This is a genomic window from Lentzea kentuckyensis (genome assembly GCF_002150765.1).
In the GTDB taxonomy this organism is placed as follows: Bacteria; Actinomycetota; Actinomycetes; order Mycobacteriales; family Pseudonocardiaceae; genus Lentzea; species Lentzea kentuckyensis.
This window is the reverse complement of sequence record NZ_MUYM01000035.1, coordinates 1-57,671: the sequence shown is the minus strand read 5'-3', so window position 1 is coordinate 57,671 and position 57,671 is coordinate 1. Positions and strand designations below refer to the sequence as shown.

Annotated in this window: 38 protein-coding genes (1 of these 38 running past the window's edge); 17 read left to right on the top strand and 21 right to left on the bottom strand. The window is 69.0% G+C overall.

Annotated elements, in window-relative coordinates; genetic code table 11:
• Together B0F77_RS18115 and B0F77_RS18110 are read left to right on the top strand one after the other, a co-directional pair.
• A protein-coding gene (locus tag B0F77_RS18115; RefSeq protein WP_086664094.1) for a bifunctional aldolase/short-chain dehydrogenase crosses the window boundary here: on the top strand, window positions 1-1,689 show its 3' portion. The gene continues 336 nt to the left of window position 1, outside the view; only the last 1,689 of its 2,025 coding nucleotides appear in the window; its start codon lies beyond the left edge, outside the window; it ends in the stop codon at window positions 1,687-1,689.
• On the top strand, window positions 1,686-2,987 hold the full coding sequence (locus B0F77_RS18110) for a rhamnulokinase (RefSeq protein WP_086664093.1): 1,302 nt from the start codon (window positions 1,686-1,688) through the stop codon (window positions 2,985-2,987). Before B0F77_RS18115 ends, B0F77_RS18110 begins: the two co-directional genes overlap by 4 nt.
• A 75-nt stretch (window positions 2,988-3,062) precedes the next feature.
• Here B0F77_RS18110 and B0F77_RS18105 read toward each other — a convergent pair whose 3' ends face one another.
• The 4 genes from B0F77_RS18105 to B0F77_RS18090 are packed head-to-tail and all read right to left on the bottom strand — an operon-like array spanning window position 3,063 to window position 7,627.
• Window positions 3,063-4,712: an amylo-alpha-1,6-glucosidase gene (locus tag B0F77_RS18105; protein ID WP_086664092.1), complete on the bottom strand. Its 1,650-nt coding sequence runs from the start codon at window positions 4,710-4,712 to the stop codon at window positions 3,063-3,065.
• 12 nt (window positions 4,713-4,724) lie between these two features.
• Entirely contained in the window at window positions 4,725-5,528 is an 804-nt protein-coding gene (locus B0F77_RS18100) for a carbohydrate ABC transporter permease (protein WP_086664091.1), read from the bottom strand.
• Window positions 5,525-6,403, bottom strand: a complete 879-nt coding sequence (locus B0F77_RS18095; RefSeq protein ID WP_086664090.1) for a carbohydrate ABC transporter permease — start codon at window positions 6,401-6,403, stop codon at window positions 5,525-5,527. The genes B0F77_RS18100 and B0F77_RS18095 overlap by 4 nt, the downstream gene beginning before the upstream one ends.
• A gap of 6 nt (window positions 6,404-6,409) precedes the next feature.
• On the bottom strand, window positions 6,410-7,627 hold the full coding sequence (locus B0F77_RS18090) for a sugar ABC transporter substrate-binding protein (protein WP_086664089.1): 1,218 nt from the start codon (window positions 7,625-7,627) through the stop codon (window positions 6,410-6,412).
• 167 nt (window positions 7,628-7,794) lie between these two features.
• Between B0F77_RS18090 and B0F77_RS18085 the strand changes: the two genes are divergently transcribed.
• From B0F77_RS18085 to B0F77_RS18075, 3 genes are all read left to right on the top strand, one after another.
• Entirely contained in the window at window positions 7,795-8,808 is a 1,014-nt protein-coding gene (locus B0F77_RS18085; RefSeq protein ID WP_086664088.1) for a LacI family DNA-binding transcriptional regulator, read from the top strand.
• Between the two features lie 116 nt (window positions 8,809-8,924).
• Entirely contained in the window at window positions 8,925-11,570 is a 2,646-nt protein-coding gene (locus tag B0F77_RS18080; RefSeq protein ID WP_211293852.1) for a carbohydrate-binding protein, read from the top strand.
• 552 nt (window positions 11,571-12,122) lie between these two features.
• Window positions 12,123-13,352 (top strand): SGNH/GDSL hydrolase family protein, encoded by a 1,230-nt coding sequence (locus B0F77_RS18075; protein ID WP_086664087.1) that lies wholly within the window; start codon window positions 12,123-12,125, stop codon window positions 13,350-13,352.
• On the opposite strand, the gene B0F77_RS18070 is transcribed toward B0F77_RS18075, so the two are convergent.
• The 4 genes from B0F77_RS18070 to B0F77_RS18055 all read right to left on the bottom strand — a co-directional run bounded on the left by B0F77_RS18070 (window position 13,336) and on the right by B0F77_RS18055 (window position 18,973).
• Window positions 13,336-16,410: a family 78 glycoside hydrolase catalytic domain gene (locus B0F77_RS18070; RefSeq protein ID WP_086664086.1), complete on the bottom strand. Its 3,075-nt coding sequence runs from the start codon at window positions 16,408-16,410 to the stop codon at window positions 13,336-13,338. The two genes, B0F77_RS18075 and B0F77_RS18070, sit on opposite strands and share 17 nt — an antisense overlap.
• A gap of 307 nt (window positions 16,411-16,717) precedes the next feature.
• The gene (locus B0F77_RS18065; RefSeq protein WP_086664085.1) at window positions 16,718-16,963 is read right to left on the bottom strand and encodes a hypothetical protein; all 246 of its coding nucleotides are present in this window, start codon (window positions 16,961-16,963) and stop codon (window positions 16,718-16,720) included.
• Entirely contained in the window at window positions 16,953-17,495 is a 543-nt protein-coding gene (locus tag B0F77_RS18060) for an RNA polymerase sigma factor (RefSeq protein ID WP_211293851.1), read from the bottom strand. The genes B0F77_RS18065 and B0F77_RS18060 overlap by 11 nt, the downstream gene beginning before the upstream one ends.
• The gene (locus B0F77_RS18055; RefSeq protein ID WP_086664083.1) at window positions 17,492-18,973 is read right to left on the bottom strand and encodes a sodium:solute symporter family protein; all 1,482 of its coding nucleotides are present in this window, start codon (window positions 18,971-18,973) and stop codon (window positions 17,492-17,494) included. Before B0F77_RS18055 ends, B0F77_RS18060 begins: the two co-directional genes overlap by 4 nt.
• Window positions 18,974-19,096: 123 nt before the next feature.
• Between B0F77_RS18055 and B0F77_RS18050 the strand changes: the two genes are divergently transcribed.
• The 3 genes from B0F77_RS18050 (at window position 19,097) to B0F77_RS18040 (ending at window position 21,791) form a co-directional block, all read left to right on the top strand.
• Complete coding sequence (locus tag B0F77_RS18050) at window positions 19,097-19,294, top strand: DUF3311 domain-containing protein (protein ID WP_211293850.1); 198 nt, start codon at window positions 19,097-19,099, stop codon at window positions 19,292-19,294.
• Window positions 19,291-19,620, top strand: coding sequence for a hypothetical protein (locus B0F77_RS18045; RefSeq protein WP_086664082.1), 330 nt, complete (start codon window positions 19,291-19,293; stop codon window positions 19,618-19,620). The genes B0F77_RS18050 and B0F77_RS18045 overlap by 4 nt, the downstream gene beginning before the upstream one ends.
• 83 nt (window positions 19,621-19,703) lie before the next feature.
• Window positions 19,704-21,791 (top strand): carbon starvation CstA family protein, encoded by a 2,088-nt coding sequence (locus tag B0F77_RS18040; protein ID WP_086664081.1) that lies wholly within the window; start codon window positions 19,704-19,706, stop codon window positions 21,789-21,791.
• A 54-nt stretch (window positions 21,792-21,845) separates the two neighbouring features.
• Here the strand turns inward: B0F77_RS18040 and B0F77_RS18035 are convergent, their stop codons facing one another.
• The 4 genes from B0F77_RS18035 to B0F77_RS18020 all read right to left on the bottom strand — a co-directional run bounded on the left by B0F77_RS18035 (window position 21,846) and on the right by B0F77_RS18020 (window position 30,410).
• On the bottom strand, window positions 21,846-23,702 hold the full coding sequence (locus B0F77_RS18035) for a DUF1996 domain-containing protein (RefSeq protein ID WP_086664080.1): 1,857 nt from the start codon (window positions 23,700-23,702) through the stop codon (window positions 21,846-21,848).
• A gap of 219 nt (window positions 23,703-23,921) precedes the next feature.
• Window positions 23,922-26,183, bottom strand: coding sequence for a cellulase family glycosylhydrolase (locus tag B0F77_RS18030; RefSeq protein ID WP_086664079.1), 2,262 nt, complete (start codon window positions 26,181-26,183; stop codon window positions 23,922-23,924).
• A 141-nt stretch (window positions 26,184-26,324) separates the two neighbouring features.
• Window positions 26,325-28,928 (bottom strand): immunoglobulin-like domain-containing protein, encoded by a 2,604-nt coding sequence (locus B0F77_RS18025; protein WP_245848353.1) that lies wholly within the window; start codon window positions 28,926-28,928, stop codon window positions 26,325-26,327.
• 186 nt (window positions 28,929-29,114) lie between these two features.
• Entirely contained in the window at window positions 29,115-30,410 is a 1,296-nt protein-coding gene (locus B0F77_RS18020; protein WP_143466793.1) for an ABC transporter substrate-binding protein, read from the bottom strand.
• A 463-nt stretch (window positions 30,411-30,873) separates the two neighbouring features.
• Here B0F77_RS18020 and B0F77_RS18015 point away from each other — a divergent pair, with 463 nt between their 5' ends.
• Window positions 30,874-32,172 (top strand): jacalin-like lectin, encoded by a 1,299-nt coding sequence (locus B0F77_RS18015; protein WP_086664076.1) that lies wholly within the window; start codon window positions 30,874-30,876, stop codon window positions 32,170-32,172.
• 66 nt (window positions 32,173-32,238) lie between these two features.
• Here B0F77_RS18015 and B0F77_RS18010 read toward each other — a convergent pair whose 3' ends face one another.
• Window positions 32,239-34,974, bottom strand: coding sequence for a beta-L-arabinofuranosidase domain-containing protein (locus B0F77_RS18010; RefSeq protein ID WP_086664075.1), 2,736 nt, complete (start codon window positions 34,972-34,974; stop codon window positions 32,239-32,241).
• A 110-nt stretch (window positions 34,975-35,084) separates the two neighbouring features.
• Here B0F77_RS18010 and B0F77_RS18005 point away from each other — a divergent pair, with 110 nt between their 5' ends.
• From B0F77_RS18005 to B0F77_RS17990, 4 genes are all read left to right on the top strand, one after another.
• On the top strand, window positions 35,085-35,846 hold the full coding sequence (locus tag B0F77_RS18005; RefSeq protein WP_245848352.1) for an IclR family transcriptional regulator: 762 nt from the start codon (window positions 35,085-35,087) through the stop codon (window positions 35,844-35,846).
• Window positions 35,847-35,932: 86 nt separating this feature from the next.
• Window positions 35,933-36,967: an aromatic ring-hydroxylating oxygenase subunit alpha gene (locus B0F77_RS18000; RefSeq protein WP_086664073.1), complete on the top strand. Its 1,035-nt coding sequence runs from the start codon at window positions 35,933-35,935 to the stop codon at window positions 36,965-36,967.
• Entirely contained in the window at window positions 36,964-37,122 is a 159-nt protein-coding gene (locus B0F77_RS17995) for a hypothetical protein (RefSeq protein ID WP_086664072.1), read from the top strand. Before B0F77_RS18000 ends, B0F77_RS17995 begins: the two co-directional genes overlap by 4 nt.
• The gene (locus B0F77_RS17990; RefSeq protein WP_086664071.1) at window positions 37,119-38,039 is read left to right on the top strand and encodes a PDR/VanB family oxidoreductase; all 921 of its coding nucleotides are present in this window, start codon (window positions 37,119-37,121) and stop codon (window positions 38,037-38,039) included. Before B0F77_RS17995 ends, B0F77_RS17990 begins: the two co-directional genes overlap by 4 nt.
• A gap of 3 nt (window positions 38,040-38,042) precedes the next feature.
• Here the strand turns inward: B0F77_RS17990 and B0F77_RS17985 are convergent, their stop codons facing one another.
• Window positions 38,043-39,512: a discoidin domain-containing protein gene (locus tag B0F77_RS17985; RefSeq protein ID WP_211293849.1), complete on the bottom strand. Its 1,470-nt coding sequence runs from the start codon at window positions 39,510-39,512 to the stop codon at window positions 38,043-38,045.
• Between the two features lie 254 nt (window positions 39,513-39,766).
• Between B0F77_RS17985 and B0F77_RS17980 the strand changes: the two genes are divergently transcribed.
• Complete coding sequence (locus B0F77_RS17980; protein ID WP_086664069.1) at window positions 39,767-41,206, top strand: family 43 glycosylhydrolase; 1,440 nt, start codon at window positions 39,767-39,769, stop codon at window positions 41,204-41,206.
• 9 nt (window positions 41,207-41,215) lie between these two features.
• Here the strand turns inward: B0F77_RS17980 and B0F77_RS17975 are convergent, their stop codons facing one another.
• From B0F77_RS17975 to B0F77_RS17945, 7 genes are all read right to left on the bottom strand, one after another.
• Window positions 41,216-43,369: a glycoside hydrolase family 95 protein gene (locus B0F77_RS17975; RefSeq protein WP_158102735.1), complete on the bottom strand. Its 2,154-nt coding sequence runs from the start codon at window positions 43,367-43,369 to the stop codon at window positions 41,216-41,218.
• A gap of 126 nt (window positions 43,370-43,495) precedes the next feature.
• Window positions 43,496-45,454 (bottom strand): beta-galactosidase, encoded by a 1,959-nt coding sequence (locus B0F77_RS17970; protein ID WP_086664067.1) that lies wholly within the window; start codon window positions 45,452-45,454, stop codon window positions 43,496-43,498.
• Window positions 45,455-45,457: 3 nt separating this feature from the next.
• Window positions 45,458-46,369, bottom strand: a complete 912-nt coding sequence (locus B0F77_RS17965; protein WP_086664066.1) for a carbohydrate ABC transporter permease — start codon at window positions 46,367-46,369, stop codon at window positions 45,458-45,460.
• Window positions 46,366-47,340, bottom strand: coding sequence for an ABC transporter permease (locus B0F77_RS17960; protein ID WP_086664065.1), 975 nt, complete (start codon window positions 47,338-47,340; stop codon window positions 46,366-46,368). Before B0F77_RS17960 ends, B0F77_RS17965 begins: the two co-directional genes overlap by 4 nt.
• Entirely contained in the window at window positions 47,327-48,991 is a 1,665-nt protein-coding gene (locus B0F77_RS17955; RefSeq protein WP_086664064.1) for an extracellular solute-binding protein, read from the bottom strand. The genes B0F77_RS17960 and B0F77_RS17955 overlap by 14 nt, the downstream gene beginning before the upstream one ends.
• 105 nt (window positions 48,992-49,096) lie before the next feature.
• Window positions 49,097-50,104, bottom strand: coding sequence for a LacI family DNA-binding transcriptional regulator (locus B0F77_RS17950; RefSeq protein ID WP_086664063.1), 1,008 nt, complete (start codon window positions 50,102-50,104; stop codon window positions 49,097-49,099).
• Between the two features lie 65 nt (window positions 50,105-50,169).
• Window positions 50,170-52,995 carry a glycoside hydrolase family 3 C-terminal domain-containing protein gene (locus tag B0F77_RS17945; RefSeq protein WP_086664062.1) on the bottom strand — a complete coding sequence of 942 codons (2,826 nt, stop codon included), beginning with the start codon at window positions 52,993-52,995 and terminating at the stop codon, window positions 50,170-50,172.
• Between the two features lie 235 nt (window positions 52,996-53,230).
• Between B0F77_RS17945 and B0F77_RS17940 the strand changes: the two genes are divergently transcribed.
• The 3 genes from B0F77_RS17940 (at window position 53,231) to B0F77_RS17930 (ending at window position 57,541) form a co-directional block, all read left to right on the top strand.
• Complete coding sequence (locus B0F77_RS17940) at window positions 53,231-55,480, top strand: rhamnogalacturonan lyase (RefSeq protein WP_211293848.1); 2,250 nt, start codon at window positions 53,231-53,233, stop codon at window positions 55,478-55,480.
• Window positions 55,477-56,472 carry an SGNH/GDSL hydrolase family protein gene (locus B0F77_RS17935; protein ID WP_086664060.1) on the top strand — a complete coding sequence of 332 codons (996 nt, stop codon included), beginning with the start codon at window positions 55,477-55,479 and terminating at the stop codon, window positions 56,470-56,472. Before B0F77_RS17940 ends, B0F77_RS17935 begins: the two co-directional genes overlap by 4 nt.
• A gap of 103 nt (window positions 56,473-56,575) precedes the next feature.
• Window positions 56,576-57,541: an acetylxylan esterase gene (locus B0F77_RS17930; protein WP_086664059.1), complete on the top strand. Its 966-nt coding sequence runs from the start codon at window positions 56,576-56,578 to the stop codon at window positions 57,539-57,541.
• The last annotated feature ends 130 nt before the right edge of the window (window positions 57,542-57,671 follow it).

Here is a 57,671-nt window from a genome sequence, read left to right as displayed (position 1 = left end):
GTGGACGCGGCGCACGTCGACCACCTGCATCCGGACGCGGGCATCGCGTTCGCGACGGCGGCGGACGGCGAGGCGCTGGTGAAGGCCTGCTTCGGCGACCGCGTCGCGTGGGTGCCGTGGCGGCGGCCCGGATTCCAGCTGGGCCTGGACATCGCGGCCATCAAGCGGGACAACCCGCAGGCCATCGGCGTGATCCTGGGCGGGCACGGCATCACCGCGTGGGGCGCGACGAGCGAGGAGTGCGAGGCCAACTCCCTCGACATCATCAACACCGCGCAGCGCTACCTCGACGAGCACGGCCGCGCCGAGCCGTTCGGCCCGGTGGTCCACGAGCCGCTGTCCCCGGAGGAACGCAGGCGGAAGGCCGCCGATCTCGCGCCGGTGATCCGCGGGCTGGCCTCCACGGACTCCCCGCAGGTCGGCCACTTCACCGACAGCGACGTCGTGCTGGACTTCCTGTCCCGTGAACGGCATCCCGAACTGGCCGCGCTCGGCACGTCCTGCCCCGATCACTTCCTGCGCACCAAGGTCCGGCCACTGGTGGTCGACCTGCCGCCCACCGCACCGCTCGAAGAAGTCGTGGCACGGCTGGAACAACTGCACGACTCCTACCGCGAGGACTACCAGAGCTACTACGAACGGCACGCCGAGCCGGACAGCCCGGCGATGCGCGGCGCGGACCCGGCCATCGTGCTGGTGCCGGGTGTCGGCATGTTCAGCTTCGGCAGGAACAAGCAGACCGCGCGCGTGGCCGGCGAGTTCTACGTCAACGCCATCAACGTGATGCGCGGCGCCGAGTCGATCTCCCGGTACGCGCCGATCGAGGAGCGCGAGAAGTTCCGCATCGAGTACTGGGCGCTCGAAGAGGCCAAGCTGCAGCGGATGCCGAAGCCCAAGCCGCTCGCCACCCGCGTGGCGCTCGTCACCGGTGGTGGCTCAGGCATCGGCAAGGCCATTGCGCGGCGGCTGGCCGCCGAGGGTGCCTGTGTGGTCGTCGCCGACCGCGACGCCGACGCCGCGCGTGAGGTCGCGGAAGGCATCGGCTCCACGGATGTCGCGGTGCCGGTGACCGTCGACGTCACCGACGCGGCAGGCATCGCGCGCGCGTTCGGTGAAGCCGCGCTCGCGTTCGGCGGCGTGGACCTGGTGGTCAACAACGCCGGTCTGTCGATCTCCAAGCCGCTCGCCGAGACCACCGAGGCGGACTGGGACCTGCAGCACGACGTGATGGCCAAGGGGTCGTTCCTGGTGGCGCAGCAGGCGGCGAAAGCCATGCGCGCTCAGAAGATGGGCGGCGACATCGTCTACATCTCCAGCAAGAACGCGGTCTTCGCAGGTCCCAACAACGTGGCGTACGGGTCCGCCAAGGCCGACCAGGCCCACCAGGTCCGGTTGCTCGCCGCCGAACTGGGTGAGGACGGCATCCGCGTCAACGGCATCAACCCGGACGGCGTGGTCCGCGGCTCCGGCATCTTCGCCGGCGGCTGGGGTGCCCAGCGCGCGGCCGTGTACGGCGTGCCGGAGGACAAGCTCGGCGAGTTCTACGCCCAGCGCACCCTGCTCAAGCGCGAGGTGCTGCCCGAGCACGTGGCAGCGGCGGTGTTCGTGCTGACCGCGGGAGATCTGTCGCTCACCACGGGCCTGCACGTGCCGGTCGACGCCGGTGTGGCCGCGGCGTTCCTGCGATGACGGCAACGGTCGCCGCCGTCGATCTCGGCGCGTCCAGCGGCCGCGTGGTGCGCGGGTTCGTCGGAGACGGCGATCTGCGAATCGAGGAGGTGCACCGGTTCCCCAACGGGCCGGTGCACCACGGCGACACGCTGCACTGGGACGTGCCCGGCCTCTACCGCGAGGTCCTCACGGGGCTCGGGCGGGCAGGGAAGATCGACAGCATCGGCATCGACAGCTGGGCGGTCGACTACGGCCTGCTCGACGCGCGGGGCACGTTGCTGGACGACCCGGTGCACTACCGCGACTCCCGCACCGACGGCATCACCCCCGCGGACGGGCTGTACCAGGTCAACGGGTTGCAGTTCCAGCCGTTCAACACGATGTTCCAGCTGATGGCGGAACCGCTGCTGCCCAGGGCGTCCCAGCTCCTGCTGATCCCCGACCTGCTCTCCTACTGGCTGACCGGGGAACGCGGCGCCGAGTACACCAACGCCACCACGACCGGGCTGATCGACGTCCGAACAGGACAGTGGTCGCCCGAGCTGACCCGGGACCTCCCGCCCGGCCTGCTGCCGGACCTGCGCCACCCCGGCGATCCAGCGGGCACGTACGAAGGCGTCCCGGTCACCGCGGTCGGCTCGCACGACACCGCGTCCGCCGTCGTCGCGGTGCCCGCCGACACCGACCGGTTCGCGTACATCTCCTGCGGCACCTGGTCGTTGGTCGGCGTCGAACTCGACGCGCCGGTGCTCACCGCGGAGAGCCAGGCCGCCAACTTCACCAACGAGGGTGGCGTGGACGGCACGATCCGCTACCTCCGCAACGTGATGGGCCTCTGGCTGTTGCAGGAATGCCTGCGCCGCTGGGACACCGGTCTCGAACCGTTGCTGCGGGAAGCCGCGCAAGCCAAGGGTTCGGTGTTCGACCCCAACGACCCGGTCTTCCTGCCGCCGGGCGACATGCCCGCGCGGATCCAGGAGCGGTGCGGGAGGGACATGACCAGGCCCGAGATCGTCCGGTCCGTTCTGGACAGTCTGGCGCTGGCGCACCGCGATGCCGTCGCGGACGCGCAACGGTTGTCCGGCAAGGAGGTCGAGGTCGTGCACATCGTCGGTGGCGGTTCGCACAACGAACTGCTGTGCCAGCTCACCGCGGACGCGTGCGGGCTGCCGGTGGTGGCAGGGCCAGCCGAGGCGACCGCGCTGGGGAACGTGCTGGTGCAGGCGCGTGCCGTGGGCGCGGTCCACGGCACGCTCGCCGACCTCAGGACGCTGGTGCGGGAGTCCCAGCCGCTGCGGCGGTATCTCCCCCGCTGAGGCTGGCCATGAACGGCGCTTTTGTGGACCTGGAGTCCACGAAAGCGCCGTTCATGGTCGGCGTCGGCGTTTCGCTCACGTCCCCCTTGAGTCACTGAGCAGGAGGTAGGCGCTGGCTGTCCAGGTGTAGGCACGGTCGCGCAGGCCCTGCCCGGTGAGCGCGTCGAAGTTCTCGGCGAACCCGGACTTCTCGCACGTCGCCCGGAATCGCGCGCTCACCTCGCCGGCCAGCTCCACCGCGCCACCCCGGCGCAGGCCGTCCTCGATCAGCACCGTGGCCGGGGCCCACACCGGGCCCCGCCAGTAGCCGTCGGCTTCGTAGTGAGGCGAGCTGGGCAGTTCCGTGGCCGGTCCTACCGACGTCAGGTGCTCGGCGACGCCTTCACAGAGCCGGTCGAAGATCTCCTTCGGCAGGTGTTCGCCCAGCACGACCGGCATGAGGTCGAGCAGGCTCGCGGTGGACCGCAACTCGCCCGAGACCACTCCCCTGCTGACGAACCTGTTGCCGTCCCACAGTTCCTCGAGCATCGCCTCCAGCATCGCGTCCGCGAGTTCGTTCCAGGGACTGCTGTCACCCAGTTCGGCGCCGAGCACGGCCAGTTCCTTCATCTGCAGCACCAGGAACGCCGCGAGGTCGGCCGACTCGACGAGGCGTTCCTCCCGGAACACCGTCGAGTTGTCCCAGCCGCTGTCGTTGCCGTGCTCGTAGTACGGCAGCCGCCTGCCCGGTGCCCGCCGGTGGTCGAGCCAGAACGACGTCCAGGCCGCGAGCTGCCGGTAGGCGAGTCCCGGGTCGGGCAGACCGCCGGGCAGCCGTTCGCGCAGGCGGCTGAGGGTCCAGCCGTGCACCGGCGGCTTCACGAAGTTGCGCAGCACCTCGGAGTGGGTGATCGAGTCGGGTAGCGCGCCCTGCGCGTCCTGGTGGTCGAACACCACCTGGAACTGGTGCCAGGCCAGCTCCGGCGCGCCGGGCGCGAGGGCCAGCGCGTTGAAGCAGTGGTCCCAGCTCCACACCTTGTTCATCCAGTGCTTCGACATCAGCACCGCCGGCCGGGTGACGAACCCCGCCGGTGCCACGGTGGCCGACCAGATCACGTAGCAGGCGAGCTCGGCGGCAGGAGCGCCCGACGGGGCCACCGCCTCGGCGAACCGGCCGAACTCGGCGCGTGCGGCACTCACCTCGTCGGCGAACGCGGTACCGCCGCCGAACGGCTTCTTCGCCGTGGTGAGCTCCTCGATCACCAGCTCCCACGGCTCCTCGCCCAGCACGACCGCCCGGTCCGCCGTCGCGAGACCCTCCGCGCCGACGTGCTCCGCGTGTCCGGAAAGGACGGTCACGCGGAAGCGGTGCCCGGTCTCGTACGAGGTGAACACCGCCCCGCCGGAGGGGTCGGCGAAGAAGTACGTGCCGGTGAACGGGGTCAGCGTCCGTTCGGCGGCGGCGACGCGAATCCCCAGGCCGTTGCCGGAGATCCGGAGCGTGCCGGGCGAGGAGTAGACGGCCTGGATGCGCGACTCGCCGCTGCGCCACGTGAGCACCGCCGGGTCGGCGATGATCTCGGTGGGCCGTGAGGGCACCAGGGACAGCACGGCGTGCATGCCGTTGCGGTGCGAGACCACGTGCACGTCCTGCGCGTACCTGGCCAGTCCCACCACCGGCGAGAGGCCGAACCACGCGCCGGAACGGCTGAACGGAATCTCTCGCACGGAGAACTCGGTGGACACAGGGGGTTCCTTTCAGTCCTTGACGGCACCCGAGGTGACGCCGGCGGCGACGTACCGCTGGGCCACCACGATGAGCACCGTCGCGGGCACGGACGCGACCACGGCGGTGGCCATGATCGAGTTCCACTCCTGGTTGTTGTTGCCGATGTAGCGGTAGATGCCGAGGGTGAGCGGTTGCAGCCGGCCGCCGGAGTCGAGCGTCGCGGCGAACAGGAAGTCCGACCACGCCCACAGGAACGAGAACAACGCGGCGGTGATCAGGCCGTTGCGGCTCGACGGCAGCACGATCGAGACGAACGACCGCCACGGCCCGGCACCGTCGATCCTGGCCGCCTGCAGCACCTCGTCGGGCACGGACGCCATGAACGAGGTGAGGATCAGCGTGGCGAACGGCACCGCGATGGTCGAGTCCGCGAGAACCAGTCCCCACACCGTGTTCGTGATGCCGAGCTTGACGTAGATGCCGTAGAAACCCAGCGCCATGATGATGCCCGGGATCATCTGCGCCACCAGCAGCAGGAAACTGAGCGTCTGCCGACCGGCGGGGCGGAGCTTGGCCAGCGAGTAGGCGGCGGGTGCCGCCAGGGCCAGTGTCAGCACGACGGTTCCCACCGCGACGAGCAGGCTGGTACCGAGGTACGGCACCTGCTCGCGCAGCACCCGCGCGTACCCCTCGGTGGTGGGGTTGACCGGGAACAGGCTGGGCGTCTTGCGCATGTCGCTCAGCGGCGTGAACGACACGTTGATCATCCAGTAGACCGGGAACAGCATCAGCGCGGTGAGCAGCACGCCGACCGGGGTGCGCCAGGACCTCATGCGAGCTCCTGCCTGCGCTGCGTCCGGATGTAGAGCAGTCCGGCCACCACGGCGATCAGGATCAGCACGTTGCCGACCGCGGCACTGGGCCCGAAGCGCGGCAGCATGTTGCCGAACCCCAGTTCGTACGACCAGGTCGCGAGCGTCGTGGACGAGCCGCTCGGCCCGCCCTTCGTCATGATCCAGATGACGTCGAACACCTTCAGCGTGTACACCAGCCCGAGCAGCAGGGTGATCGCCGAGACCGGGCGCAGCAGCGGGAACGTGACGTGCCAGAACGTCTGCCAGCCGCTCGCACCGTCCAAAGCGGACGCCTCGTAGACCTCGCGCGGGATGTTCTGCAGCCCGCTGTAGAGCACCACGAGGTTGAACGGGATGCCGATCCAGATGTTCGCGATCGTCACTGACACGAGCGACCACGCCGGCGAGGTCAGCCAGTTCACCGGGCTCAGTCCCACGACCTTCAGTGCCGTGTTGACCAGGCCCGACTCACTGTTGAGCAGCCACGCCCAGGTCGACGCCGAGACGATCAGCGGCAGCAGCCACGGCACGAGGAACAACGCCCGCAGCGTCGCCGACAACCGGAAGCCGCGCGCGAAGAACAGTGCCGCGGCCAGTCCGATCGTGTACTGGCAGAACAATGAAACGAGCGTGAACAGGACCGTGTTCAGCAACGCCGTGCGGAAGGTCGGGTCGCCGAACACCGTGGCGTAGTTGGCGAACCCGACCAACGGCGCACCGCCGTGGACGAACGAGCGGACGGTGTACCCGCGGATGCTCAGGTCGACGTTGGTGAACAACGGATAGGCGTAGCACACCGCCAGGTACGCCACGAGCGGGAGCAGGAACGCCCAGCCGGCGAGCCTCGAACGCACCGATACCTACTTCGCCGACGCCTGGGCGTCCCGCAACGCCGCTTCCGGCGCCTTGGCACCGGTGAGCGCGCCCTGCACGGCACCCCACAGCGGCTGCGAGATCTTCGGGTACTTCGTGCCGAGGTTGTCGCCGGTGCGTCCCTTGGCGTTCTTGACGGCCTCGACCCACACGGCGAGTTCCGGTTGTGCGGAGACCTGTTGCTGCTGAACGGAAGGCACCGCCGAGATGTAGGTCAGCGCGGTGTCGGAGGCCAGCACCTTGTCCGGGGCGGTGAGACAACTCGCGATCCGGCCGGCCTTCGTCTCGGTGTCCTTGTTGTTCTGCGCCGGGATGGTGACGAACTCACCGCCGGTCGGTGCGGGCGCGGTGCCGCCGGTGCGGCCGGGGATCGGGATGACGCCGTACTCGAAGCCGGCCTTCTTCGCGTTGGCCAGCTGCCAGGTGCCGTTCTCGGCGAACGCGTACTCGCCGGTCGCGAACTCCTGCCAGCTGGTCGTCTGGGTGTTGCCGACGACCGAGTTCGGCGCGTAACCGTTGTCCAGCCAGGACTTCCACAGCTCGAGCGCCGCCTTGCCGGACGGCAGGTCGGTGAGCGACCCGCTCGCGCCCCAGAACCACGGCAGGAACTGGAAGGTGCCCTCCTCCGTGCCGATGGCGGAGAACGTGATGCCCTTCTTGCCCGCGGCCTTCACCTTGGCCAGCGCCGCGTTCAGAGAGTCCCAGTCCTTGACGGCCGCCGGGTCGACGCCCGCGGCGGTCAGCACCGCCTTGTTGTAGTAGAGGGCCAGCGTGTTCGCACCGATCGGCGTGCCGTAGTGCTGGCCGTTCAGGGACCCGGCGGCGGCGAGGTTCGGCGAGACCTGCGACGCGTCGAGCCCCACCTCCTCGTTCGTCTTCAGCACCCCCGCCTCGGCCAGCGTGGACACGACGGGGTTGTCGAGCACCAGCACGTGCGGCGCGGTGCCCTGTTGCGCGGCGAGCAGGACCTTGCTGGTCAGGTCGGTGGTGTCGTAGGCCTGGCGCTGGATCTTCACGCCGGCCTCCGTCCCGCACTTGTCGATCGTCTTCGCCCACTCGGACTCGGCGGTGAACTGCGGGTACGGGTCCCAGACGGAGAAGGTGTCCGGCGTCGCGGTGGTGGTCGGCGCGGACGAGCAGGCCGCCACGAACGCGACCAGGCCGAACGTGGCCAGCAGTCTGGTGGGGAGAGATCCGGGAGACATGGGGGTCCTTCCTTGCGGCTGCGCTGACGGCAAGAGGTCGAACCGGTTCGACTTCTGGAAGTGGGCGTCAACGTAATAGCCGTTCTGGTGTCTTGCAAGAGGGAAAGTTCTACGATGACGCGCAGTCGAACCGGTTCTCAGGAAGTAGCCGGGGACGGGAAGTGCGCATGAACATCGGAGAGATCGCCAAGCGGGCCGGGGTGTCCCGGAGCACCGTGTCGTACGCGTTGAGCGGGAAGCGGCCGGTGTCCACGGCGACCGCCCAGCGGATCAACGACGTCATCGCCGAGCTCGGCTACCGGCCCAACGCCAGCGCCCGCGCGCTCGCCGAGGGACGTACCCGCACGTTGGGCCTGGTGATACCGCCCGCGAGTGCCCGGCTCACCGACGTTCAGCTGGCGTTCGTCGCCAGCGTCGTGGAGGCGGCCGCCACGCACGACCACGACGTGCTGCTGTCCCCCAGCGGCGGAGACCACGACCGGTCGTTCGAGCGGATCGTCACCGGCCGCCGCGTCGACGGCGTGATCCTGATGGAGATCCTTCTGCAGGACCCCAGGGTCGACCGGCTGAACAGCGCCGAGCTGCCGTTCGTCACGATCGGCCACGTCGAGGACCCGGCCGCCTCGTGGTGGATCGACGTCGACTACGCCGGGCTGATCACCCGCTGCGTGCGCCACCTCGCCGACCTCGGCCACTCCGACGTCGTGCTGATCAACCGCTCCGACGAGCTGGTCGCGGCGGGCTACGGCCCGGCCCTGCGCGCGACGACGGCGTTCGCCGAGACCGCCGAGGAGTGCGGCATCACGGCGCACACGGTGTGCTGCGCGGACGAGCCGGCCGCGGGCATGGCGTGCGTCGAGGAGATCAGGGCCCGCTGGCCGGAGGTCACGGCAGCGGTGACGATCAACGAGGCCGCGCTGCCCGGTGTGCAACGCGCCCTGCACCGCGCCGGGCTCGACGTGCCGCGGGACTTCTCACTGACCGGCGTGATCGCCGACCGGTTCGCCGAGGACTTCCACCCACCACTGACCGCCGCGGACGTTCCCGCTGGTGAGATGGCCCGGCTCGCCGTCGACCTGCTGCTGGAGCAGATCGGCGACCCGTCGGCGGCGCCGCGGCACAGCATGCTCGCACCGCCGATCACGCTGCGTTCGAGCACCGGAGCGCGCCGCAGGGGCTAACGACTCGAACCGGTTCGATACGGGAAATCCTTGCTTTCGCGGATTGCTGACGCGTAACTTCTCGATCTGATCGAACCGGTTCGAGTCACCGTGTCCCCGTCTCGTTCGGAGTCCCCATGGTTCAACGAGGAACTGTGCTCGCGCTCGCCGCGACGCTCGTCTCGGCCGCTTTGCTCCCCATGACCACGAGTGCCGCCGCCACCAGCACGCTCACCGTCGACCTCGCCGCGAGCACCGGTGCGTTCCACGGCGGCGCGGCGGGTTCGCTCTACGGCGTGTACGGCCCCGGCGTGCCGAGCAACGCGGCACTCGCCGGGTTCTACCCGAAGACGCTCGCCACCAAGGCCCAGGACGGCCCCCAGCACCCCGGCGCGGACGCGCTCGAGGTAGCCGGTCCGTGGGTGGCCAACGGCGGCGGTGACGTCTACATCTACATGACGGACATCTACCGGGGCTTTCCCTACCAGCGCGCGCAGGGCCAGGCCGGCCGGGACGACTTCCGCGCCAAGGTCGAGTCGCAGGTGCGTCAGGTGCTCAGCTCCGGCCAGCGCGACCACATCGTCTACGTGCCGTTCAACGAACCCGAGGGCAACTGGTACGGCACCGGCCAGTACAGCTACAACAACATCAGCTGGCTGAACGACCCGAAGTACTTCTTCGAGGAGTACAAGCAGATCCACGACCTCATCAAGAGCCTGGACCCGAAGGCCCGCATCGCCGGTCCGAACACCTCACTGCTCTACGACCAGGTCAAGGGCTTCCTGCAGTACTGCAAGGCGAACAACTGCCTGCCAGAGGTGACGACCTGGCACGAGCTGTCGTCACCGGACGTCGTGCGCAAGAGCGTGGCTAAGTACCGCGGCTGGGAACGCGAACTCGGCATCGCCCCGCTGCCGATCAACATCGACGAGTACGCCTACCGCTACCACCTCTCCGTGCCCGGCCAGATGATCCAGTGGATGTCCGCGATCGAGGAGTCCAAAGTAGACGCCGACCTGGCGTACTGGAACATCGACGGCAACCTCAACGACTCGACCGTCGAGGCCAACAAGGGCAACGGCCAGTGGTGGCTGTTCAACGCCTACGGCCAGATGACCGGTGACACGGTGCGCGTGACTCCGCCCTCGCCGGGCCAGCAGTACACGTTGCAGGGCATCGCCACACTCGACAAGGACAAGCGCCAGTCGCGCACCATCTTCGGCGGCGCGAACGGAGCAGCCGACGTCAAGTTCACCAACGTGGACCGGGAGGTGTTCGGCAGCACGGTGCACGCCAGCGTGCGCGAGATCCCGTGGACCGGCCAGGTCGGCGACTCCCCCGAACCCCGCCCGTTGCTGGACACCAGGCTCGCGGTCGCGGCCGACGGCAGCGTGGTGCTCCCCTTCACCGGCCTCAAGGAGATGTCGGCGTACCAGGTGATCCTCAGCCCTGGCGCCAGCGGCACCACCAGCGCGGTTTCCGTGCCGTGGAGCGGCACCTACGAGGCCGAGAACGCCCGGCACACCGGCACCGGCTGGAGCCTCAACGGCCCGGAAGGCAGCCCGCAGAACGTCAGCAAGTTCGCCACCTCCGGCAACTACAACGTCGGTGGCCTGCGCACCGGCTCGAACGTCGTGCTGTCGTTCGACGTCGACGTGCCGCGCACCGGTGTCTACGACATGAGCGTCTTCTCCAGCACGCACAACAAGTACGCCAGCGTGGTGCAGCAGGGCCCGACCAACGTCTTCATGCGCATTGACGGCGAACGGCCGCAGGAGCTGCGTCTGCCGGTGTCGTACGAGTGGGTGGTGTGGGACCACACCGACACGCGCGTACAACTTGCCGCGGGCAAGCACACCATCACGCTCGCCGCGTCCGACCCGCAGCTCGGCACCACCCGTGGTGACGCGATCATCGACAAGATCGACCTCACCGCGGTCGACGCGAACACCGACGGTCGGTCGATCTACGAGGCCGAGTACGCCGATCTCGACAAGGCCAAGATCCAGTACGACGTCCAGAACGCGTCAGGTCCCGGTGTCGCCAGGCTCGGCTCTGGACAGTCGGCGACGTTCTGGGTCCACGCCGGCCGCGACGGCTACTCGACCGTGTCCTTCGACCACACCGGCGGCGGTCTCGCGTCGGTGCGGCTGAACGGACGCAACGTCGACGGACTTGCCGTCGGCGCGCAGAACGGGACCCTGTCCGTGCCGCTGTTCCTGTCGGCCGGCATCAACCAGCTCCAGGTCACCGGCACCGTGGGCGGTCTGCGGCTCGACCGCGTGCGCACCTCTCCTGCCTTGCAACCCGCACCGGCGAAGGTGGAGGCGGAGAGCGGCACGGTGACCGGCGCGGCCAGCGTCAGCACCGCCTTCCCGTTCGCCTCCGGCGGCGTGGTGACCGGTGTCGGCGACGGCCCCGCCAACGCGCTGACGCTCAAGGTCAACGCCACGCGGTCGGGACAGCACCTGCTCGTGGTCCGGTACGCCAACGCGCAGGAGTCCATTCCCACCCACTACAACCCCGACCCGGTGGCCCGGCACGCGGACGTGTCGGTGAACGGGATGCCGCCGAACCGGGTCGACTTCCCCACCACGTTCCACGCCAACCAGTTCCGCGACCTGGCCGTGCCCGTGTGGCTGACCGCAGGGGCGAACACGATCAAGTTCACCTCGAAGGAACTGCCGAACTGGGACGGAAAGACGTACAACGAGTACGGCCAACGCTCGAAGTTCGCCCCCGAAATCGACTACGTGACGGTCGCACCGCTGTCCGCGCGCTAAGCAACTGGCCAGAAGTCCTGTCCGAAACCGCGTGGCCTCCGTTGGTGCCATGAGCCCTGCAGGGACCCTGTTGGCTGATCGCGCTCGACCCGGAGCTGGAGCCGGGGTTGTTCAGCATGTCCGAGTGTGCCCGCTGTGCTGAGGTTGATGAAAGCTCCCCTCATCAACGTCCAGCGGACAGATGGGCACCGCCCGGTATGTCCGATCCCCGCCCGCGCCACATGAAGATGCACATCTGCTTGCCGCCGAGTCGACCATGACCGCGATACGACGCTCAACCTGGTCGCCGTGCGCCGGACCGGCGTGCCTGGCGTGATTGCCCTGTTGGTTGTAGGTAAGTGCCTGTTGATGTTGAGTTGGTGGTACTTGCAGACGCCATCAACGCAAGGTGGGGGTGTGCTCGATCGGGTTACGGACACAACTTCTGGCAGCCTGCTTAGGGCCTGTCCCTAGATGTTTCGGAAAAGGATTCGAAACCGTCAGCGATTGACGCTCATTCGCACGCCCTCCTAGGTTGATCTTTCGGTTCCTTTTGCCGAAAGGGCGTGGAAGATGCGCAGGCGCTTGTTCCTCGGTCTGGCCGCCACCGGCGTGCTCACCCCGGCTGTCGCGCAAGCCAGAACTCCGGCGCGAATCGGCTGGGTGAACACCTGGACGTCCATGCCACAGCTGACCGAGCCGAACAACATGCCGCCTCCGCCCTTCACCCAGGACGGTCTGGTGCTGGCCGACGCCACACTGCGCCAGACCGTCCGGGTCACCACCGGCGGACGGCGGATGCGGTTGCGCTTCTCCAACGCGTTCGGCGGCGCGGTGCTGCCGATCACCGCGGTCACCGTCGCACTCCCCCAAGGCGGCCGTGCGGGCGTCAGCGCGATCCAACCGGCCACGCTGCGCCGGGTCACGTTCTCCGGAAGGTCCTCAGTGGACGTTCCGGTCGGCGCGCTCGTCGTCTCCGACCCGCTGGACTTCCCGCTGACACCGGGAACGATCCTCACCGTGACCACCTACCTGGCCCGCGGGCAGGCGTCCAACCAGATCACCTCGCACCCCGGTTCCCGCACCACGTCCCACCTGCTGGCGGGCAACCACGCCGACGCCGCGGACCTGACCGGCGCCACGCCCGTCGACCACTGGTACTTCCTCAGCGGCATCGAGGTGTGGTCGGCCGTGCCGGCCCTCGTCGTCATCGGTGACTCGCTGAGCGACGGCCGGGGCTCCACCACCAACGGCAACAACCGCTGGCCCGACCAGCTGGCCGATCGGTTGCAGGGCCGTGTCGCCGTGCTGAACCAGGCCGCGGGCGGCAACCGCGTCATGAACGACGGCCTCGGGCCCAGCGTGCTGGCCCGCCTCGACCGCGATCTGCTGGCGCAGAGCGGGGTCCGGTGGCTGATCCTGCTCGAGGGCGTCAACGACATCGGCACGGCCGCCACGACCGAGGCCGCCCAGAAGCAGGTGGCGGACGACCTGATCGCGGCTTACCAGCAGATCGTCGAGCGAGCCCACGCCCACGACATCAAGGTGTACGGCGGGACGATCCTGCCGTACGGCGGCAGCTTCTACGACGAGGGCTTCCGCGAGGAGGCCCGGCAGACCGTGAACCGCTGGATCCGCACCAGCCGCCGGTTCGACGCCGTCATCGACTTCGACGCCGCCGTCCGCGACCCGGCAGCCCCGCGGCAACTGCTGCCGGTCGCGGACGTCGGCGACCACCTGCACCTCAACCCCACCGGCTACCGCATGCTCGCCGAGGCGGTGCCGCTCAAGCTCTTCCGGTGAACGTCCACCGCCCGTGCGGCACCGACTTCACCCCCGCACCGGGCACGTGCACCTGGGCGGTGGACCCCACCGGCACGTCGACGGTCAGCCGCACCACGCCGTCGACCTTGGCCCACGCCACCCCGATGCGGCCGCGCACGCTCTCGAACTCCAGCCGGGCCCAGGACAACCCCGCGGTGACCTGGGGCCGCACGGTGAACGTCCGGTAGCCCGCGTCGCCCGGCACCAGTCCGGCGACGTGCTCGTACAACCATTGCGCCACAGTGCCTTTGAAGTAGTGGTTGCGGGAACGGGTGCCGGTGTCCCACATCTCCCACATGGTGTCGGCGCCGTTGGAGAACCAGTGGCCCCAGCTCGGGTACGACCGCTCGGTGGCCATGGCGTACGCGACGTCGGCATGTCCGTTGTCGCTCAACGCCTTCAGCAGCACGCTTGCGCCGAGGCAGCCGACGTTGACGTGGTTGCCGTTGGCCTTCACCTCGGCCGCGAGCCGGTCCGCGACGGCCTGGACGGATCCGGCGGGCACCATGCCGAACGCCAGCGGGATGGCGTTGGACGTCTGCCGGTAGCCGTCGTCCTTGGCCGTGCGGTAGTAGCCGTCCAGGAACGCCTTGTTGAAGGCTGCCAGCAGGTTCGTGGCGACCTCGCGGTAGCGCGGAACCGGTTTGCCGATCACGTCACCGAGTTCGGCGGTGTGCAGCAGCGCGCGGTAGAGATAGGCCGTGGCGGTGAGCCGGGTGTCTTCGGGCGGGATCCCGCCGGAGTTGGGCGGCAGGAAGTCGCCGAGGGCGGTGACGGCAAGACCGTCCCGGAGCCTGGCGATCTCCCAGTCCAGGTACCGGGTGAGCACCGGCCAGTGCTGGGCGGGTAGCCGGTCGTCGCCGTAGATCCGGTACATCTCCCGCAGCACGAACGGATACACGGTCGTCCACTCGGGCGCGGGTGCGAGTTCTCGATAGCCCCAGCCACCGCTCGGCACGATGACCGGCAGCTGGCCTGCCTGGTCCTGGCTGTCCGCGAGGTCGCCGAGCCACTTGGTGAAGAACTTGGCCATGCCGAACTCGGTCAACATCGACGGCGCGCCGACCTGGGCGTCGCCCGTCCAGCCGTTCTTCTCGTACGTCGGAGTGTCGGTGGGGATGCCGTGCAGGTTGTTGAGGACGGTCCGGCGCATCGCCGCGTCGTACTGCTCGAACAACGGCTCGGAGCAGCGGAAGGTGCTCGCCGTCGACACGTCCGAATGCACGACCCTGCCGACCAGTCGTGGCGCCGCGGTCAGGCCGGTGACCTCGACGTAGCGGAAACCCTTGTAGGAGAACTTCGGTTCCCACGTCCCGTCGCCGCCCGCGCTGATGTACTCGTCGAGTTGGATTCGGCCGCCGGTCACGTGCCCGTTCTCCATGTGCACGGTGCCGTCGGAGTTCAGCGTTTCGCCGTGCTTGAGGCGCACCAACGTGCCGGCGGGCGCGTTCACGGTGAGCTGCGTCCACCCCGACATCGTGCGGCCCATGTCGGCGACGAACACGCCGGGCTTCGGTGAGGTGATGGTCGGCGTGACCGACTCGACCACGCGGATCGGTTCGTGTTCCTGGGCTTTCAGCGTGCCCTTCGGAGCGGGCCAGACCGGCGCGGTCTGCCACCTGGAGTCGTCGAAGCCCGGTTTCGTCCAGTCGCGCGGGGCGAGCCGGGCGTCGTACGTCTCGCCGGTGTAGAGCGAGTTCGACACCGTGGGACCGTCGGTCAGCCGCCACGACTCGTCGGAGTTGATCGTCGTGCGGGTGCCGTCCGGGTGGTCGATCTCCAGCTGCGCCAGCAGTTTCGGCTCGTCGTGCCACGGCGGTTGCTCCCAGCGCCACACGTTCGGCGTCTTCATGCCGTAGAAGCCGCGGCCGAGCGTCACACCGATCGCGTTGCGGCCGCGGCGAACCAGGCCGGTCACGTCGTGGGTCGCGTACAGCACGGTGTTGTCGTAGTCGGTGAAACCGGGGTCGAGCACGCGGTCGCCGACGCGGCGGCCGTTGACCTCGGTCTCGTGGTAGGCCAGCCCGCTGACGTAGAGCCGGGCCTGGCTGACCGGCTTGCCGATCGTGAACTCCTTGCGCAGCAACGGCGCCGGTTGCTCGCGGACTGTCACGTTCGATCCCCACGGCCCCTGCCCATAGGGGTCGAGCACCGTCGCGGGCGTCCACGCCGAGTCGTTGAAGTCCGGCGTCTGCCAGCCGGGTTGCTCGGTGTCGGCCACCTTCCAGCCCGGCCCGGTGACGATCTCCTGCTGACCGCCCGGCAGGTCGACCAGCAGGCGCAGCAGGAATCCCGCCGGTCCCGGCGATCTGTTGGTTGCGCGTGCGGCCAGCACGATTCGATTGCCCACCAGACGGGTCACGTCAGCGCGTTGCCCGACCTTCCACACGTCGACCTGTTCCGGCACGTGCACCGTCTCAGATCCGTTGACGTACAAGATGAAGTCGTCGTCCGCGGTGGCGACGAGCCGGGCGCGCACCGCGTCCGCCGGCAGGTCGACCGTCGTGCGGAACCACCGGCTCTCCGGCGGCGTCGTGGCCGACCAGATCCACGAGGCACCGGCGAAACCGATCGACGTGTCCGGTGCGCCGATCCACCGCGCCTGCCAGGGCGTGCCCAGCAACGCGGTCTCCCACCAGCTGTTCGTGCTCCAGTCCGACGACCGGCCCGCGCCGTCCCACACCCGGACACGCCAGTGGTAGCGCGTGCGCGGCCGCAACTCCTTGCCGGCGAACGGAATCCCCGTGGTGCGGTCGGACTTCACCCGGCCGGAGCTCCACACGTCCGCCCGTCCGGGCGCGGTGCCCACCTCCACCTGATAGGCCGTCTGACGTGCGCCGGTACCACCCGCCGCGAGCACCCAGCCCAGCCGTGGCGCGGTCACGTCGGTGCCCAGCAACGTCTCCGCGTACTCGACCGTGGTGCGCACCACCCGCAACCCGCTCGCTCGCTCCTCCGTCGCCCCCGCCACCCCTACCGGCAGCGCCGTCGCTGACAGCCCGACCGCCGATGTCTTCAGGAACACCCGTCGCCGCACGTCGTCTCCACCTTCGTCGCTGGATGAAACGTTTCAATTCCTGAGGCGACAGCAAGCGTGTTGGGCACACCAAGGCACGTCAAGACCTACAACACAAGCCTGTCCACAACCGGACAGCGATTTGAAACGCTTCAATCCCACTCGCGCCCTGCTGCTGATGGCGTCTGCAAGTACCACCAACCCAACATCAACAGGCGCACAACTACACCCAACCTGTTCGTCGATTGCCGAACAGGTTGGGTGTAGTTGAAGGCGGTTTGATCATGAGTTGGTGGTACTTGCAGACGCCGAAGAGCGAGCGGGTGGGTCAGCGGGCGTGGGTGGGGTCGGTGAAGATGATGTGCTGGTCGGGCCGGGCGTCGTTGAGCGCCCAGAGCGCGATCCCGTTGGTGGCGAGAACGACCGCGGTGGCCAGTGCCGCGACGATCAGCCGGCGGCGGCGTTCCTTGCGGCGCCACCGGGAGCGCACCTCGCGGTAGGCATCGGGCGACACCGTCACCTCGGAGGCGACGCCGCGCAGGGCTGCTTCGAGCCGTTGCTCGCTAGTCGTCATCCTGCGCCTCCAGCGTCTTGCCCAGTTTCGCCATGCCGCGCGCGGTGTGCGCCTTGACCGCGCCGGCGCTGATGCCCATCGCCTCGGCGATCTCGGCCTCCTTCAGCCCCAGCCAGTATCTCAGCACCAGCGCCTCGCGCTGCCGTTCCGGCAGGTCGCGCAACGCCGCCACCAACGCGCGCTGGTCGTCGCGCACCATGGCCTGGGACTCGGCGGACGCCACGTCCTCCCGCACCCACTCGACGTGCTTGCGCACGACCTGCAGGTGCCGGACGCGCATCCGGACCCGGTTCACGATGACCGCACGCAAATAGGGTAGCGCCGCCTGCTCCGAGCGCAGTCGCTTCCAGCCCCGGTGCAGCTCGCAGAACGCGTCGGCCACCACGTCCTCGGCGTCGGACTCCGCCCCGAGCAGGGTGGCGAGCCGCACCAGTTCGAGGTGGTGCCGGTGGAACAGGCCGGCCAGCGCGGCCTCCCGGTCGGCGTCACGGGCGGCGAGCGCCTCGACGGTGTCCGGCAGGTCGTCGCTCACCGCCGCCACACCGCGCTCACCGCGAACGCGACCGCCAGGTTCGCCGCGAGGGCGATCACCGCCGCGTAGATCTGGAACCCGCCGACGACCACGACCGACGAGAACCCGCCGGAGGTCACCAGGAGGGTGCCCGTCAGCATCCCGACCGCCCAGCCCACCAGCATGCCCGCGGGCGACAGCCTCCGCGTCAACGCGCCGAGCACCACCGCGGGGAACGTCTGCAGCACCCACACCCCGCCGAGCAGCTGCAGGTTGATCGTGTCCTGCGCGGCGAGCAGCAGCGCGAACCCGAGTGCGCCGAACTTCACCAGCAACGACACGAACCGCGCGATCGACGTCTGCTGCTTCGGAGTCGTGTTCGGGTTCACGTACTCCACGTAGACGTTGCGGGTGAACAACATCGCCGCGGCGACCGACATGATCGACGCCGGCACGAGCGCACCGATCGCCAGCGCGCCGAAGACCGCGCCCGCCGCCCAGCCCGGCATGAGCTGTGTGATCATCGTCGGCACGGCCAGCTCGGCCCTGCCCTGCGCGACGACCACCCCCAGCGCGTGCGCGGCCACCCCGAGCAACGCGAACAGGCCGAGCAACGCCGTCCAGCCCAGCAGTGCCACGGAGTTGCGCCGCAGCACCTGCTCACCGCGCGCGGCGAACGCCGCCGTCAGCACGTGCGGGTACATCAGCAACGCCAGCGCGGAGCCGACCGCGAGGGTCACGTACGCGGTCGACAGGCCGGGATCGAGGTGCGTGGTGACCACCCCGCCGTCGACGCCCGCCGACACCAGGTCCGGCGGACCGGTCGACCGCCTCTCCGCCTCGGCGAACAGGCGGTCGGGCGGCCCCAGCAGCACCATGATCACGACGATCGCCGCGAACACCAGCACGCCCTTGAGGAACCCGATCACCGCCGCCGCGCGCAGTCCGTTGCGGTACGTGGCCACCGCCAGCACCGCGAACACCACGCCGAGGATCACGTCACCGGTCACGCCCGCCGGGTAGACGCCGAGGACGGTCAGCACCGTGCGGATCCCCAGCAGTTGCAGGGCCACGTACGGCATGGTCACGAGAATCCCCGTCAACGCCACGGCGAGCGCCAGGCCGGGCGAGTCGTACCGCACCCGCACCACGTCCGCGATCGTGACCGCGCCGACGTCGCGTGCCTCCCGCCACAGCCTGGGCAGCAGCCAGAACGCCAGCGGGTACACGATGATCGTGTACGGCAGCGCGAAGAACCCGATCGCGCCCTCGGCGTAGACCACGCCCGGCACGGCGACGAACGTGTACGCCGTGTAGATCGTGCCGCCCATCAGGAACCAGGTGGTGATGGTGCCGAACCGGCGCCCCGCCACCGCCCAGTCCGTCGGCGTCGGCAGCACGTCGGCGCGGTAGAAGCGGCGGGCCGCCACCGCCACCGCGGAGGTCAGCACGAGCACGGCCGCGAACGTCAGCAGCGCGGGCACGTCGACTCCGGTCACGACTCGTCCTCCTCGTCGGGCACCGGCGCAACATACGCGACGAAAAAAGTCCGCGTCCCGGTAAACCGAACGCGTCACTCGCGCAACTCATAGGAAACACCCGCTCAGGAGGAGGTGCGCCCGGTGCGACGTTCGCGGCCCGCGCTCACGGTGATCCTGCTGGTGCTGCCCTGCCTCACGGCGATGGCGGTGCCGCTGTACGCACGAGCCGAACCTCGCCTGGCCGGCGTGCCCTTCTTCTACTGGTACCAGTTCGGCTGCCTGTTGGTAACCGTCCTGTGCCTGTCCGTGGCATTGCGGCTGCACCGGGAGACCCCGTGACGTTCCTGCTGGACACGTTGGCGCGCAACGCACTCCGTCCACACGAGGTCGTCGTGGTCGACTGGCACGTCACCGGACTGTGCTGCGCCGACTCCGGCGAGTTCTCCGTGCGCGCCCTGCCCCGCGGCCGGCTCCACCGAGGCCTGCGAGCGGTCGACGCGACACCGCACGGCGCCGTGTACGCCCACCCCACCGCCTGGGCCCACCTGGCCGCCCGCGACGTCACGGTGAGCTGCCGCCGCATCGGCCCGGTGCGCTGGTTCACCACCGACCTGCCACCGGACGCCGGCCTGCGCGCCTGTATGGGACGCCTGCCACCGGCCTGACCTGACACCACCCCGCCGAACCGGCTCGCTCTGGGCGCGCCGGGCGGTTCCGCGCACCCTTTTCAACGCTGACAAGGAGTTCCATGAACAAGACCAGGTTGCGATCAGTCCTGGTGTGGACGGTCGTCGCCGCCGTGGGAGCGGTCGCCTGGGCGGTGCTCGCGCTGTCCAGGGGCGAGAACGTGTCCGCGGTGTGGCTGGTGGCCGCGGCGCTCGGCTCGTACGCGATCGCCTACCGCTTCTACGCCCGCTTCATCACCAAGCGGGTGCTGAAGGTGGACGACACCCGTGCCACCCCGGCGGAACGGCTCGACGACGGCGTGGACTTCCAGCCCACCGACCGCCGAGTCCTCTTCGGACACCACTTCGCCGCGATCGCGGGCGCCGGGCCGCTGGTCGGTCCGGTGCTGGCCGCGCAGATGGGCTACCTGCCCGGCACGATCTGGATCATCGTCGGCGTGATCTTCGCCGGGGCCGTGCAGGACATGGTCACGCTGTTCTTCTCGATGCGGCGCGACGGCAAGAGCCTGGGGCAGATGGCCCGCGACGAGATCGGCCCGATCGGCGGCGCCGCGGCACTGGTGGGCGTGTTCGCCATCATGATCATTCTGCTGGCCGTGCTGGCGCTGGTCGTGGTGAACGCGCTGGCGAAGTCGCCGTGGGGCACGTTCTCGATCGCCATGACCATCCCCATCGCGCTGTTCATGGGTTTCTACCTGAGGATCTTCCGGCCCGGCCGGGTGGCGGAGACGAGCGTCATCGGCGTCGTCCTGCTGATCGCCGCCATCGTCGCGGGTGGCTGGGTCCAGACTTCCAGCTGGGCCGGGTTCTTCACCCTCGAACCGAAGACGCTCGTGCTGTGGCTGGTGGGCTACGGGTTCGTCGCGTCCGTGCTGCCGGTGTGGATGCTGCTCGCGCCGCGCGACTACCTGTCCACGTTCATGAAGATCGGCACGATCGTGCTGCTCGCGGTGGGCGTCTTCGTCACCGCGCCCGTGCTGCGCACCGAGGCGTTCACCGAGTTCGCCTTCAGCGGCACCGGGCCGGTGTTCGCCGGGTCCCTGTTCCCGTTCGTGTTCATCACGATCGCGTGCGGCGCCCTGTCCGGCTTCCACTCCCTGATCGCGTCGGGCACCACCCCGAAGCTGATCCAGAAGGAGTCCCAGGTCCGCCTCATCGGCTACGGCGCGATGCTCGCCGAGTCGTTCGTCGCGGTGATGGCGCTGATCGCCGCGTGCATGCTGGACCCCGGCATCTACTTCGCGATGAACGCTCCCGCCGGTGTCGTGGGTACGACCGCGCAGTCGGCGGCGCAGGCCGTCAGCAACCTCGGCTTCACCATCACTCCCGCCGAACTGCAGGCCGCCGCGGCCGCGGTGCAGGAGAGCACGCTCGTCGCCCGCACCGGTGGCGCGCCCACGTTCGCGGTGGGCATGTCCGAGATCTTCTCGGAGTTCCTCGGCGGTGACGCGATGAAGGCCTTCTGGTACCACTTCGCGATCATGTTCGAGGCGCTGTTCATCCTCACCACGGTGGACGCGGGCACCAGGGTCGGCCGGTTCATGCTGCAGGACGGCCTCGGCAACGTGTGGAAGCCGTTCGCGCGGGTGTCCTGGCGGCCGGGGCTGTGGATCTGCAGCGCCGCCGTGGTGCTCGCGTGGGGCTACTTCCTCTACGCCGGCGTCAGCGACCCACTGGGCGGGATCAACCAGCTGTTCCCGTTGTTCGGCATCGCGAACCAGCTGCTGGCGGCCATCGCGTTGACGGTGTGCACCACGCTGCTGATCAAGAGCGGCCGGGTCAAATGGGCGTGGGTCACCGGCGTGCCGCTGGCGTGGGACGTGGCGGTGACGCTGACGGCCAGCTGGCAGAAGGTGTTCAGCGCCGACCCGAAGCTCGGCTTCTTCGCGCAACGGGAGAAGTACGCGGACGCGCTCGCGCAGGGCAAGCTGCTGGCGCCCGCGAAGAACACCGACCAGATGGAGGCGATCATCACCAACTCCACTGTGGACGGCGTGCTGGCCGCGGTGTTCGCGTTGCTGGTGATCGTGGTGATCCTCGACGCGATGCGGGTGTGGCGCAGGGCTCTCCTCGGCCGGACGCCGCCGCCGTCCACCGAGACGCCTTACGTGGCATCGACTCTGGACACGCCGGTGCTCACCTCTCGGTGAGCACCGGTGCGTCAAGGTGGCGGTGCGGAGCAGCGCACCGCCACCTCACGACGTTCAGGAGCACTTACGCCCTTCGTTCACGCACTTCGCGATCTGCGCCATCGTCTGCTCGGAGTTGACGTTGGCGAAGTCGTTGTGGTCCGAGAACGGGTTGTGGTTCTCCTCTGGGAACGCGTCGAGCTGGTACTGGCCCTTCTCCTGGACGTCCCGCGGGATGTTGTAGGAGATGCTGATCCGCAGCTGCGGGATGGCCTTGAAGCCCTTCGGGCACGCGCCGCTCTGCTTGTCCGCGAACGCGACGTGGTCGCGGTGGTTGGCGCTGTCGGTGTTCTTGCCGTCCCAGCAACCGGCGAAGTTGTGCACGCGCGTGACCTTGCTGCCGTTCGGGCAGATCACGTACTTGTCCGACAGCCGGTCCTCGAACCCGCTGCAGGTCCACGTGTTGCGGGCGTTGGCGGGGCCGCGGCTGGTCGGCTTCGCGTCACCGACGACCATCTTCAGGAACTTCGGCATGGCGGTGACCTTGCTGGTCGCGTTGCCGAGGTACTCGATCTTCACCTGGGCCGGCTGGACGATCTTGCCGTTGTTGCCGACGAGCTCCAGGTCCTTGCCGGAGGGAGCGGCGAGGGGCGGCGTGGCGCCACCGTTGTTGTTGCCCCCGTTGTTGTTACCGCCGTTGTTGTTCCCGCCGTTGTTGTTGCCGTTCCCGTTGTTACCGCCGTTGTTGTTGCCACCGCCGTTGTTGCCGCCGTCCTCGTTGAGAGCACACGGCGCGAGGCGTTCCAGCCCCTGCGGCTTCTGGCCGTTGCGGCCGATCGCGATGGCGATCCGGTCGATCGTCGCGACCCGCTTGTCCTTCAGCGGCCCGAGAATCGCGTTGTTGATGAAGTTCGGCCCGCCCTGGCCCTTGGTGGTCACGATCCGCTGGTTGGCCTCGGCGATCTGCTTGTCCAGCAACGCCAGGTTGCGGTCCACCTCGTCGACCGCCTGGTCCGGCACGCCGGGCAGCTCACCGCGCACCGAGGGGCACTTGACCGTCGGCGTGGCGCCGTCCCGCTGCTGGCCCTGAGCCTGCTGGGCCAGGGGCTGGCCGGAGAACTTGCGCGGAGCCTGGTTGTGGTCACCGTGGCCGGCGCCGCCGTGACCGAAGCGCACGTCGCAGTCCACGAGCGAGGTCAGGTTCGGCTTCTTCGCGGAACGGCCGATGGCGATCGAGATCCGGTCCAGCGTCGCCACCCGCTTGCTGCGCAGCGGGCCGAGGATCGCGTTGTTCACGAAGTTGGGGTCGCCGGGGTTCTCGTCGCGCGCCACCCGGTCGTTGGCTTCCTTGACCTGCTTGTCCAGCAGCTCGAGGTTCCTGTTGACCTCGTCTTTGGCCTGCTGGGGCACCGCGGGCAACCGGTCCTTGACCGACGGGCAGGCGACCTCGGCCGGGCCCGCCTCCTTGACCTTGTCCGGGCTGGAGCCGGACGAGTTCACGTTGGCCTTCGGGTTGATCCGCACGACGGGCCAGAAGTAGGACGACTTGTCGCCGTTCTTGCAGGTCGTCTCCGAGTCCTCGAGGCTCTCGTCGGACGATTCGGCGCTGATCGACAGGTTGCCGACGAAGTCGTGGACGTGCTGGGCGCCGTGCTTCAGGCCCGGCTGGGCGACTGGGTTGTCGGCGCTGAACTTGCCGTTCTCGTTCGTGCCGCAGTCCACCGAGAACGTCCCGCTGGAGCCGGCCTTCTGCACCTTCGGGTTGACCACGTTGGAGGCGACCTTCTCGATGGGCACGAACGCGCCGACCGGCGCCGGGTCGCCGTTCTTGGCAGCCAGGGCCACGGTGGCGGTACCCGCGGCGACCACAGCCACCGCCGAAATCGTGGCGATCAGGCGGAACTTCCGTCTGTCCGCTTCGCGGTGTGTCATACGTCCTCCTCGCTCATGCCCTGCATGATCAGGAGTACGTGCCAGGAGCCCGTCCGGATTAATCGAGATTTCCGCGTCACACCTTGGTAAGAACTTCGGCACTGTTCGGGCAGAAAACGCTTTCCCGCCTTTCGGCCGTTTTGGTCACTCCCACCGCACCAGGCGGTGACGCGAGGTGACTTGTCAACGCTGTCACCGCCGTCACCGCCCGGCGATCGGTCAGGAGGTGGTGCAGGTACTTCCGTTGAGAGTGAACGACGCCGGCGCCGGGTTGGAGCCGTTGTGCGTTCCGTTGAACCCGATGCTGGTCGACGCGTTGGGTGCCAACGTGCGGTTCCAGGTCAGGTTGGTGGCCGTGACGTCACCGCCGGTCTGGGCGAACGTGGCACCCCAGCCGGGCAGCGTCACCTTCTGGCCGTTCGCGTAGCTGAAGGCCAGGGTCCAGCCGTCGACCGCGCTCGTGCCCGTGTTCGTGATGGTCACGCTCGCGGTGAACCCGTTGCCACCGCCCCAGCTCGGCGCGGCGTAGCCGACCTTGCAGGTGCCGGTGCCGCCGCCCGCGCCTGTGGTCGCCGTGACGATGCCCGACACAGCCGAGACGTTGCCCGCCGCGTCCCTGGCCCGCACCTGGTAGCGGTACGTCGTGGACGGGCTCAGACCGCTGTCGGTGTAGGTCGCCGACGGCGTCGAAGCGATCAGCGCGAACGACCCGCTGCCCAGCGCGCGGTAGACGTCGTACCCGGTGACGCCGACGTTGTCCGTGGAAGCGCTCCAGGTCAGGGTGAGGCCGGTCGACGTCACGCCCGAGGCGGCCGGAGTGCCCGGAGTGGACGGAGGCTGGGTGTCACCGCCGCCACCGCCGCCGAAGATCGTGGCTTCCTTCGACGTCTGCCGGACGCCGTTGACCCCGTTGAGGAACCGCTCTCCCCACGGCGTGAGGCTCGCCGGGTTGAAGTTGTTGGTCATGTCGAGGTAGGCGACATCGCTGCTGTTGCCGCTCCACGACCAGCCGAGGTAGCCGAGGCCGCGCGCCTGGGCCTGCGCCATGATCGTGGCCTCGTCCGGGTCGCCGTCGCTGTGGTTGTGCCCGAACTCCCCCACCACCAACGGCAGGCCCGCGGTCCGGAAGGCGTCGAAGTAGGCGTTGATCTCGGCCGCGGTGTCGTAGACGCCGTACATGTGGATGGAGAACACAGTGTTGCGCTGCGGGTCGGCGTTGAACACCGAAGCCGCGTTGTCACGCATGATGTTGCCCCAGTCCTGGCCCCACATCGGCGCGTCGGCCATGATCAGGTGCTGCAGACCGGCGCCGCGCAACCGGCTGATCGCGCCGCTCGTCGCGCTCGCCCACGTGGCGCTGACCGACGCGTTGTTGCCGAACGGCTCGTTGCCCAGGTTGATGATGACGTAGTTCTCCTGGCCCTTGAGCGCATTGGCCACGCCGATCCAGTACGTCGCCGCCTGGTCCAGGGACGCGGCGCCGCTCTGCTCGCCGAACCCCGTGGTGTCGTGGACTTCCAGCACGCAGATCATCTTGTTCTGCTTGCACAGCGAGATGACGTTCGTGACCTCCGCGGCCGGCGTCGGTCCCCAGCGCTGGCCGCTGCCGAGCACGACGCGGACCGTGTTGGTGCCGAAGGACTTCATGTCCGCGAACGCCCTGTTCTGGGTCGGATACCAGACGTAGGCGTGGTTCACACCGCGCATCACGAACGCGTTTCCGTTGCCCTCGACGACCTTCGTGCCCTCGACGTGCAGCCCGACCTCCGGGGTGCCGCCGCCGAGCGCCGCGACCACCGCCGGGTACCAGCGGCTCTCGATCTTCTGGATGCCGGTGGTCGTGTTGGGGTGCACGCCGTCGGTGGTGTCGGCCGAGGTGCTGAACCCGGTCCACTGGTCCACCACGGTGACCGGCGAGGCGGCCGTGCTGTTCGCCTGTGCCCAGCCGGGGATCACGGCGTTCAGGTCGACCACCCGTTGCGCGCAGGCCGAGCAGTTGGACGGGTTCATCGGGATGATCTTCGCCACGATCAGCTTGATCGCGGGATTGCTCGCCCGCATCTGGCCGAGCATCGTGGTGTAGGCGTTGAGGATCGTGGCCGCCGGGATGTTGTTCCAGACGTCGTTGGTGCCGAGGTGCATCAGCACGACGTCCGGGCGGGCCGACGACAGCCAGCCGGGAAGCTGGTTGTCCCGCACGATGTTCGTCGCCAGGATGCCGCCGTGGCCCTCGTTGTCGCCGTCGTAGGTGAACCCGCAACCGGGCGCCGGGAGCGACCCGACGAAGTCGACGTCGGTGTGCCCGGTGTCCTGCAGGTGCTTCCAGAGCAGGGCCCGCCAGCAGCCGGGTGAGCCGGTGATCGAGTCGCCGAGGGCCATGATCCGCGCGGGCGCGGCGGCACTGGCCGGGGCCGGAGCGATGACCGCGCAGGCCGCCAGCAACAGGCCGGCCATCACCGCCCGGAGAAATCGCCAGGTCAAAACGACCTCCTGAGGATGGCTAACAGGGGAAATTCGACTATTGGGAGCGCTCCCAGAAATCGGACTGTAACCACCTCGAAATCCGCGGCCACACCGCCGAGTGGCCCACTGGCACAACCTGTCCGGTGCGGACAAACCCGGCTACCTCGGCTGCGCCGCGAGGACCTCCTGCCCGGTCAGAACCCTGTTCCACACCGTCAACCTGCGCATCTTGCCCTGGAAGCGCGCGCCGGCGGAGTTCGTCGTCATGATGGCGACGAGATCGTCCAGCTTTCCGGTCACACCGTCCACGCGTGCGGATTCGACAGCGTCGTCGAACAATCGAGCGCTGCCATTCGACAACGTGCCCGTGACGGTGTGCCAATTCCCGCTCGGCAACGACCTCAGCGGATCCTCGAGCCACACCTGCACGGACACGGTGAGCTGATCCAGCCCGGTCGACAGGGCGTCCGGCAGGTCCAGCCGGCCGTCCCTCCCGCCGAAGACCAGCCCGGCCGACGAGCGGGTGACGTCACCGCGGATCGTTGCCGCACGGCCGTTTCCGGACAGATCGGCGACGACCGGACCAGAACCGCCGATCAGGTCGTAGTCGGCCAGCACGCCCTTCTTGGTGGCGCGCGGCGGTGGCGGGCCCTGCCGCAGGCGTTCCAGCTCGGCCTTCGACACCGGCAGGACCGTGCCGTGACGTGGTTTCGCGGGCAGCTGGTAGTCCGCGGGGATCGACCAGTTCGGGTTCGCCAGCGAGTCGGTGACGAACGGGAGGTAGCCGCGGCGCGGCGTCTCGTCCACGAACACGTAGAACTTGCTGCCGTCGTTGGACCTGAACGCCGTCGGGCCCTCGACCCAGCTGGTGCCGAGCCGGCCGCGGACGCAGTCGTCGACGAGCTCCCAGTTGCGCGGCTCGGTCCCCGGCAGGTCCACCGCGCGCAGGTCCTTCGAGCGCTCCAGCACGATGTCGCGCGGGCAGGAGCCGATCACCTGCTCGTCGGTGGTGAGGCGGTAGTAGTACTCGCCGTCCTTGAGCACGGTGGAGTCGATCACGCCCCGGCCCGGGTCGTTCCAGACCTCCGGCGTCGTGAAGGTGCGGAAGTCACGGGTGGTCGAGTACATCATCCGCGGATACGTCGAGCCGGTGTGGTCCGGGTCGCCTGGCGAGTACACATTGGACGCCCAGTAGACGACGTAGGCGCCGATCAACGGGTCGTACGTCGCTTCCGGGGCCCACGTCATGCCGGCCGTGGCGTCCGACACCAGCACGTGTCGCTGGTCCGACCACGTCACGAGGTCCGTCGACTCCCAGATCTCCAGGTACCTGCTGCCGCGCCGCATCGCCGCGTCCCAGCCGCGGCCGTCGTTGATCTGCAGGTCGGTCGCGACGAGGAAGAACCTGTCGCCCTCCGGACTGCGGACGACGAACGGGTCGCGCACGCCCGTCTCGCCGTACTTCGACCTCAGCACCGGCCGGCCGCCGTTGAGCTCGTCCCAGTGCAACGGGTCGTTGCCCCGGCTCACCGCGAAGTGCACCTGCTCGGTGTCCTGAGTGGACTCACCGGTGAAGTAGGCGAACAGGTACCCCTCCATGGCCGCCTTCTTCGGCAACGGGAGCACGGTGAGCGTGAAGTAGCGGGTGCCGCTGGTGTAGCCCTTCGTCGCCCGCACCGAGAGACGCGCGGTGCGGGGCCGCGATCCGTGCGGCGGGCGGGTCACCTCGCCGGTGGCGGTCACGACCCGCGGATCGCTGCTCTGCCAGGTGAACGTGACGTCGTGGGCGCCCTTGGCGGGCAGCGTGATGTTGCCGCGGATCGCGTCCTCGTCGTGGATCACGACGTCCTTCAACGCGGTGTCGACCTTCTGTCGGTCGGTGATGTCCTCCAGCACGGTCGCGGTGAAGTCGCGCTTGGCGGTGTACCCGGCGTAGGAGGCGGTCGCGGTGAGCGTCACCGTGGTGTCGCCGGTCCGCGGCTCCGGCCGGGTGACGACGCCGCCGGGCGTCACCACCGAAGGCCTGCTCGACGCCCACGAGATCACTGAGCCACCCGGCGACTTCGCGGGCAACGCGAGGTCGCCGGTCACCGCCGAGATGTCGCCGAGGTCGAGTGCCGCGACGTCGGCGGCAGGCCGCCCCGGCGCGGTCGTCTTCGCGAGTTCACGTGCTTCACCGGGGCTCAGCACCCGTCCGTAGAGCCGGAAGTCGCGGAGCTTGCCCTTGAGGTACCGGCCGGGCTGGGCCGAGCGGCCCAGGTACTGGTCGACGGCGTCGCCGATCGAGCCGGTGGTCACGCCGGTCTTCCTGGCGACCGCGACACCGTCCTCGTAGAGGGTCGCGGTGCCGTTGCCGAGCGTGCAGGTGATCGTGCGCCGGCTTCCCGCCGCGAGGTTCCGTCCGTTGCCGGCGCTCTGTTCGGCCGACCACTTGCCGAGGCCCCAGAGGAAGTGCGGGACGGACTGGTCCGCCGCGAGTTCGACCTGGACGGAGACGGTGACGTCGGTGAGCCCGCGGGTCACGTCGCCGGGCAGGCGGACGTGACCGTTCACGCCGCCGAGGCGCAGTCCCTCCGCGCCCAGCCAGGTGGTGTCGCCGGCGAGCGTGCCGTCGCGGCCGAACCCGGAGGTGTCGGCCACCGCCGTGCCCGTGGGCTGGGTCAGGTCGTAGTGCACGACCAGGCCGTCGTCGAGCGTCGCCGCCGAGCTGGTCGTGACGGAGATCCCGAGCCCTGCCGAGGTGACGGCCACGGCGACGAGCACCGACGTGAAAGTGAGATGACGAAAGGACATGCCGGCCTTTCCCGACGGGCCCGCGCAGGAGCCCGGAACAGGGGTGAAAAGGGGAGCACGCGGATCGTCCCGGAAGTGAGCGCCAACATAGCTGGCACTAGATAGATCGTCAATGTACCCGGAGGGCGGGCCGGGAGAGCCCCGCCCTCCGAGCGGTCATTTGCCCAGGTTCTCGAGTGAGCGCTGGGCGGCGGCCAGGCCGTCTTTGGGGGTGACGGCGCCGTCGCAGATCTCGCCGATGATCGTCCCGAACGCCTTCTGCATGTTGCCCCACTCCGGCGTCATCGGTGGGGTGAAGGCGAACTCGGCGGACTGCTTGAACGCGGACATGTCGACGTCGGCGATCGCCCACGCCGGCCGCAGGAAGTCGTCGCTGTCCTGCACCTCGCGGTTGGCCGGGGCGTCCTGACCGTTGGTGGCGATGGGTTTCTGCCCCTCGGCACTGGTCAGGAAGTCGAGCACCTCGAACGCCAGCTCTGGGCGCCTGCTCGACTTCGTGATCGCGAAGCCGCTCTGGAACGAGATCGTCGCCTGTTTGGTGTTCTTGAACAGCGGCGAGATCCCCCACCGCACCTGCGGCGCGTCCTTGAGCGAGGCGATGTTCCAGAACCCGGTCATGATCATCGCGGCGTTGCCCTGGGCGAAGAGCTGGTCGGGGTTGGAGACCTTCAGCGCCTCGTAGTCCTTTTTGGATGGTGCGACGTGGTGCTTGTGCACCAGGTCGGCGTAGAACTGCATCGCCTTGACGTTCTCCGGCGAGTTGATCACCGGCTTGCCCTCGTCGTCGAGGATCCTGCCGCCGTTCTGCAGCATGAACGCCATCCACCACGGCCACCAGTCGCCGGCGGCGAAGCCGTAGCGCATGGTCTTCTCGCCGTCCCTGACCGTCAGCTTCTGCGCGGCGGCCAGGAAGTCCGGCCACTTCCAGTCGGCGGTCGGGTACGCGACGCCGTCCTTGTCGAAGAGATCCTTGTTGTAGTACAGGACCATCGGCCCGGTGCGGTCCGGCAGCGCCCACGTCTTGCCGTCGCGGTCGTAGGAGTGCGCGGCCCGTTCGCCGAATCTCGCGACCAGGTCCAGCTTCTTCGACTCGATGAAGGGGTTCAGCGGCAGCAACTGGTTCTTGCTGCTGTAGCTGTGCACGGACTCGGCGACCTGGATGATGTCGGGCGGGTTGCCCTCCGACATCATCTTCTGGATCGTCGAGCCGTAGTCGCCGTTGCTGGAAATGTGCAGCAGCTTGACGTTCACCCCGCTGACGCGTTCGCTCGCGAGGTCGACACGCTGCTGATAGGCCTTGGCGTCCTGGTCGCCGCCCCACACCGCGATGGTCACCTCGGGTTCGGGCGTCGGTGGCGGCGCACTCGGGGCGGTGCACGCGGACGCGGTCAAACACGCCACGGCTGCGAGCACTGCTGCGGACACGGCTTTGAACGGGCGAAGTTGCCCCATGAAACGGATCCCCTCGGAAGTTCTGCCGAACAGGTGGGTTTCGAGCGCGCACTCCTCGATCACCGGCGTGGAGCACGACGTGCTCTCACTCCCCCAACGGCGGTGGTCGCGTCACGGACCGATTCGCCATCGGCGACGATGCCCGGACGTACTCGACCTGTTCCCAGTACCGCGCTCCCGATCGGGCACAGTACGTGATCTCCATTCCGTTTTGAAGAGGTTCTTTCAACGGCGACCTAAGTGTGATCAGCGCGCCCACCAGTATGTTTGCGCCGTCAACCATGATCTGGCTCATTCAGGCCTGCAACGCTGCGTGACAACGTCGGCCAAGCAGGCCGGCTACGTCGAATCGACGTCGAATTCGACCACAGTTCGCCAACGACGCCTATGTGAACGCTCACAACTCGTGGATCATCGAGTCGCGTTCCCGTGTTGCGGACGCTCCAACCCTGCAAGGAGCAGCATGCGACGATCAACCCTGCTCGCCATCCCGGTGATGCTGGCGACGCTCGTGACGCCCACGGCCACCGCGGCCACCGGCGGCAGTTTCCAGGTGCTGAGCTACAACGTGGCCGGCCTGCCGGAAGGCCTGTCGTCGGGCAATCCGGCCGTGAACACCCCGCTGATCAGCCCCAGGCTCGCCCCCTACGACGTGATCAACGTCCAGGAGGACTTCAACTACCACGCGGCCCTGTACGCGGGCGACAACCACGCGTTCCGCACGCCCACGAGCGGCGGCGTACCGTTCGGCAGCGGCCTGAACACGTTGTCCCACCTGTCCTACAGCGACCTCGAACGCACGAAGTGGTCGTCCTGCAACGGCACGGACTGCCTGACGCCCAAGGGGTTCAGCTACAAGCGGATCAGGCTCGCCGAGGGGGTGTCGGTCGACCTCTACAACCTGCACCCCAACGCCGGCACCGAGACCGCCGACCTGGCCGCGCGCCGGTCGAACATCACCCAGCTGTCCCAGTTCATCGCGGCGAACTCCGCGGGCAACGCGGTCATCGTCATGGGCGACACCAACACCCGCTACACCCGTGCCGAGGACAACATCCGCGAACTGGTCAGCACCAACGGTCTCACCGACGCGTGGGTGCAGCTGGAACGCGGCGGCCAGGCACCGGCGGCGGGCGCCCCGGCGCTGGTGTGCGACCCGGCGGCGCTCACCGACCAGTGCGAGGTCGTCGACAAGATCCTGTACCGGGGCAACCGGCAGATCACGCTGACCGCACGCGACTACCGCAACGACAACGCGGCATTCCTGGACGCGCAAGGAAAGCCGCTGTCCGACCACTACCCGATCGCCACCCGGTTCGACTGGACGGCGAACGACAACATCCGGCTCAGCGCCGAGGCCGGCGGCCCGCACGGCACCCCGTTCACCGACCTCGCGGCGGTCGACCTGGGGGCTGTACGTTCGCTCACCTTGCGTGGCGGCAGCAGGTTGGACCAGATCGCGGTCACGCTCGCGAACGGCACGACGTTCAGCCACGGCGGCAACGGCGGCACGGCCACGACCCTGACGCTCGCAGCGGGCGAGCACCTGGTGTCCGCGAAACTGAGCCAGGGCAAGTACGACAACCAGACGCGGGTGTTCTCGGCGGAGTTCGCCACGAACCGCGGCCGCACGATCTCGGCGGGCAAGCCGACCGCGGAGACGCTCACCGCCACCGCGCCCGCCGGGTGGCGGATCGCCGGGTTCACCGGCCGGTCGGGCAACGAGGTCGACCGGCTCGGCGCGATCTTCGTCCCAGCCTGACAGAGGAGCCATGAACGGCGCTTTTGTGTACCCCAGGTACACAAAAGCGCCGTTCATGGCCAGGGCTCAGCGGATGGGTGCGTTGCGGGCCGTGCGGATCACGCGGTCGTGGTCGGGCACGGACATCAGGCCCTCCGCCACCCAGCGTCGCGCCACGGCCGTCACCCGGTCCACGAACACGTTCTTCGACGAGAACGGCGCGGCGACCCACACCTCGTCGAGGAACGTCGACCCGTCCGCGCGCACCGGGTTCGCGACGCCGGAGTCCACGCCGGCGAACACGATTTTCGGCTCTGTGCGGCGGAAGTACGAGTGGAAGGCGTCCTCGGTGCCCTCGAAGAACGGCGCGAGCTCGACCTCGCCGAGCCGGAAGTGCAACGGGCTGCCGGAAATCGGCTGGAGGTTGCCAGCCAGGTCTCCGGACAGCGCCGCGCGGCCGAACAGTCCGAGCTCCAGGAACTCGTGGCGCGCATCCCGCGCCACCAGGTTGATCGGGCCGTACATAAGGGACTGCACGAGAGGCTGGTCCGGCGTCCGTTCCGCGCGCAACGCGAACGGCATGCGCACGCGCACAACATCCCCTTCACGCCACCAACGGGACAACGTCACGTAGGTGCCGGGCAGGGCGTTCAGCCGCTGCCGCTCACCGTTGACCGTGACGGTGAACTCTCCCGCCCACGCCGGCACCCGCAGCGCCAGCTCGAACCGCGCCCGGCCGCTGATGCGCAGCGTGGTGCCCTGCTCGGCCGGGAACGCGGTGGACTGCGTGATGGTCACGCCCTTCCACTTCAGCACCGTCGGGCTGTAGAGGTTCACGTACAGCCGCGAGTCGTCGGCCGTGCGGAGGTACACCGAGTCCTGGTACTTCGTCGCGCTCTCCATGCCCGTGCCCTCGCAGCAGGTCGTGCCCTGCTTGGGCGTGAAGTCACGCACCGCGCCCGGCGTCAGGCCGATGAAGTACGTCATCAACGGCAGCTCGGCGTCGGCACGGTCCTGTTTGGACCCGAGGATCTGGTTGTAGAGCGCACGTTCGTAGTAGTCGAAGTACTTCGGCGACTGCTCGTGCAGGAACAGCTGCCGGCTGAGCTTCAGCAGGTTGTGGGCGCAGCAGGTCTCGGCCGTGGTGTCACTCAACCCGCCGGCGACGACTCCGCGCGCACGCCAGAACTCCCCCGTGCTGGTCCCGCCGATGGTGAACATCCGCGGCGGCACGACCATGCCCCAGAAGTTCTTCGCCGCCAGCCAGTACCGCTGCTCGCCGGTGGCCTCGTACAGCCGAACGAGACCGGTGAAGATCGGGATGTGCTGGTTGGCGTGCAGCCCGTCGAGCACGTCGCGGTTCTCGGCACAGGCCGTGATCAGCGAGTCGAGGTCGAAGAGCCTGGCCAGTTCCAGGTGCTTGCCGGTGGCGGCGTGCAGCTCCATGATCGCCTCGACGATGCCGCCGAACTCACCGCTGGAGAAGATCCCCCACATCCGCTGGCGCACCTCGGCGGACAGTTTGCCCAGCCGCGAGTACATCCAGTCGCACAGGCCGTCCGCGAGGTCCAGCGCCCGTGCGTCCTGGGTGTTGCGGTAGGCGTCGACCAGTCCTTTGAGGATCTTGTGGGCGGTGTAGTACGGCGCCCACACGACCTGGTAGTCCGGACGCGTCATCGTTTCCAGCGTGATGAACTGCGTTTCCGGGTACGCGGCGAGGAAACCGGGATGGCTCGGACCGCCCCACGTGCGGCGCAGCGTCGCGGCACGCCCGCGGCCGGACGCGTCGGCGAACGTTCCGCCGGTGGTCTCGTCGAACGTGTAGGAAGCCACATCTCCCTTGAGCGGCAGGGCGATCTCCTCGGCGCTCAGTGCGCGGGAGAACAGGTTCACCTCGTCGAACGCGCCCGCGAACACCGGGTCGCCGCCGAAGTGCGACCGCCCCAGCCAGTGGTGCGCCAGCGCGCCCAGCGCGGCCGGGTTCAGCGACATCGCGGTGTTCGCGCCGACCTGCGCGCCGTTGACGTAGAGCGTGCCGGTGGTGCCCGCGATCGTCACCGCGATGTGGCTCCACTCGTTCAACGGCAGCGGCGCGGTGCCGTTGATGCCCTGTTCGCCTCCGGGACCGCTCGTGGTGATCGCGAAACGGGGCACGCCGTTGCCGTTGCGCGCGGCCAGGTACAGGTAGCGGGTGTTGTCGTTGCCGAAGTCGAAGATCCGCGTCCAGTTCGCGGTGTGCGACGGCCGGACCCAGGCTGTGAACGTGAACATCTCGGGCAACGGCTCGGCGGGCAGATCGACGAACTGGTACGAGCCGCGCACCTGTTCCACCGCCCGGCCGGACCTGCCCGGCACGCTCAGCACCTGGGGATCACGCCGCAGGGCCGCCCGGCACTCGGTCAGCGCCCCGACCATCGTCCGGATCTTCTCCAGGTACGCGGTGTCTCCGGTGCTGCCGTACGCCTGGGACAGCATCGACAGGAAGTGCCCGGTGTAGTGGCCGCGGAGGTTGCCGTTCGCCTCACCGTCGAGGCCTTCCCAGCCGCCAGGTGCGATGGCGCCCAACGTGTCCAGGCCCGCGTTGGCGCGGAACACCTGGAGCAGCCGGTTGACGTCGTAGCTGCGTGCGTAGGCCAGGACGAGGTCGCGCTTCCTCGAGAACACACCCTCGGTCAGCGCCACTTCGGACAGCGCGAAGGGGGTCAGGTTGCCCGGCGCGAGGGCGCTCGGGGCCGCCAGCGCCTCACCCGCGCCGATCAGTGGTACCACAGCCGCCAGGGACGTTGCCTTGAGGAAGTCCCGCCGTGCGAACCCGTCCGCCATGCGCCTCGCCCCTCACCTGAAATGTGAGCGCTAACATAGGCGGGGTGGCGCAGGGCGTCAACGCTCGGGACGACTTCGCCCGGCGAATCCAGCAAGATGTCGGAGTGAGCGTGCCGAGACGAGGACAGCCCACCGGACCGACCGGGCCGGTGATCTCCCGTGCGCTCCGGCTCCTCGACGCTTTCGACGCCCAGCGCCGCGAGCTGACGCTGAGCGAACTCGCGCGTCGCGCCAACATGCCGTTGTCGACCGCACACCGGCTGATGAACGAGTTCTGCGCGTGGGGCGCCGTCGAACGCACCGAAAAAGGGCTGTACCGCATCGGCTTGCGGTTGTGGGAGCTCGGTTCGCTCGCCCCGCGTGGTCCGGGCCTGCGCGAGACCGCGCTGCCGTTCCTCGAGGACCTTTCGCTGATCACCAGGGAGAACGTGCAACTCGCCGTCCGCGAGGGCACGGAGGTCGTCTTCGTCGAACGGATCGCCGGCTCCGGCGCGGTGCCGGTGCTCACCAGGGTCGGCGGCCGGTTCGCGCTCACCGCCACCGGCGTCGGCCTGGTCCTGCTCGCCCACGCCCCCGCAGACGTGCAGGAGGAGGTGCTGGGCAGCCCGATCGACCGGTACACGCCCAGGACCGTCACCGATCCGGCGCAGCTGCGCCGGATGCTCGCCGACACCAGGTCGAACGGCTACTCGGTGAGCGACCGCCAGGTCACGATGGACTCCCTGTCAGTCGGCGCGCCGATCCGCGACCGGCAGGGCGAGGTCGTCGCCGCGGTGTCGCTGGTGGTCCGCCACGGCAGCACCACCGCGCAGGCCCTGTCCAGACTCGTCCGCACCAGCGCCCAGACGATCTCCCGCGCCCTCTCGGCGTAACGGCTTCCATTTTCCGGAAAGCCCACTGTGGACCCGGCCGTGGTCTCGGCCACGCTCGAACTCCCACCACGGAGAAGGAGCGGCCCATGACCGGCTTTCCGCGCGATCAGTGGTACGTCGCGGCGTACGGTTCAGAGATCGGGCACGACCTGTTCAGCCGCACGGTCTGCGGCGAACCGATCCTGTTCTGGCGCACCCGCGACGGAGCGGTGACCGCGATGCCGGACCGGTGCGTGCACCGCCGTTTCCCGTTGTCCCAGCCACCCTCCCGGCTGGTGGACGACCAGGTGGTCTGCGGTTATCACGGTTTCACCTACGACGCGAGTGGCCAGTGCGTCGCGGTGCCGGGGCAGACCCGCATTCCGCGCACCGCAAGGCTTGCGCCGTATCCGGTGGTCGAGCAGGACTCGTTCGTCTGGGTCTTCATCGGCGACCGGGCGAACGCCGACGCCTCCCGGATCCCCCGCGCGCCGTGGCTCGTCTCGCCGGACTACACCACCGTGTCGGGCATGGAACCGTTACGCGCCAGGTACGAACTGCTCGTCGACAACCTGCTCGACCTCTCGCACGAGACCTATCTGCACGGCGGTTACATCGGCACGCCCGAGGTCGCCTCCACCCCGATCACGACCGAGGTCGACGAGGACGCGGGCATCGTCTACGTCTCCCGGCACATGGACGACGCGGAATGCCCGCCGTTCTACTCGAAGTCGACCGGTCTGCAGGGCAGGATCGCGCGCTGGCAGGACATCGAGTACACGCCGCCGTGTCTGTACAAACTGCACAGCCGCATCGCGCCGGTCGGGTCCGTGCCCAATCCGGACGGCACCGACCCGGACGCGTTCCACGTCGAGGTCGTGTACGCGATCACGCCGGAGACCGAGCACTCGACCCACGACTTCTGGGCCGTGGCGCGGGACTTCGCCCTCGGCGACGAGGAGGTCTCGGCGTTCCTGGCCGAGAGCAACCGCACGGTGGTCCTGCAGGACGTCGAGGCGCTCGACGTGCTCGAACGGGTCATCGCGGCCGAACCGGAGGGCTACCAGGAGCTGTCGATCAACATCGACACCGGCGGGCTCGCCGCGCGGCGGATGCTCAAGAACCTGTGCGAGAAGCCGTGAACGCGCTCACCGGCAACCGGGTGTTCCGCATCCACTGGGTGCTGGGCACCGACCGGCTCCGCGCGGTGTGCCACTGCCGCGCCGAGCGCGAGTTCGAGGATCCGATCGAGCTGTGGGAGTGGCTGCACGCTCATCCCGAGGGGCATGCGCCGTGAAACTGCTCCTGGACAGCAAGGACACGATCGCGGACGGTGTGGTGCTGCTGTCGCTGCGGCACCCGGACGGTCTGCCGCTGCCCTCGTGGACGCCGGGTGCGCACGTCGACCTGGTGCTCACCGACGGACTGATTCGCCAGTACTCGCTGTGCGGCGACCCGCGCGACACCTCGGTCCTGCGGGTCGCCGTCCTCCGCGAGGAAGCCGGTCGCGGCGGCTCCCGGCACGTGCACGACGTGCTCGCCGTCGGGCAGTTGATCGAGGTGCTCGGGCCGCGCAACCACTTCCCGCTCGTCGAGGCGCCGCGCTACCTGTTCATCGCCGGTGGCATCGGCATCACCCCGATCCTGCCGATGATCGAGCAGGTCGCGGCGGCCGGCCAGGACTGGCGGCTGGTGTACGGCGGCCGGACGCTGGCCTCCATGGCGTTCCGCGCGGAGCTGGAACGGCACGGCAACGTCGAGATCCGGCCGCAGGACGAGCACGGGCTGCTCGACCTCCCCGCGTTGTTCGCCGATCTCGACGACGACACGGCGGTGTACTGCTGCGGGCCCGAACCTCTGCTGGCCGCGGTCGAGCAGCACCGCGCCACCGGCTCGCTGCACGTCGAGCGGTTCGCGCCGAAAGCCGGGGCGACCGCCGGGCCGCGCCAGGAGTTCGAGGTCGAACTGGCGCGGACCGGCGGCGTCCTGCGGGTACCGGCCGAGCGGTCGATCCTCGAGGTTCTCGAAGGATCGGGCGTGCCGGTGTTGTCGTCGTGTCAGGAAGGAACCTGCGGCACGTGCGAGACAGGGGTGCTGTCCGGTACTCCGGACCACCGCGACTCCCTGCTGACCGACGACGAGCGCCAGCAGGGCGACGTGATGATGATCTGCGTGTCCCGGGCCTGTTCCGACCGCCTGGTGCTCGATCTCTGAGAGTCAGTGCTCCAGCAGGGAGACGCTGGTGCGGTAGCCGGAGTCGCCGACGTACGGCACCGGGCGGCCGATCCCGATGGTGACGGAGACGTCCTTGCCGGTGATGTCACCGGTCGGGAAGTACCGGCTCGGGATCAGGCCGCCCGGGCACCAGCTGCGCGGGTTGCCGGTGGTGTTGTTGCGGAAGATCCCCGGGTTGCCGTCCGGGCTGTACTGCTCCAGGTTCGCGCAGTCGACCGCGGTGGAGAACGAGCCGACCCTGGTGCCGTTCACCGACACCGTGACCGTGGTGTTGGAGTACTCCTCGCCACCCGCCGCCGAGCCGTAGCCGGCGATCACCAGCGCGATGTCGCCGCGGTTGCCGGTCGCCGTGTGCTTGACCGGACCCGCGGTGACCGAGTTGGTGGTCTCCCGGACACCGGAGATCATCCCGGCGACGTCGTGGTCGCGTGCCGTCAGCGTGACGCTGGAGACGAGTGACATCGAGTACTTGAACCCGATCGCCTTGAACTCCGGGGTGACCTCGGGATGCGAGTCGCACGGATCGCCGCCGTACGGGTTGGAGCCGCCGCCGATGCCGAGGTACACGTCCTTGTCCGGGTCCGCCAGCGCGCCGGCGTACGGGCCGAGGTCGGCGTCCGGGAAGGTGTAGTTCGCCTTGGCGCCCCGCCAGTAGTTGCTGAACGGCGTGATGAAGTCCTGCAGAGTCACTCTCGGTGTGGTCGCGGTCGGGGTCGTGCCCTTCGGCACGGCGACGTAGAAGACCGTGCCGATCCGGTCGTAGTTGTCGCACTGCGCGTGATAGCTCACCCGCACCCGCAGGTCGTCACCGATCAGCGCCTTCTCCGCGTCGGTCAGCTTCCTGGCGAACTCGGTGCCGCGGTTCCACATCAGCACGCCCGCGGGCGGGGTGTAGCCGACCGGGTCGTTGCTGGTGTAGATGCCGAACTGCGGGATGTGGTCGAACACCGGGATCGTGCCGCCGCCGGGGGTGCCGCTGCTGGTGCCGTACACCTCGAACTCGTAGATCCGCGCGGCCTGGTCGGTGCTCTGGGTCGGGGTGGTGACGACGAGTTTGGCGTAGCGGGCGTTGGTCGCGGTGATCGAATGCGTCGTCGTGTTCGCGGTGTTGTTCGTGACGGACGCCTGGGTGGTCCAGGTGTTGCCGTCGGTGGACAGCTGGATGGCGAACGCCTTGGTGTTGTAGACGGCCGCCTCGCCGCCGGCACCCGCGTGCTTGACGGTGAAGCCGGTGATCGACGCGGGCAGGCCGAGGTCGACCTGGAGGTACTTGCTGCTCGCCGTCGAACACCACTTGTCGCTGTTGCCGCCGGAGACGCTGCCGTTGACGGCCTTCTCCGGACCTTCGGTGCTCGCGCACGCGGCGGAACCCGTGGCCGGTCTGTTCAACGCGAGGTTGGTGGCCGCCGCGCTCGCGGCCGGTGAGCTCGCGATCAAGGACAGGGTGAGCACGCCCAGCGACAAGATCGTTCTGGGTACTTTCGGCTGAACCGTCATGCGGACCTCGGGGAGTTGGCAGGGAAGGGTCCAGACCGATGCTGCCGAGCGTTTTCCGGTCCGGGCCAGCCCCCGTTCGTCGGCAGTGATCCACAGATGTGAACGCTCACTCCGCGTTCGATGCGATGTTCGACAAACCTTGTCAGGAAAGAAAACGTTGGGTTACGGTGCGCCGACGTACGCGTTGTTAGCGATAACAAGGACGGTCAATGAAGACAGCCCTCCGCCGCGTGGTCGTGCTGGTACTGGCGGCCGTCACCTGTGTCGCCGGCCTGCCGGTATCGCCCGCGAACGCCTCACCCGCCGTGCGGTACACCAACCCGATCGCCGAGAAGCGGGCCGACCCGCACATCTTCAAGCACACCGACGGCTTCTACTACTTCACCGCGACCGTGCCGGAGTACGACCGGATCGTCCTGCGCCGCGCGACCACGATCCAGGGCCTGGCGACGGCGCCGGAGACCGTGATCTGGCGCAAGCACTCGAGTGGTGACATGGCCGCCCACATCTGGGCGCCGGAGATCCACTTCATCAACGGCAAGTGGTACGTCTACTTCGCCGCGGGACGCAGTGACGACGTCTGGCGCATCCGGATGTGGGTGCTGGAAAGCTCCAGTGCCAACCCGCTGACCGGGACGTGGACCGAACGCGGCCGCATCACGACCCCGTGGGACACCTTCTCGCTGGACGCGTCCACGTTCGTGGCTAACGGCGTGCGGTACCTGACCTGGGCGCAACAGGAACCGGGCATCTCGACGAACTCCAACGTGTACCTCGCCCGCATGGGCGCGAACCCGTGGACGATCACCGGCACGGTGACCCGGCTGACGGTCCCCACGCTGGCCTGGGAGACCCGCGGGTTCAAGGTGGCCGAGGGCCCGACCGTCCTGCAGCGCAACGGAAAGATCTTCCTGACGTACTCCGCGAGCGCGACCGACGCGAACTACTGCCTCGGGATGTTGACCGCGTCGGCGTCGGCGAACCTGCTCGACGCGGCGTCGTGGACCAAGAGCCCCAACCCCGTGTTCACCACCAACGACGCGACCGGCCAGTACGGGCCCGGCCACAACTCGTTCACGGTGTCCGAGGACGGCCTCAGCGACGTCATGGTCTACCACGACCGCAACTACCGCGACATCAGCGGCGATCCGCTCAACGACCCGAACCGCCGCACGCGCGTGCAGAAGGTCTACTACAAGTCCGACGGCACACCGGACTTCGGCATCCCGGTGCCCGACGGCCCCACGCCGGTCCGGCTCAAGTCCTACAACCTCGCCGACCGCTTCGTGCGGCACTGGGAGTACCGGGCGAAGCTGGAGGCGGGCGTGTCCCCGTTGGCCGACTCGCAGTTCAAGCTGGTGGCCGGGCTGACCGGCACCGGCACGGTCTCCCTGGAGTCGACCAACTTCCCCGGTTACTACCTGCGCCACCGCAACAACGAACTGTGGGTCGAGCGCACCGACAACAGCACCCTGTTCCGCAACGACGCCAGCTTCTCGCAGCGCCCAGGACTCGCGGCGAGCTCGGCGGTGTCGTTCGAGTCGGTGAACTTCCCCGGCCTCTACGTCCGGCACAGCAACGGGTTGCTCAACCTGCAGGCGGTGAGCGACGCGCAGGGCCGGGCGGACGCGACGTTCGTGCTGGAGTGAGGGAAGCCGTCAGGTGGGCCTGCGAGCTGACCTGAGCCGCTCGTCGAGCATCAGTTCGACGAGCGGCCGCACGGTCACTTCGGCGGTGTGCCCACGGTAGGTCACGGCGACGGTCTTCTCGTCGCCGAGGCTCCGCAACGCGACCGCGCGCAACTCGCCCTCGTCCCACCACAGGTCGACCACCACGCCACCTCGTGCCCGCAGCCCTCGCATCACACCCGTCGGCCATGCCTTCGGTAGCGCGGGGAGCAGCCTGATTTCGCCGGTGTGGCTCTGCAGCAGCATTTCCGCGATCGCCGCGGTGGCGCCGAAGTTGCCGTCGATCTGGAACGGCGGGTGCGCGCACAACAGGTTGCGATAGACCCCTGGACCTTCCTTGGTGGCGTCGGTCAGCAACATCTGGAGCAGGGTGTGGGCGCGGTCGCCGTCGCCGAGCCTGGCCCACAGCGCGGCTTTCCAGGCCAGCGACCAGCCCGTGCCCGCGTCTCCCCTGGCGACGAGCGCGCGTTCGGCTGCCTCTGCCAGTTCCGGGGTGAGCGCGGGGTCGATCTGTTCGCCGGGGTAGAGCCCGAACAGGTGGGACAGGTGCCGGTGGTCGGGCTCGGCCTCGGGAAGCTCGTCCGCCCACTCCAGCAACTGACCGTGCGATCCGATCGGTGGCGGCGGCAACTCGGTCTCACGGACGCAGTCCACCACGTCGTCGCGAATGTTCAGGATGTTCGCGGCTTCGGAGGTTTTCGCGAACAGGTCCGCGATCAAAGCGAGGTCCATTGTGGACCCGACTCCGACCGCGACCGGCGTGCCGTCCACCAGGTAGTGGTTCTCGGGTGACGTCGACGGCGCCGTGGTGAGCACACCGTCGCGTGTGGTCAGCCAGTGCAGGCAGAACTCGGCCGCGCCGCGCAGCACCGGCCACGCGTGGTCGCGCAACCAGCCGGCGTCACCCGTGAACGCGTAGTGCTCCCACAGGTGCCGCGACAGCCACGCCGCGGCCATCGGCCAGTTCGCCCACGCCGGGTCGCCGCTCACCGGCGTGGTGAGGCACCACGGATCGGTGTTGTGATGCGCCACCCAGCCCGGCGCGCCGTACAGCGCCTTCGCCGTGGCCGCGCCGAACCCGGACAGCTTCGACACGAACTCCAGGAGCGGCTCGTGGCACTCGGGCAACCCGGTGACCTCGGCCGGCCAGTAGTTCATCTGCAGGTTGATGTTGAGCGTGTAGTTGCCGCGCCACGGCGGATCGACGTGCGGGTTCCAGACGCCCTGCAGGTTCGCGGGCAGCGTGCCGGGCCGCGAACTGGCGATCAGCAGATAGCGCCCGTACTGGAACAACAGCGCGTCCAGCGCCGGACCAGGCCGCGCGAGCCGTTCGTCGGTCGGCAGGTCCGGCGCCGGCCCCAGCTGGAGGCTCACCCGGTCGAACAACGCCTGGTGCGCCTCGACCGCCTGGTCGCGGAACGTCGCCCAGCCCAGCGCCCTGGCCCGTTCGATTCGCTCACGCGCCCGGCGGGAGCACTCGGCCGGGTCGTCCACCGGTTGGGTGCCGGGCCCGCGGTAGCCGGTCTCGGTGGCGACGTAAACCGTGTCCCCGTCCACCACGGTGACCGCCGCCCACGCCATCCCGTCCGGAACCTGCCCGCGCACGCCCACGAACTGACCGTTCTCGGTGAAGTGCTCGCCCGGCAACTGCCCGCGCAGCAGCAGGCCGACCTGAGCACCCGTCACCCGCAACGCGAGGACGTGCAACCCGGCGTGGCAGACGGCCTCTCGCCGCACCTCCGCCGCGTCCGTCCGGTACGACACCGAGTAAACGCCCGTGCGCAGGTCCAGTTCGCGCCGGTAGTCCTCGGCCTGGGCCGGGCCGCCGACGAGCATGAGGTTGGCGAGCGGCTGGTACTTCGCCGTGTCCGGGCCCTGCACCTGCCACAGCAGGTCCTCTGCCGCGCGGGGTGAGCCGGCCAGGGCGTGCGCGCGGGCCTGCGCGACCAGCTCGGGATCGCCGGACGGCGGCGGCATCGGCGACCCTGTCCACAGCCGATCGTCGTTGAGCTGCACCAGTTCGGTGTCGACGCCGCCGAAGCACATCGCGCCGAGGCGTCCGGTGCCGAGCGGCAGCGCCTCTTCCCACGCCCCGGCCGGCGCCGTGAACCACAGCCGCGTCACTTCAGCCTCCACACACCACAACCGGCCATCTCAGACGCCGCTTCCCGCGCCCCAGCCACCGCCATGACCCACCGCCACATCACGCCATCCTCCACGCTCCGCCAGGCGCCATCGACCACAACCGCGTCACCTCAGCACCCGCACGCCGTACCGAGCCAGTTCGGTCACGCCGCTGACCCGCTCCCCGCTGAGCAGATCCCGCCGCTCCCCCTCCACCACGACCTTGGCGGGCTCTGGCCGATGGTTGATCACGAACAACAACTCGCCCCGCCGCACCACCTCCACCCCGTCCGGCTGCGGCGACACCGTCACCCCGGCACCCGCGGCGATGTGCGCGAGCAGCGCCCGCATCGCCGCAGGTTCCGGCCGGGTCGCCACGTACCAGGCGGTGCCGTCGCCGAAACCGTTGCGCAGCACCACCGGTGTCCCGGCGAGCTCGCCCGAGGCCACCTCGGCGACGGCCTCGGCCGTGGTGGCGCTCAGGTCGTCGGCCCAGAAGTCGGCGGTGAACTCGCCGAGCAGCCCCGAAGTGCACGTCAGCGAACCTTGCTGGGGCAGGAACTCGTCGATCCGCAGCCCCATCACGTCCGCCAGCAGCGCCGGATAACCGCCCACCCGGACGTGGTCGTGCTCGTCGACCACGCCGGAGAAGAAGCCCATCACGAACGTGCCGCCCTCGTCCACGTAGGACGTGATGCGGTCGGCGTCGCAGGCGGTGAGCAGGTAGAGGTTCGGTGCGAGCACGACCGGGTACTGGGCCAGGTCGTCGGACGGCCGCACGAAGTCGGCGACGATGCCCAGGCGCCACAGCGGTTCGTAGAAGTCGCGCAGCCGGGCCAGCAGGTCGATCGAGGCCGGCAGGTGCGCGCCGCTGACGGCCCACCAGTTGTCCCAGTCCATCAGGATCGCGACCTGAGCCGGTACCGGCGCACCGACGACGTCCGGCAGTTCGGCCAGGTCGCGGCCGAGTGCGGTCACCTCGCGGAACACGCGGCTGTGCGGGCCGCGGTGGGGCACCATGCCGGAGTGGAACTTCTCGGCGCCCGCGCGGGAGGCTCGCCACTGGAAGAAGCACACGGCGTCGGAGCCGCGCGCAATCGCTTGCAGCGACTGGGTTCGGAGGTGACCGGGTGGGCGGCGGACGCCGTGCGAGCCGCTTGCGGACTGCTCCATCAGGAACCAGGACTTGCGTCCGGCCAGGCCGCGCATCAGGTCGTAGCTCATCGCGGTCTCGATGTGCGCGACCGGATCGGTCAGGTCGGGATACCAGTCGTGCGACACGAAGTCCTGCTCGGCCGCCGCCTGCCAGTAGTCGAGCGGGGCGAACAGGCCCATGAAGTTCGACGTGATCGGGACCCTGGGCGTGGCCGCGCGCAGAACCTCGCGCTCGGTGCGCAGGCACTGCAGCAGCGTTTCGGAGCTGAACCGCTTGAAGTCCAGCACCTGGGTGGGGTTGCGCAGGTACGGTGCCGCGCGCGGCGGCAGGATCTCCGCCCACTCGCCGTAGTGCTGGCTCCAGAACGCGGTCGCCCACGCCTCGTTCAGCGCGCCGAGCGTCTCGTACTTCTCGCACAGCCAGCGGCGGAAGTGCTGCGCGGTCCCGTCGCAGTAGCAGACCTCGCAGTACTCGTTGTTGACGTGCCACAGTTTCAGCGCCGGATGCTCGCCGTAGCGGCGGGCCAGCGCCGTGACGATGGCGCGGGCGTAGTGGCGGTAGACCGGGGACGAAGGGCAGTAGTGGTTGCGGGAACCGTGCGACATCCGCACCCCGTCGGCCGTCACCATCAGCGTGTCCGGGTGGCGCAGGCTCATCCACGGCGGCGGTGACGCCGTCGGGGTCGCCAGGCTCACGCCGATCTCGTTCTCGTGCAACAGGTCCAGCACCCGGTCGAGCCAGTCGAAGTCGAACACGCCGGGTGCCGGTTCCAGCCTGCCCCAGGAGAACACGCCCACGGTCACCAGGTTGACCCCGGCCTCCCGCATGAGCGCGACGTCCTCGAGCCACACCGCCTCCGGCCACTGCTCCGGGTTGTAGTCGCCTCCGTACACGAGACGGCCGCGGGTGACGTCGGACAGCTCAGGCATGTGTCATCCCTTGATGGCGCCGAGGATGACGCCCTTGGTGAAGTGCTTCTGCACGAACGGGTACACGAACAGCACCGGCACGACGGCGATGACGACCACCGCCATCTTCACCGCCAGGGTCGGCAGCGGCGCGACGCCCTCGATCACCGACTGCCCGCTGGTGCCGGGAATCGGCTGGCCCTGCAGGACGTACTGCCTCAGCACCAGCTGGATCGGCCACTTCTCCGGCGTGTTGAGGTAGAGGAAGGCGTTGAAGAACGCGTTCCAGTAACCGACCGCGTAGAACAGCGCGATCACCGCGGTGACGGCCTTGGACAACGGCAGCACGATCCGGGTCAGGATGCCGAACTCCGAGGCCCCGTCGATGCGGGCGCTGTCCACCAGGTCCTGCGGGATGTTCATGAAGAACGACCGCAGCACCACGAGGTTGAAGGCGGCCACCGCGCCGGGCAGTACCAGTGCCGCATAGGTGTCGAGCAGGCCGAGTGAGCTCACCAGCAGGTAGGTCGGGATCATGCCCGGCCCGAACAGGAACGTCAGCAGCACCACGAACAGCAGCGGCCGGTGCGCGAACGAGCCCGGCCGCGACAACCCGTAGGCGGCGAGCAACGTCAGCACCGTGCTGAAGAGCGTGCCGAACACCGCGAGCCCGGTGCTGACCAGCACCGCCCTGCTCACCACGCCGCCGGAGAGCAGTTCGGCGTAGGCGGCGAGGCTGAACCCGTCCGGGACCATCACCAGCCCGCCCGCCTTCGTGATGGCGGCCTGCGGCGAGATGCTCGTCAGCACCACCACGTACAACGGGAAGAGCACGGCCAGCACCACGACCGCGACGACCACACCCTTGGCTGCGCGCCCGAACAACGTCGGCTCCTCGTCCCACAACGGACGGCGCCGCACGGCCACAACGGTCATTTCTGGTACACCCCCTGCTGGCCGAACACGTGCGCGAGCCGGTTGGCCCCCAGCACGAGCAGCAATCCGACGACGCCCTTCACCAGCCCGGCGGCGGCCGCATAGGACCAGTCGTTGTTCACCACGCCGGTGAAGTACACGTAGGTGTCGAGCACCTCGGCCGTGTTCGCGCCCACCGCGTCGCGTTGCAGCAGGAACTGCTCGAAGCCGACCGACAGCGCGTCACCGAGCCGCAGGATGAGCAACAGCACGATCACCGGCACCAGCGCGGGCAACGTGACGTGCCAGAGCCGGCGCCACTTCCCCGCCCCGTCGACCGCGGCGGCCTCGTACAGACTGGTGTCCACAGTGGACAACGCGGCGAGGAAGATGATCGTGCCCCAGCCCGCGTCCTTCCACACCGACTCCAACGTGACCAGGCCGAGGAACAGGTCCGGGTTGTTCATGATGTCGACCGTCTGCGCGCCGTGGTCGCGCAGGAAGGTGTTGATCGCCCCGGTGCCGCCGAACATCTGCTGGAACAGCGTGATCACCAGCACCCACGAGAAGAAGTGCGGCAGGTACACCACGCTCTGGATGAACATCCGCAGCCGTGCGCTGAGCAGGCTGTTGAGCAGCAGCGCCAGCAGGATCGGGATCGGGAAGTAGAACACCAGCTGGAACAACGTGATCGTGACGGTGTTGAGCGCCGCCTGCCAGAACCCGGGGTCGGTGAAGATCCGCTCGAAGTTGTACAGGCCGATGAACGGGCTCGCCAGGATCCCGGTGTACGGCGAGTAGTTCTGGAACGCGATCACGTTGCCCAGCAACGGGACGTAGTGGAACACCAGGTACAGCAAGATCGCGGGCGCCACCATCGCGAGCAGAGGCCAGTCGCGCCTGAGCCGGCGCCGCCACGCCTTCTCCCGACGGGGCGCGACCGGCGTCTCCACCGCTGCCGACAGACGGGTGAGCAGGTCAGCGGCCGGCATCGGCGAGGACCTTCAGGTGGAACTCGCGCAGCTTGTCGCCACCCTTGCGCCGCCACTCGTCGGCCAGCTTCGTCACGTCCTCGACCGGAGTGCGGCCGAAGATGATGTCGAAGGTCTTGTCCTGGAACTCCTGGCCCATCTTCGAGAACTCGGCCGGCTCGTCGACCTTGAGACCGAACTCCAGCGGCTTGATCTGGTGCGCGTACGTGTCGGCGTACCAGGCGTGCGAGGCCTTCACGAAGTCCGGGTACGCGGGGTTCGTGACGATGGGCGGTGGCCCGGCGAAGAACCCGTAGGTCAGCGTGATCTCCTTGCGCCCCAGGTCGTTGAGCTGCGGCTCGCCCTTGGCGTCACGCGTGCTGTGCGTGCCCTCGGTGCCGTAGTTGATCAGGTGGTACTCCTGCGTGCCGATCGGGCTCGCCGCGAAGTTCATGATGCGCAGCAGTTCCTCGATCCGGTCCTTCGACAGGTCCTTGCGGAACATCGTGATCATGCTGGTGGGCGTGGAGATCGGGTACGTCGGCTTGCCGCCGTCGTGGTTGAACAACGGCATGGCCGCCATGTCGAACTTCGGGTTCGACGGGCGTTGCGCGGCCAGCGCTTCCTTCCACGCGCCGACGCCGTCCTGGACGATCAGCATCTGGCCGCTCGCGAAGAGCTCCTTGTGCTTGCTGGTGCCGGAGAGGGCGCCCGCCACGTAGTCGGGGTGGGCGTAGCCGGCGGCGCACAGCGATCGGGTGAACTTCACCGCCTCGACGTAGGCTTCCGTCTCCAGCTGGTTGACCAGTTTGCCGGACGAGTCACGGCTCCAGTCGCCCTTGCCGCCGAACATCCGAATCATGGCGCGGAAGATGTCCCCGAGAGCCCACCGCTTCGCCGCCGGATCGGTGATCTTCTTGCACAGCTGCTCGAACTCGGCGGCCGACTTCGGCGGTGCGACGCCGAGCTGCTCGAAGATGTCCTTGCGGTAGAAGATGGTCTCCGGGAAGGGCGAGCCGGGGTACGGCACGCCGTAGAGCCGCTTGTTGAAGGCGCAGCCCAGCCAGCTGTCGGTGGCGATGTTCGCGAGCATCGGGTACTTGCGCACCTCGTCGCCCTTGAGGAGGTCGGTGAGGTCGGCGAACACGCTGCCGACGCCCTCGGTGAAGCGGGCGGGGACGGTGAACGAGGGCATGACGACGATCTCCGGCACCTGCTTGGCGGCCATCATGGCGCTGAGCTTCTGCTGGTAGTCGTTACCGCTGACCTGTTCGAACTTGATCGTAGCGCCGAGCTTCGCGTTGACCGCGTCGTAGTAGGCGTTCTGCCCCAGACCTGGTGGCACGGGCCAGAACGACGGCGTCATCGCGGTGAGCTGCCCACCGGTGCCGGGCTTGTCCTTGATCGCCTCGACCAGCTGGGCCGGGTACTTCAGGTACGCGGCCGGCGATCCGTTCACCCCGGCGAGGTCCGGTTTCACGAAGTCCACCGGGATGTGGGCGGGCAGCACGCCCGCGAGCTCAGAGCCCCCGAGCGCGGTGCCGGTCTGCGGGGCGGACGGTGTGCCGCACGCGGTCACCGCGCCGCCGAACGTCGTCGCGAGCACGCCCGCACCGACCAAGCCGAGAAATCCTCTGCGGTCTAAGCCCGTGCTGTCAGATCCACCAGCCACGTCAAAGCTCCTTCGCGCCACTTCACCAGGGGATTCGATTGAGGTGCACTGTCGAAGCGTTTCGACAGCAGTCCGGCAGGTCCCGCGAGGGGTCCTGCGGTGGTCTCAGGCGCGACGCAGGCGCGGGGCCGTGCTCGCGCGGCCGGAGAGCTTCGGCGGCAGCAGGGTCAGCGGTGCCGTCGGATGGCCGTTCAGCCGGGCGACGAGCAGTTCCATCGCCTGGCGGCCCAGCTCCTCCGCCGGCAGCTGCACCGAGGTCAGCTGCATCTGTTCCGCGAGCTCGTCCGGGCAGATCGCCACGACGGCCACGTCGTCCGGCACCCGGCGGCCCAGTGCGCGCAGGCTTCCGGCGACCCAGCCGAGCGCCGCCTCGTTGTGCACGACGAGCGCGGTCATCGCCGGTTGGGTGCGCAGCAACGAGCGCACGGACACCAGCACCGACTCGTAGTCGTCCTCGGCGGGCAACGCCGTCGAGGCGATCCCCCGCCGCATCGCCGCCGCGCCGAACCCGGCCATCGTGCGTTGCGCGTAGCCGGTGTTGCGCTGGTACACGACGCTCGGCGCGCCGAGGAACCCGATGTAGCGGTGACCGAGGTCGGCCAGGTGGTCGACGCAGCGCGCGCCGGCGGCCTCGAAGTCGAGGTCCACACAGGTCAGTCCCTTGACCGCGGCCGGGCGTCCGATGAGGACGGACGGCTGTGCCATCTGCCGCAGCAGCGGCACGCGGTCGTCGTCGAGTTCCACGTCCATCACCAGGAAGCCGTCGACCTGGGCGCTACCCGCGACTCTGCGCAGGCCCTGCGCGCCCTGGTCCGCCGTCACCAGCAGGACGTCCATGTCGTGCCTGCGGGCGGTGGTGACCGCCGCCGTCACGAACCGCATCAGCACGGGGAGGTGCACGCCGGGACGCAGCGGTAGCACCAGCGCCACCACGTTCGCCCGGCTCGTCGCGAGGGCCCTGGCCCCGGCGTGCGGGTGGTAACCCAGCAGCCGGATGCTTTCCCTGACCTTGGTGCGGGTCTGCGGCGAGATCGACCGCTTGCCCGTCAGCACGTAGGAGACGGTGCTCGGCGCGACGCCGGCATGCCTCGCCACATCCGCGATGGTGACCACGTTGGCACCTCCGAGTGTTGAAGCGTTTCGACAAGATAACCGGTGGAGCATGGGAACGTTCACATTCACGATTGACAGTCGAGATCCAGGCTCGCGAGCCGGATCCCCGGGGCGCTGAACACGACAACGACGTCGCGCACGCCCGAATCCAAAGCCAACGGCACGCGCACGTCGCGCCAGGAATCCCGGCCGGAATCCGCCGGAACTGTGAACGTGCACAACATCTGTCCGCGTTCGTGGTGACCGAGCCGCAGCTCGACCTCCCCCGCGGCACCGGCCAGCCGGGCGGTGGCGTGCGTGACGTCCTCGTCGACCCGCACGTCACCCAGCAGGATCCAGCCGCCGGCCTCGGTGCTCTCGACGACGGTGCCGCTCTCCCTGGTCTCGTCCGCGAGGGTGACCCCGGCGCAGTCGTCGAAGCGTTCCGCGCGCATCTGCCTGCCACGCAGGGGGATGCCCTCGCCGATCACCAGCACCTCGGCCCGTGACCGCCGGACGGACGACGATCCGGCCCACAGGTCGTGCACCGAGGTTTCGACGACCCGCTGGTCGCCGATCACGTCCCAGTGCCAGAAGTCCGTGCCGTGCAACGAGAACCGGACGATCCGACTCTCCCCCGGCGCCAGTTCCACCCGCCGGAAGGCGAGCAGGCGGCGCAACGGCTGCGCGACCCGCGACTCCCCCTGCCTGCCGTACAGCTGCACCACTTCGGCGCCTGGACGGTCACCGATGTTGGTGATCTCGACCGATGCCTCGAACCGCTCGTCGTGGCGCACCGAGCCTGTTGAGACGGTGAGCGGGCCGTAGGAGAACTCGGTGTAGCTCAGCCCGTGCCCGAACTCGTAGAGCGGATCGCCCTCGAAGTACAGGTAGGTGCCGCGCGCCCGGATGATGTCGTAGTCGAGCAGGTCCGGCAGCGCTTCGGCACCGCGATACCAGGTCTGGGTGAGCTTGCCGGACGGCGTGACCTCGCCGAAGACGACCTCGGCCAGCGCCCGGCCGAGCTCCTGGCCGCCGTGCGACGTCCAGAGGATCGCGGGGACGTTTTCGTCCTCCCACACCAGCGCGTACGGGTAGCTGCTGACGACGACCAGCACGGTGCGCGGGTTGACCTGCCGGACGGCGCGCACCAGCTCGGCCTGCCGCGGCGGCAGGTCGAGGCCGGTGCGGTCCTGGGTCTCGCGGCCGTTGATGTGCGGGTCGTTGCCCACGACGACGATCGCGGTCTCCGCCGCCGCGGCCAGCGCGACGGCCTGGGCGAGCCCGGAGCGGTCGACCTCCAGCCGCCACCGCGTCGCCTCGTTCTTGTTGGCGACGAACACGACGCTCTCGCCGCGCACGGCCACGTACTGGTCGAGCACCGTGTTGCGCAGCAGGCAGGTGCCCGCGGTCGGCCGGACGATCTCGAACAGTTCGCGGACGTCCCATTCGCCCGGCATGATCCGTTCGGTGACGAGCGCGCCCTCCGGCGTCGCGGCCACGTACTTGCCGGTCAGGACGCTGCGCAGGGTGACCACGCCGTCGCCCCACTCGGCCAGGTCGAAGGCGCCGGCGTCGCTCCAGTGCTCCGCCAGCCCGATCGGTCCGTCCAGCGACGCGGCGAGGAACCGGCCGCCCTCGGTGATCAGGGAGATCCGGTCGAGGCCCTCGGCGAACGTCGTCTCACCGCCGTGCAGCTCGGTGAGGCCGGCCAGCGGGGTGACCGCGTACGGCAGGGTGCCGCTGTACCAGTCCTCGAACAGCACGTCCGCGTGCGTCCCGATGACGGCGAGCTTCCCCTCATCGCGCGGGTCGAGCGGCAGCAGGTCGTCGTTCTTGAGCAGCACGATCGACTGCCGGGCCGCTTCGAGCGCGAGCACGCGGTGTTCCGGCGCGTCGATCACCTCCTCGGTGATCGCCGCGTACGGGTTGAGCTCCGGCGGGTCGAACTCGCCGAGCCGCATCCGCAGCGTCAGCAGCCGGGTGACCGCGCGGTCGACGTGCTCCTCGGTGATCAGCCCGCGTTCCAGCGCCTCGGTGACGCGCGCGATCGTGGCCGCGGGATCCGCGTCGTGGTCGGTGAAGCTGTCGACGCCCGCCCGCAGCAGGGCGGCGTGCCCGGCGGCGTGGTCCTCGTAGTAGCCCTGCAGGCCGGCCACGTTCGACGGCGCCCAGGCGTCGCTGACGACCGCGATCTCGTCGTCCGTCCAGCTCCGCAGGTGTTCCCCGATGTGCGGCGTCAGGTGTGCGGGCCTGCCGTTGACGAGGTTGTACGACGGCATGACGGCCACCGCCGCGCCCGCCTCGATCGGACCGCGGAAGCAGGGGAACTCGTACTCGTGCAGCACGCGGTCCCGCATCGCCGACGACGTGGTGCACCGGTCGGTTTCGTTGTTGTACCCCAGGAAGTGCTTCAACGTCGGCGCGGTCTTGAGGTACACCGGGTGGTCGCCGCGCAGTCCGTGCGCGTACGCCGTGCCCATCACCGACGTGAGCAACGGGTCCTCGGAGTAGCCCTCCTCGTTGCGGCCCCAGCGCGGGTCGCGCAGCGGGTTCACCACCGGCGCCCACACGTTGAGGCCGTGCGCCACCGGGTCCTTGTGGTGGAAGCCGCGCGCCTCGGTCCCCGTCACGTCGCCGACCGCCCTGACCAGGTCCGGATTCCACGTGCTGGCCAGGCCGACGGCCTGCGGGAACACGGTCGCCCGGCCCAGCCACGCGACGCCGTGCAACGCCTCGGTACCGGTGCGGAACCCCCCGATCCCGAGCCTCGGCACCGCGGGCTGCCACTGGTGCAGCAGCGCGACCTTCTCGGCGGCCGTCAGCCGCTCCACCAGGTCGGCGACCCGCTGCCGCAACGGCAGGTCCCGATTCTGGAAAGGTAGTTCCCCATTGGGTTTCTCGATGCTCAAGGCACGCCCTTCTTGGTCACCGAGGTTGAATCGAATCGCTTCGACCGGACGACGTGAACGTGGCACGGCTCACAGCGGCCGTCAAGCAATCGTCGCCCGATTCGACTTGTTCGACATTTTTTCCGTCGAATGACCAAGTTCGATTCGACAATTCGATGGGAAAACGCTTTCCGCGTTACCTGCCAACGCTTTTGGACTCTTGCGTGACGTGTTGAGACGGTTCATCGTAGCCGCCGTGGATCTGCGACGAAGCGTTGTGCTCCCGTTGGTGGCCGCCGTCGTCCTCACCGGACAGCTGCCTGCTGCCGCCCATCCCTCGCGCGATGAGCACCTGGATCGCGGACTCGTCGCGGCCACCACCGGCAGCGGTGTGCACCTGAGCTGGCGCCTGCTCGGCCGGGAAGCCACCGGCGCGACCGCCACCGGACTCGACGGACCCGATTTCGCCGTCTACCGCAACGGAAAGCGCATCGCGACCGTCACCGACAGCACCACCTACGTCGACACCGGCGCACCGGCTGGAGCGAGGTACCAGGTCGCTCCCGTGCGACGCGGCGTCGCGCTCGGGCGGAGCAAAGCCGTGACGCCGTGGGCGGAATCGCATCACGACCTGCCGCTGCGCAAGCCCGCGGACGGTGTGACGCCGGCCGGTGAGCGCTACACCTACTCCGCCAACGATGTCAGCGTGGGCGATGTGGACGGTGACGGCCAGTACGAGTACGTCGTCAAGTGGGATCCCAGCAATTCCAAGGACGTCTCGCAGGTCGGCTACACCGGGCCGGTGTACCTCGACACGTACCGCCTCGACGGCACGTTCCTGCACCGGATCGACCTCGGCGTGAACATCCGTGCTGGCGCGCACTACACCCAGTTCCTCGTCTACGACTTCGACGGCGACGGCCGCGCGGAGCTGATGACCAAGACCGCGCCGGGCACGCGCGACGGCCGCGGCCGGTACGTCACGATGCCGCGCGAGGACGTGCGCGCCGGGTACCGGAACACCGACGACTACCGGCTGAGCGCCGAGGGCTATCGTCAGCACCTCGTCGACGTGTTCCGCGGCTGGGACAAGCATCCCGAGGTCGTCGCCGGACGATGGCCCAAGACGCTGGAGCAGGCGTTCGGCCTCGAACCGCGCTACGCCTACCCGTTGTCCACAGAGGACGCTTCGGCCCTGGTGGACCACTTCATGGACGTCTACGCGCCGTCCCGCAGCGCCAACAACAAACTGCGCCAGTTCGCCGGGTTCATCGTGGACGGCCCGGAGTACCTGACGGTGTTCGACGGCGCCACCGGCCGCGAGCTGCAGACCGTCCGCTACGAACCCGGCCGGTCCGACGACGGGCTGATGTGGGGCGACTACGCCATGCCCCGCATCGAACCGGGCAACCGCGTGGACCGTTTCCTGTCCGGAGTCGCCTATCTGGACGGGAAACGCCCGTCCGCGATCTTCGCCCGCGGTTACTACACCCGCTCCACCGTCGCGACCTACGACTGGGACGGCCGGAAGCTGAAGAAGCGCTGGCTCGTCGACAGCGGCTGGGTACCGATGACGAACCCGTTCAACGACGCCCCGCACGGCCGTGACGGCACGAACCCGAGCCACGCCGCACTCACCACGCAGGGCGCGCACTCGCTGAGCGTCGCCGACGTGGACGCCGACGGCCGGCAGGAGATCATCTACGGCGGCGCGACCCTCGACGACGACGGCTCGCTGAAGTACAGCTCCACCGGCGTGCTGCCACCGGGCAGCGTGAATCCGGGTGCCGCGGTTCGGGTCGGGCACGGTGACGCCCTGCATGTCACCGACATCGACCCGAACCGCCCCGGCCTCGAGATCTACATGGTCCACGAGGGCGCCCGCTATGCCCCGTACGGCTACGCGCTGCGCGACGCCCGCACCGGTCAGACGGTCTACGGCGCCTACTCCGGTATGGACACCGGCCGGGGCATGATCGGCGACGTCCGACCCGACGTGCCCGGCATCGAGACGTGGTCGTCCATGCCGAGCGGCTCGGACTCCAGCGGCCTCTGGAGCGCGGACGGCCGCCGGCTCGAAACCCGTTCTCCCGGCACGAACATGAGCATCCGCTGGGCCGGCGACCTCACCACGCAGATCGTGAACGGCGCCCAGGACGTGACCCCGACCATCGACGACTGGCGCCGCGGCACGTTGCTGACGGCCACCGGAACCCGGACCAACAACGGCACCAAGGGCACCCCGTCTCTCGTGGCCGATGTCTTCGGCGACTGGCGTGAGGAACTCGTGGTGCGGACGCAGGACAGCTCGGCGTTGCGGTTCTACCTCAGCACCGAACCGACGAACCACAAGATGTACACGCTCATGCACGACCGTCAGTACCGCGTCGAGGTCGCCCGCCAGCAGACCACCTACAACCAGCCGTCGTACCCGAGCTTCTACCTCGCTTCCGACGTCGACTGGTCGCGCGTTCCCCTGCCCTCGCACCGATTGGTCGCACCATGAAACTCCTGGTCGCCGCAACCGTTCTCGTCAGCAGCGTCGTCATCACGCCCGCGGCCTCCGCCGCGAGCGTGCCCACCGATCCGAACGTCAGGTACTTCGGCCGCTGGAACACGAGCACGTCGAGCGCCTACGTCTCCGAGTGGGCCGGCGCCTACCTCGTCGTGGGCTTCACCGGCCGGACGGTGAAGCTGAAGCAGCGCCGCACCATCGACTTCTTCGTCAGCATCGACGGCGGCCCCGACGTGTCGTACGTGAACCGCAGCGGCACGGTCGACCTCACCCCGACGCCGCTGGCCGCGGGCAACCACACCCTGCGCGTGTCCTACCGCCCGATCGCGGGTTCGTACAAGGGCGACGCGGTGTACCAGGGCATCGAACTCGACTCCGGCGCGCGGACGTTCGCCCCCACCGTGCCCTCGAAGATCATCGAGTTCGTCGGCGACTCCATCACCGTGGGCCAGCAGTCGTCCAAGCAGGCGCTGACCGCGTACGGCTGGCTCACCGGCGAGAAGCTCAAGACCGGCCACACCCAGATCGCGGTGGGCGGCGCGTGCCTGCACCCGGCCGCCGACGGTTGTCTGAGCATGCGGGAGGGCTTCCTGCGGACAGGTCTCGCCACGACCGCACCCGCGTGGAACTTCGGCCGGTACCGGGCGAACGCCGTCGTGATCAACCTCGGCACCAACGACGTCGGGCACAGCGTGACCAAGGACCAGTTCCGCGCCTCCTACGTCACCCTGCTGCAGCGCGCCCGCGAGAAGTACCCGACCGCGGCGATCTTCGCGCTGGGCACGTTCCGCAAGCGGTACCTTCCGGAGACCCAGGCGGCGGTCAAGACGCTCACCGACGGAGGCGACCGCAACGTGTACTTCGTGAACACCGAGGGCTGGATCAACGAGGCCACCGACACGACCGACAACGTGCACCCCAACGACCAGGGCCACCGCAAGATCGCCGACCGCCTCGCCCCGATCGTCGCAGCCAAGATCTAACCCCTGACGGGATAGGCCATGAACGGCGCTTTCGTGGACCTGGGGTCCACGAAAGCGCCGTTCATGGCCAGCTCTAGCCGAACCTGCGTAGAGGAGACATCGCGTGCCCGTCGTCGACATGCCCGAGGAAGACCTGCTCCTGCACCGCGTCACGACCCCGGAGCCGGCCGATCTCGACGCCTGGTGGGCCACCCAGCTCGCCAAGACCACGGCCGACGCGGCACCCGCCGTGCTGACGCCGCACGAGCCCGAGCTCTACCGGCCCCTGTCGGTCTACGACGTGGAGTTCTCCGGCGCGCACGGCCACCGGGTGCGCGGCTGGTACCTGCGGCCGCCCGGCGACGAACCGCTGCCCGTGGTCGTGACGTACATCGGCTACGGCGGCGGCCGCGGCCTGCCCGCCCACCACACGCTGCTGCCGAGCCTCGGGTTCGCGAACTTCGTGATGGACAGCCGGGGTCAGGGCGGCCGGTGGTCGGTGGGCGCCACCGCCGACGCGGGCGCGGGCACCGGTCCCGAGCACCCCGGCGTGATGACCAGGGGCATCTCCAGCCCGGACGACTACTACTTCACCCGGCTCTACCTCGACGCGGCGCGGGCCGTGGACGTCGTGGCCGAACTGCCCGGCGCCGACCCGGCTCGCATCGCCGTGTCCGGTGGCAGTCAGGGCGGCGCGCTCGCCCTGGCCGCCGCGGCGTTGCGAGCCGACAAGGTCCGGGTGTGTCATTCGGACGTGCCGTTCCTGTGCGACCTGCACCGCGCGATCAGGATCGGCGGCACTCCGCCGTACACCGAGATCAGCGACTTCCTGGCACAGCACGACGCACTCGTGCCCGCCGCCCTGGAGACGTTGCGCTACATCGACTGCGCGCTGCTGGCGCGGCGGATCACCGCCCAGACCCTGTTCAGCGTCGGGCTGATGGACGAGACGTGCCCACCGTCCACTGTGTACGCCGCGTACCACGAGGTCCGCGCGCCCAAGCAGATCACGGTGTCGCCGTTCGGCAAGCACACCACGCCCACCAGCCACGTCGAGACGCAGCTACGTCACCTGCGCGAGCACCTCTGACCCCGCCTCACGTTGGCCATGGGGGGCACATTCATGGACCTCACGTCCATGAATGTGCCCCCCATGGCAAGGCGCGGGCAAGCGAGCAGCGCGGTTACAGGGTGACGGGCTTGCCGCCGAGGGTCACGCG

Bases quoted from the DNA above. Each gene is read 5' to 3' on its own strand.
- B0F77_RS18110 (WP_086664093.1), top strand. From the start codon at position 1,686: ATGACGGCAACGGTCGCCGCCGTCGATCTCGGCGCGTCCAGCGGCCGC.
- B0F77_RS18100 (WP_086664091.1), bottom strand. From the start codon at position 5,528: ATGAGGTCCTGGCGCACCCCGGTCGGCGTGCTGCTCACCGCGCTGATG.
- B0F77_RS18090 (WP_086664089.1), bottom strand. From the start codon at position 7,627: ATGTCTCCCGGATCTCTCCCCACCAGACTGCTGGCCACGTTCGGCCTG.
- B0F77_RS18085 (WP_086664088.1), top strand. From the start codon at position 7,795: ATGAACATCGGAGAGATCGCCAAGCGGGCCGGGGTGTCCCGGAGCACC.
- B0F77_RS18080 (WP_211293852.1), top strand. From the start codon at position 8,925: ATGGTTCAACGAGGAACTGTGCTCGCGCTCGCCGCGACGCTCGTCTCG.
- B0F77_RS18075 (WP_086664087.1), top strand. From the start codon at position 12,123: ATGCGCAGGCGCTTGTTCCTCGGTCTGGCCGCCACCGGCGTGCTCACC.
- B0F77_RS18065 (WP_086664085.1), bottom strand. From the start codon at position 16,963: ATGACGACTAGCGAGCAACGGCTCGAAGCAGCCCTGCGCGGCGTCGCC.
- B0F77_RS18040 (WP_086664081.1), top strand. From the start codon at position 19,704: ATGAACAAGACCAGGTTGCGATCAGTCCTGGTGTGGACGGTCGTCGCC.
- B0F77_RS18035 (WP_086664080.1), bottom strand. From the start codon at position 23,702: ATGACACACCGCGAAGCGGACAGACGGAAGTTCCGCCTGATCGCCACG.
- B0F77_RS18020 (WP_143466793.1), bottom strand. From the start codon at position 30,410: ATGGGGCAACTTCGCCCGTTCAAAGCCGTGTCCGCAGCAGTGCTCGCA.
- B0F77_RS18015 (WP_086664076.1), top strand. From the start codon at position 30,874: ATGCGACGATCAACCCTGCTCGCCATCCCGGTGATGCTGGCGACGCTC.
- B0F77_RS18010 (WP_086664075.1), bottom strand. From the start codon at position 34,974: ATGGCGGACGGGTTCGCACGGCGGGACTTCCTCAAGGCAACGTCCCTG.
- B0F77_RS18000 (WP_086664073.1), top strand. From the start codon at position 35,933: ATGACCGGCTTTCCGCGCGATCAGTGGTACGTCGCGGCGTACGGTTCA.
- B0F77_RS17980 (WP_086664069.1), top strand. From the start codon at position 39,767: ATGAAGACAGCCCTCCGCCGCGTGGTCGTGCTGGTACTGGCGGCCGTC.
- B0F77_RS17970 (WP_086664067.1), bottom strand. From the start codon at position 45,454: ATGCCTGAGCTGTCCGACGTCACCCGCGGCCGTCTCGTGTACGGAGGC.
- B0F77_RS17965 (WP_086664066.1), bottom strand. From the start codon at position 46,369: ATGACCGTTGTGGCCGTGCGGCGCCGTCCGTTGTGGGACGAGGAGCCG.
- B0F77_RS17960 (WP_086664065.1), bottom strand. From the start codon at position 47,340: ATGCCGGCCGCTGACCTGCTCACCCGTCTGTCGGCAGCGGTGGAGACG.
- B0F77_RS17935 (WP_086664060.1), top strand. From the start codon at position 55,477: ATGAAACTCCTGGTCGCCGCAACCGTTCTCGTCAGCAGCGTCGTCATC.